The organism is Nocardiopsis sp. iso_238, assembly GCF_056173325.1.
This window is the reverse complement of sequence record NZ_CM149668.1, coordinates 1,948,178-2,005,379: the sequence shown is the minus strand read 5'-3', so window position 1 is coordinate 2,005,379 and position 57,202 is coordinate 1,948,178. Positions and strand designations below refer to the sequence as shown.

At 72.4% G+C, this 57,202-nt stretch carries 48 protein-coding genes (2 of these 48 cut by a window edge); 27 read left to right on the top strand and 21 right to left on the bottom strand.

Annotation, left to right across the window (positions count from 1 at the left end; genetic code table 11):
* The 4 genes from pspAB to AC0VYL_RS08925 all read right to left on the bottom strand — a co-directional run.
* Positions 1-497 carry the 5' portion of a PspA-associated protein PspAB gene (pspAB, locus tag AC0VYL_RS08940; RefSeq protein ID WP_475482856.1) on the bottom strand. It extends 124 nt beyond the left edge of the window, so the window shows 497 of its 621 coding nt (coding positions 1-497); its start codon is at positions 495-497; its stop codon lies beyond the left edge, outside the window.
* Between the two features lie 29 nt (positions 498-526).
* On the bottom strand, positions 527-1,453 hold the full coding sequence (htpX, locus tag AC0VYL_RS08935; protein ID WP_475461138.1) for a zinc metalloprotease HtpX: 927 nt from the start codon (positions 1,451-1,453) through the stop codon (positions 527-529).
* Between the two features lie 183 nt (positions 1,454-1,636).
* Positions 1,637-1,915, bottom strand: a complete 279-nt coding sequence (pspAA, locus tag AC0VYL_RS08930; protein ID WP_475461135.1) for a PspA-associated protein PspAA — start codon at positions 1,913-1,915, stop codon at positions 1,637-1,639.
* The gene (locus AC0VYL_RS08925) at positions 1,912-2,682 is read right to left on the bottom strand and encodes a PspA/IM30 family protein (RefSeq protein WP_378742606.1); all 771 of its coding nucleotides are present in this window, start codon (positions 2,680-2,682) and stop codon (positions 1,912-1,914) included. The genes pspAA and AC0VYL_RS08925 overlap by 4 nt, the downstream gene beginning before the upstream one ends.
* 96 nt (positions 2,683-2,778) lie before the next feature.
* Here AC0VYL_RS08925 and AC0VYL_RS08920 point away from each other — a divergent pair, with 96 nt between their 5' ends.
* Together AC0VYL_RS08920 and AC0VYL_RS08915 are read left to right on the top strand one after the other, a co-directional pair.
* Positions 2,779-3,441 (top strand): DUF3043 domain-containing protein, encoded by a 663-nt coding sequence (locus AC0VYL_RS08920; protein ID WP_475461132.1) that lies wholly within the window; start codon positions 2,779-2,781, stop codon positions 3,439-3,441.
* Positions 3,442-3,564: 123 nt separating this feature from the next.
* Positions 3,565-4,569: an aldo/keto reductase family protein gene (locus AC0VYL_RS08915; RefSeq protein WP_475461129.1), complete on the top strand. Its 1,005-nt coding sequence runs from the start codon at positions 3,565-3,567 to the stop codon at positions 4,567-4,569.
* A gap of 64 nt (positions 4,570-4,633) precedes the next feature.
* Here the strand turns inward: AC0VYL_RS08915 and AC0VYL_RS08910 are convergent, their stop codons facing one another.
* The gene (locus AC0VYL_RS08910; protein WP_475461126.1) at positions 4,634-4,837 is read right to left on the bottom strand and encodes a hypothetical protein; all 204 of its coding nucleotides are present in this window, start codon (positions 4,835-4,837) and stop codon (positions 4,634-4,636) included.
* Positions 4,838-5,043: 206 nt separating this feature from the next.
* Here AC0VYL_RS08910 and AC0VYL_RS08905 point away from each other — a divergent pair, with 206 nt between their 5' ends.
* A complete protein-coding gene (locus AC0VYL_RS08905; protein ID WP_475483491.1) occupies positions 5,044-6,033 on the top strand; it encodes a bifunctional adenosylcobinamide kinase/adenosylcobinamide-phosphate guanylyltransferase in 990 nt (329 codons plus the stop codon).
* The gene (locus AC0VYL_RS08900; RefSeq protein WP_475482855.1) at positions 6,030-6,812 is read left to right on the top strand and encodes an adenosylcobinamide-GDP ribazoletransferase; all 783 of its coding nucleotides are present in this window, start codon (positions 6,030-6,032) and stop codon (positions 6,810-6,812) included. The genes AC0VYL_RS08905 and AC0VYL_RS08900 overlap by 4 nt, the downstream gene beginning before the upstream one ends.
* A 25-nt stretch (positions 6,813-6,837) precedes the next feature.
* Here the strand turns inward: AC0VYL_RS08900 and AC0VYL_RS08895 are convergent, their stop codons facing one another.
* Positions 6,838-8,583, bottom strand: coding sequence for a hypothetical protein (locus AC0VYL_RS08895; protein ID WP_475482854.1), 1,746 nt, complete (start codon positions 8,581-8,583; stop codon positions 6,838-6,840).
* 436 nt (positions 8,584-9,019) lie between these two features.
* Here AC0VYL_RS08895 and AC0VYL_RS08890 point away from each other — a divergent pair, with 436 nt between their 5' ends.
* The 7 genes from AC0VYL_RS08890 (at position 9,020) to AC0VYL_RS08860 (ending at position 17,658) form a co-directional block, all read left to right on the top strand.
* The gene (locus AC0VYL_RS08890) at positions 9,020-10,540 is read left to right on the top strand and encodes a leucyl aminopeptidase (protein ID WP_475461117.1); all 1,521 of its coding nucleotides are present in this window, start codon (positions 9,020-9,022) and stop codon (positions 10,538-10,540) included.
* 148 nt (positions 10,541-10,688) lie between these two features.
* Positions 10,689-12,065 (top strand): dihydrolipoyl dehydrogenase, encoded by a 1,377-nt coding sequence (gene lpdA, locus AC0VYL_RS08885; RefSeq protein ID WP_475461115.1) that lies wholly within the window; start codon positions 10,689-10,691, stop codon positions 12,063-12,065.
* 106 nt (positions 12,066-12,171) lie between these two features.
* Positions 12,172-13,899, top strand: a complete 1,728-nt coding sequence (gene sucB, locus AC0VYL_RS08880; RefSeq protein WP_475482853.1) for a 2-oxoglutarate dehydrogenase, E2 component, dihydrolipoamide succinyltransferase — start codon at positions 12,172-12,174, stop codon at positions 13,897-13,899.
* Positions 13,900-14,085: 186 nt separating this feature from the next.
* A complete protein-coding gene (locus AC0VYL_RS08875; RefSeq protein WP_475482852.1) occupies positions 14,086-14,649 on the top strand; it encodes an NADPH-dependent FMN reductase in 564 nt (187 codons plus the stop codon).
* 351 nt (positions 14,650-15,000) lie between these two features.
* The gene (lipB, locus tag AC0VYL_RS08870) at positions 15,001-15,705 is read left to right on the top strand and encodes a lipoyl(octanoyl) transferase LipB (protein ID WP_475461107.1); all 705 of its coding nucleotides are present in this window, start codon (positions 15,001-15,003) and stop codon (positions 15,703-15,705) included.
* Positions 15,706-15,772: 67 nt separating this feature from the next.
* On the top strand, positions 15,773-16,726 hold the full coding sequence (lipA, locus tag AC0VYL_RS08865; RefSeq protein ID WP_475461106.1) for a lipoyl synthase: 954 nt from the start codon (positions 15,773-15,775) through the stop codon (positions 16,724-16,726).
* Positions 16,727-16,941: 215 nt separating this feature from the next.
* On the top strand, positions 16,942-17,658 hold the full coding sequence (locus tag AC0VYL_RS08860; protein WP_475461103.1) for a DUF4191 domain-containing protein: 717 nt from the start codon (positions 16,942-16,944) through the stop codon (positions 17,656-17,658).
* Positions 17,659-17,731: 73 nt separating this feature from the next.
* On the opposite strand, the gene AC0VYL_RS08855 is transcribed toward AC0VYL_RS08860, so the two are convergent.
* The 3 genes from AC0VYL_RS08855 to AC0VYL_RS08845 all read right to left on the bottom strand — a co-directional run bounded on the left by AC0VYL_RS08855 (position 17,732) and on the right by AC0VYL_RS08845 (position 21,469).
* Positions 17,732-19,090, bottom strand: coding sequence for an LCP family protein (locus AC0VYL_RS08855; RefSeq protein WP_475462980.1), 1,359 nt, complete (start codon positions 19,088-19,090; stop codon positions 17,732-17,734).
* A gap of 223 nt (positions 19,091-19,313) precedes the next feature.
* The gene (locus tag AC0VYL_RS08850) at positions 19,314-20,735 is read right to left on the bottom strand and encodes an LCP family protein (protein ID WP_475461101.1); all 1,422 of its coding nucleotides are present in this window, start codon (positions 20,733-20,735) and stop codon (positions 19,314-19,316) included.
* A 227-nt stretch (positions 20,736-20,962) separates the two neighbouring features.
* Complete coding sequence (locus AC0VYL_RS08845) at positions 20,963-21,469, bottom strand: RDD family protein (RefSeq protein WP_475461098.1); 507 nt, start codon at positions 21,467-21,469, stop codon at positions 20,963-20,965.
* A gap of 329 nt (positions 21,470-21,798) precedes the next feature.
* On the opposite strand from AC0VYL_RS08845, the gene glnA reads away from it, so the two are divergent.
* Together glnA and AC0VYL_RS08835 are read left to right on the top strand one after the other, a co-directional pair.
* The gene (gene glnA, locus AC0VYL_RS08840) at positions 21,799-23,223 is read left to right on the top strand and encodes a type I glutamate--ammonia ligase (RefSeq protein WP_475461095.1); all 1,425 of its coding nucleotides are present in this window, start codon (positions 21,799-21,801) and stop codon (positions 23,221-23,223) included.
* A gap of 112 nt (positions 23,224-23,335) precedes the next feature.
* Entirely contained in the window at positions 23,336-26,437 is a 3,102-nt protein-coding gene (locus tag AC0VYL_RS08835) for a bifunctional [glutamine synthetase] adenylyltransferase/[glutamine synthetase]-adenylyl-L-tyrosine phosphorylase (protein WP_475461092.1), read from the top strand.
* On the opposite strand, the gene AC0VYL_RS08830 is transcribed toward AC0VYL_RS08835, so the two are convergent.
* Together AC0VYL_RS08830 and AC0VYL_RS08825 are read right to left on the bottom strand one after the other, a co-directional pair.
* The gene (locus AC0VYL_RS08830; RefSeq protein WP_475482851.1) at positions 26,425-27,555 is read right to left on the bottom strand and encodes a sensor histidine kinase; all 1,131 of its coding nucleotides are present in this window, start codon (positions 27,553-27,555) and stop codon (positions 26,425-26,427) included. The genes AC0VYL_RS08835 and AC0VYL_RS08830 overlap by 13 nt on opposite strands.
* A complete protein-coding gene (locus AC0VYL_RS08825) occupies positions 27,552-28,226 on the bottom strand; it encodes a response regulator transcription factor (protein ID WP_475461087.1) in 675 nt (224 codons plus the stop codon). Before AC0VYL_RS08825 ends, AC0VYL_RS08830 begins: the two co-directional genes overlap by 4 nt.
* Before the next feature lie 156 nt (positions 28,227-28,382).
* Between AC0VYL_RS08825 and AC0VYL_RS08820 the strand changes: the two genes are divergently transcribed.
* On the top strand, positions 28,383-28,958 hold the full coding sequence (locus AC0VYL_RS08820; protein WP_475482850.1) for a M15 family metallopeptidase: 576 nt from the start codon (positions 28,383-28,385) through the stop codon (positions 28,956-28,958).
* Positions 28,959-28,995: 37 nt separating this feature from the next.
* Here the strand turns inward: AC0VYL_RS08820 and AC0VYL_RS08815 are convergent, their stop codons facing one another.
* The 3 genes from AC0VYL_RS08815 to AC0VYL_RS08805 all read right to left on the bottom strand — a co-directional run bounded on the left by AC0VYL_RS08815 (position 28,996) and on the right by AC0VYL_RS08805 (position 32,059).
* Entirely contained in the window at positions 28,996-30,786 is a 1,791-nt protein-coding gene (locus AC0VYL_RS08815; RefSeq protein ID WP_475482849.1) for a carbohydrate-binding module family 20 domain-containing protein, read from the bottom strand.
* A gap of 246 nt (positions 30,787-31,032) precedes the next feature.
* Positions 31,033-31,371 (bottom strand): hypothetical protein, encoded by a 339-nt coding sequence (locus AC0VYL_RS08810; protein ID WP_475461081.1) that lies wholly within the window; start codon positions 31,369-31,371, stop codon positions 31,033-31,035.
* 79 nt (positions 31,372-31,450) lie between these two features.
* A complete protein-coding gene (locus AC0VYL_RS08805; RefSeq protein WP_475482848.1) occupies positions 31,451-32,059 on the bottom strand; it encodes a hypothetical protein in 609 nt (202 codons plus the stop codon).
* A 292-nt stretch (positions 32,060-32,351) separates the two neighbouring features.
* On the opposite strand from AC0VYL_RS08805, the gene AC0VYL_RS08800 reads away from it, so the two are divergent.
* The 4 genes from AC0VYL_RS08800 to AC0VYL_RS08785 all read left to right on the top strand — a co-directional run bounded on the left by AC0VYL_RS08800 (position 32,352) and on the right by AC0VYL_RS08785 (position 37,871).
* Positions 32,352-32,606 carry a hypothetical protein gene (locus AC0VYL_RS08800; protein ID WP_475482847.1) on the top strand — a complete coding sequence of 85 codons (255 nt, stop codon included), beginning with the start codon at positions 32,352-32,354 and terminating at the stop codon, positions 32,604-32,606.
* Positions 32,606-35,653 carry a helix-turn-helix transcriptional regulator gene (locus AC0VYL_RS08795; RefSeq protein ID WP_475482846.1) on the top strand — a complete coding sequence of 1,016 codons (3,048 nt, stop codon included), beginning with the start codon at positions 32,606-32,608 and terminating at the stop codon, positions 35,651-35,653. Before AC0VYL_RS08800 ends, AC0VYL_RS08795 begins: the two co-directional genes overlap by 1 nt.
* Before the next feature lie 151 nt (positions 35,654-35,804).
* Complete coding sequence (locus AC0VYL_RS08790; RefSeq protein WP_184365415.1) at positions 35,805-37,166, top strand: glutamine synthetase family protein; 1,362 nt, start codon at positions 35,805-35,807, stop codon at positions 37,164-37,166.
* 126 nt (positions 37,167-37,292) lie between these two features.
* Positions 37,293-37,871 (top strand): rhodanese-like domain-containing protein, encoded by a 579-nt coding sequence (locus AC0VYL_RS08785; RefSeq protein WP_475482845.1) that lies wholly within the window; start codon positions 37,293-37,295, stop codon positions 37,869-37,871.
* Between the two features lie 87 nt (positions 37,872-37,958).
* Here AC0VYL_RS08785 and AC0VYL_RS08780 read toward each other — a convergent pair whose 3' ends face one another.
* Genes AC0VYL_RS08780 through AC0VYL_RS08770 form a run of 3 tightly spaced genes read right to left on the bottom strand, consistent with a single transcriptional unit; the run spans position 37,959 to position 45,449 of the window.
* Positions 37,959-40,820 carry a helix-turn-helix transcriptional regulator gene (locus AC0VYL_RS08780; protein ID WP_475482844.1) on the bottom strand — a complete coding sequence of 954 codons (2,862 nt, stop codon included), beginning with the start codon at positions 40,818-40,820 and terminating at the stop codon, positions 37,959-37,961.
* 39 nt (positions 40,821-40,859) lie between these two features.
* A complete protein-coding gene (locus AC0VYL_RS08775; protein ID WP_475482843.1) occupies positions 40,860-43,829 on the bottom strand; it encodes a helix-turn-helix transcriptional regulator in 2,970 nt (989 codons plus the stop codon).
* Positions 43,830-43,880: 51 nt separating this feature from the next.
* Entirely contained in the window at positions 43,881-45,449 is a 1,569-nt protein-coding gene (locus tag AC0VYL_RS08770) for an MFS transporter (protein ID WP_475461063.1), read from the bottom strand.
* A 386-nt stretch (positions 45,450-45,835) separates the two neighbouring features.
* Here AC0VYL_RS08770 and panB point away from each other — a divergent pair, with 386 nt between their 5' ends.
* Entirely contained in the window at positions 45,836-46,690 is an 855-nt protein-coding gene (gene panB, locus AC0VYL_RS08765) for a 3-methyl-2-oxobutanoate hydroxymethyltransferase (protein WP_475461061.1), read from the top strand.
* Here panB and AC0VYL_RS08760 read toward each other — a convergent pair.
* Positions 46,678-47,541 carry an MFS transporter gene (locus AC0VYL_RS08760; RefSeq protein ID WP_475482842.1) on the bottom strand — a complete coding sequence of 288 codons (864 nt, stop codon included), beginning with the start codon at positions 47,539-47,541 and terminating at the stop codon, positions 46,678-46,680. The two genes, panB and AC0VYL_RS08760, sit on opposite strands and share 13 nt — an antisense overlap.
* 102 nt (positions 47,542-47,643) lie before the next feature.
* Here AC0VYL_RS08760 and AC0VYL_RS08755 point away from each other — a divergent pair, with 102 nt between their 5' ends.
* On the top strand, positions 47,644-48,684 hold the full coding sequence (locus tag AC0VYL_RS08755; protein WP_475482841.1) for an LLM class F420-dependent oxidoreductase: 1,041 nt from the start codon (positions 47,644-47,646) through the stop codon (positions 48,682-48,684).
* Positions 48,685-48,695: 11 nt separating this feature from the next.
* Here AC0VYL_RS08755 and npdG read toward each other — a convergent pair whose 3' ends face one another.
* Complete coding sequence (gene npdG, locus AC0VYL_RS08750) at positions 48,696-49,391, bottom strand: NADPH-dependent F420 reductase (RefSeq protein WP_475461051.1); 696 nt, start codon at positions 49,389-49,391, stop codon at positions 48,696-48,698.
* Between the two features lie 75 nt (positions 49,392-49,466).
* Positions 49,467-49,658 carry a hypothetical protein gene (locus tag AC0VYL_RS08745; protein ID WP_475461048.1) on the bottom strand — a complete coding sequence of 64 codons (192 nt, stop codon included), beginning with the start codon at positions 49,656-49,658 and terminating at the stop codon, positions 49,467-49,469.
* A gap of 91 nt (positions 49,659-49,749) precedes the next feature.
* Here AC0VYL_RS08745 and map (AC0VYL_RS08740) point away from each other — a divergent pair, with 91 nt between their 5' ends.
* From map (AC0VYL_RS08740) to AC0VYL_RS08720, 5 genes are all read left to right on the top strand, one after another.
* Positions 49,750-50,601, top strand: coding sequence for a type I methionyl aminopeptidase (map, locus tag AC0VYL_RS08740; protein WP_475482840.1), 852 nt, complete (start codon positions 49,750-49,752; stop codon positions 50,599-50,601).
* Positions 50,602-51,029: 428 nt separating this feature from the next.
* On the top strand, positions 51,030-51,824 hold the full coding sequence (locus AC0VYL_RS08735) for a HEAT repeat domain-containing protein (RefSeq protein WP_475461044.1): 795 nt from the start codon (positions 51,030-51,032) through the stop codon (positions 51,822-51,824).
* 90 nt (positions 51,825-51,914) lie between these two features.
* Positions 51,915-52,748 carry a M55 family metallopeptidase gene (locus AC0VYL_RS08730; RefSeq protein ID WP_475482839.1) on the top strand — a complete coding sequence of 278 codons (834 nt, stop codon included), beginning with the start codon at positions 51,915-51,917 and terminating at the stop codon, positions 52,746-52,748.
* A 150-nt stretch (positions 52,749-52,898) separates the two neighbouring features.
* The gene (locus AC0VYL_RS08725) at positions 52,899-54,290 is read left to right on the top strand and encodes a M20/M25/M40 family metallo-hydrolase (protein WP_475482838.1); all 1,392 of its coding nucleotides are present in this window, start codon (positions 52,899-52,901) and stop codon (positions 54,288-54,290) included.
* Between the two features lie 45 nt (positions 54,291-54,335).
* On the top strand, positions 54,336-55,316 hold the full coding sequence (locus AC0VYL_RS08720; protein ID WP_475482837.1) for a S66 peptidase family protein: 981 nt from the start codon (positions 54,336-54,338) through the stop codon (positions 55,314-55,316).
* A 65-nt stretch (positions 55,317-55,381) separates the two neighbouring features.
* Here the strand turns inward: AC0VYL_RS08720 and map (AC0VYL_RS08715) are convergent, their stop codons facing one another.
* Entirely contained in the window at positions 55,382-56,149 is a 768-nt protein-coding gene (map, locus tag AC0VYL_RS08715) for a type I methionyl aminopeptidase (protein WP_475461033.1), read from the bottom strand.
* Between the two features lie 81 nt (positions 56,150-56,230).
* On the opposite strand from map (AC0VYL_RS08715), the gene AC0VYL_RS08710 reads away from it, so the two are divergent.
* Both AC0VYL_RS08710 and AC0VYL_RS08705 read left to right on the top strand, forming a co-directional pair.
* Complete coding sequence (locus AC0VYL_RS08710) at positions 56,231-56,515, top strand: helix-turn-helix domain-containing protein (RefSeq protein WP_475461031.1); 285 nt, start codon at positions 56,231-56,233, stop codon at positions 56,513-56,515.
* A 136-nt stretch (positions 56,516-56,651) separates the two neighbouring features.
* Positions 56,652-57,202, top strand: partial view of an acyl-CoA dehydrogenase family protein gene (locus tag AC0VYL_RS08705; RefSeq protein ID WP_475482836.1) — the beginning only. Its footprint extends 1,441 nt past the window's final position; the window shows 551 of its 1,992 coding nt (coding positions 1-551); the start codon lies at positions 56,652-56,654; the stop codon falls past the right edge of the window.

The window sequence follows — 57,202 nt, the reverse complement described above, 5'->3', positions numbered from 1 at the left end:
GGCGCGAACGGGTAGAAGGTGCCGCGCTTGTACAGGTAGACCAGGCCCACGGAACGGCCGCGGGAGTCGGTGAAACCGACCAGGGAGCAGAGCAGGGAGGGCCCGTACCCGTCGACCTCCAGGGTCGAGTTGACCGCGTGCAGGTCGGTGACCAGGCCGGTGATGTCGGTGTCCACGAGTTCACCGCCCGAGGGGTCGCCGCCGTCGTCGGCGGCCTCGGCCGCGCCCGGGCGCAGCACCAGCCAGGTGTAGCCGTAGTCGTCGGTGGTCTGTTCGACCGAGGGCCCCTCCCCCGCGTTGAGCAGCGCGGTAACGTCGCGTTCGACGTCCGCGAAGGCGGCGCCCTCGGCGGCGCGGAAGGCCACCGACCCCGAGCCCGTGGGGGTCAGGCCCACCCCGGCCCGCAAGGTGAGCGCGGCCGAGGGCAGGCCGAACAGCGCGTCGAGGTCGGGCTTGACCGGTTCGGAGCGGCCGAGCAGGGTGCGCCAGAAGCTCATGTGGTGGATCCCCTCGTGGGTGGTTGGGGTCAGGCTCCGCTACCGAGCTGGCGGGAGATGTCGGAGAGCTGGGCCAGGCGCTGCTCGACCGGCGGGTGGGTGGCGATGAGCTGGTTCATGCTGAAGCCCTTCTTCGCGAACGCCGGGGCGAAGAAGAACGCGTTGAACGGCTCCGCCTGGCGCAGGTCCCGGGTGGGGATGCGGGCCATGTCACCGGTGATCTTGGACAGGGCGCTGCCCAGCACGGACGGGCGGCCGGTCAGGTACGCGGCGGCGCGGTCCGCGGCGAGCTCACGGTACCGGGACAGGGCACGGGTGAGCAGGAAGCTCAGGACCCAGGCGACGGCGCTGACCAGGACGACCAGGAGCGCGACGACCGCCGGGGCGGGGCCGTTGTTGTTGCCGCCGCGCCCGCCCGCTCCGGCGAACATGGCGAAGCGCAGCCCGGCCTGGGTGAGGAACCCGGCGACGATGCCGAGGAAGCCGGCGATGGTCATCACCATCACGTCGCGGTGGGCGATGTGCGAGAGCTCGTGGGCGACGACCGCCTCCAGCTCGGGGCCGTCGAGGCGGCGCATGAGCCCGGTGGTCACGCAGATGACCGCGGACTTCTCGTTGTGCCCGGTCGCGAAGGCGTTGGGCACGTCGGTGTCGGCGATGCCCACCCGCGGCTTGGACATGTCGGCCATGGCGCACAGGCGGTCGACCATGGCGTGCAGGTCGGGCGCCTGCTGGGGGGAGACCTCCTTGGCGCCCATCGCGAACATGGCGATCTTGTCGGAGGAGAAGTAGGAGAACAGGGCGAACGCCGCGACCAGGACCAGGACCAGGAACACGTTGAGCCCGGCCAGGACCAGTCCCACGACGAAGGCGACGTAGACCAGGAACAGCAGGACCATGGTCATGACCATCCGGGCCGTCAGCCCCCGGTCCGGACGGAACTTCGAACCAGCCACGCCGACTCCCTCCCCCTACGGATGTGTCGGAGTGTAGTTCCGGCAGGTGAGAAACGGGTTAAAGCGGGACACCGCGTGTCCCCACGCCCGCATGACCCCGGACACACCCCGGCCGCCGTGACGGATCACGGCGGCCGGGGTGGAAGAGCGCGTACGCGAGGGCACCGAGTACGGGGACGAGCCCTAGCCCGGGATGAGCCCGTCGTCCTGGAGCATCTCCCGAACCTCGTCCATGCTGGCGTCGGCGGGCGGGAGGATGAACTGCGAGGGCTCCAGGGAGTCGGGCGGCAGCGGCTTGCTGTCCTGCCGGACCTTCTCCAGGAGGTCGTGCAGCGCCTTGCGGAACGTGGCCTCGTCACCCGACTCGATCGCGGCCTCCAGGGCGGCGTCGAAGTCGTTGAGCAGGTCCAGGTCTGCGTCGGTGAGGTCGACCTGCCCCTCACCCATGATGCGGACGATCACGAGCCCTCCCGGTTCCCGGCCCCGTTGCCACCCTCGATCTGCGGGGTGGCGCCGCCACCGCTGCCGCCGCCGAGTTCGAGCTTCATGCGCTCCAGCTCGGCCTCGACACCGGTCGTGCTCGCCATCTGGTCGAGCTCGTACTGGATGTCGTCCTTGGGGCCGGTGCCCGTGACGTCGTCCAGCGCGCCGGAGGCGAGGAGCTCGTCCACCGCGCCCGCACGGGCCTGCATCTCGGCGGTCTTGTCCTCCGCCCGCTGCACGGCCATGCCGACGTCGCCCATCTCCTCGGAGATACCGGAGAAGGCCTCGCTGATCTGCGTCTGTGCCTGGGCGGCGGTGTAGGTCGCCTTGATGGTCTCCTTGCGCGTGCGGAAGGCGTCGACCTTCGCCTGCAGGCGCTGGGCCGCCATCGTGAGCTTCTGCTCCTCGTTCTGGAGGTTGGCGTGCTGCTCGCGCAGCCCCTCCATCTGGCTGGTGAGGCCGGAGCGGCGGGTGAGGGCCTCGCGGGCGAGGTCCTCACGGCCCTGGGTGAGGGCGGCGCGGCTCTGGTTCTCCAGCTTGCCGGACTGCTGCTCCAGCTGCTGGATCTGGAGCTCGACCCGCTTGCGGGAGGTCGCGACGTCGGCGACGCCGCGACGGACCTTCTGGAGCAGTTCGAGCTGTTTCTGGTACGAGTAGTCGAGGGTTTCCCTGGGGTCCTCGACCGAGTCCAGGGCCTTGTTGGCCTTGGACTTGAAGATCATCGAAAGTCGCTGAAACACGCTCATTGGCGTGGCCGTCCCCTTCTCGGTGCGTACATCGGCTGTTCCCAGCGGGCGCTTTGCCCAACCCTACGCGGTCTGGCCCGCGGTCGCCATAAAGCTATGACCGGCTACCCTGAGGGTGTGTTCCGACGTCGCTCCGCTTCCGCAGCCCCGGATTCGACCACGGCCGAATCCGCCAGCCCTGAGGCCACTGAGGCCACCCAACCTAAGGGATATACCCCCAAGAAGGGTGTGCCCACCCCTAAGCGCAGGGAATCCGAAGGCACCCCGCGCCGACCGGTGAAGGCCCCTGAGACCCGTAAGGAGGCCTACCGCGCCTACCGGGACCGTCTCGAACGTCAACGCGGCACGACCGCCCGGCGTTCCGGCGCCCCCAAGGGAGACGAGAAGTACTTCCGGCAGCAGGACCTCGGCAAGGCCCGTGCCTACGCCCGGGACTTCATCGACTCGCGCCGCAGCGCGAGCGAGTTCTTCCTGCCGTTCTCGATCCTCATCATCGCCCTGTTGTTCGTCAACAGCCCGGTCTTCCAGGTGGGCGTCGCCTACGTGCTGTGGCCGCTGATGATGGTGACGATCATCGCCGAGGGCGTCATGATCGGCCGCACGGTCAAGCGCCGCGCCACCGAGTACTTCCCGGACGACCCGGCGGTCAGGGGCATCGGCATGTACGCCGCCATGCGCCAGCTCCAGTTCCGGCGCCTGCGTCTGCCCAAGCCCCGGCTGAAGGTCGGAGAAGACCCCACTCCGAGCGGCGTCCGCTGATCCACCGGCCGCCCCGGCATCCCCATCCCCGACGACGTGAGCGGGGCCGGTGACCGCACCGGCCCTTCACCTCCCTCCGTCCCCGTGGAGCTCGCCGGAAGCGCGCCAACTAGAGTGCTCGGCATGGAATTTCGGCATCTTGGCAACAGCGGTCTGATCATCAGCGAGATCGCGTACGGGAACTGGATCACCCACGGCTCCCAGGTCGAGGAGGACACCGCCGCCTCCTGCGTCCGTGCGGCGCTCGACGCGGGCGTCACCACCTTCGACACCGCGGACGCCTACGCCCAGGGCAGGGCCGAGGAGGTGCTGGGCCGCGCGCTCAAGGGACAGCGCCGTGACGGCCTGGAGATCTTCTCCAAGGTCTTCTGGCCGGTGGGCGAGGGCCGCAACGACCGGGGCCTGAACCGCAAGCACGTCATCCGCGGCTGCGAGGACTCCCTGCGCCGCCTGGGCACCGACTACCTGGACCTGTACCAGGCGCACCGGTACGACTACTCCACCCCGCTCGAAGAGACCATGCGGGCCTTCGAGGACCTGGTCCGCCAGGGCAAGGCCCTCTACATCGGTGTCTCCGAGTGGCGCGCCGACCAGATCGAGCGGGCGCTGAAGATCGCCGACGAGATGGGCTTCGACCGGATCGTCTCCAGCCAGCCGCAGTACAACATGATCTGGCGGGTCATCGAGTCCGAGGTCGTCCCGCTCTCCGAACGCGAGGGCATCGGCCAGCTGGTCTGGTCCCCCATCGCGGGCGGCGTCCTCACGGGCAAGTACAAGCCGGGCCAGGAGCTCCCGACCGGATCGCGGGCCAGTGACCCCAAGAGCGAGCGCTTCCTGGCGGACAAGGTCGCGGACCAGACGCTGCTGGAGCGGGTGCAGCTGCTGGAGCCGCTGGCGGCCGAGGCCGGGCTCACCCTGTCGCAGCTGTCCGTGGCCTGGGTCCTCCAGAACCCGAACGTCTCCGCCGCGATCATCGGCGCCTCCCGTCCCGAGCAGGTCGAGAGCAACGTGAAGGCGGCCGGGGTCAGGCTCGACGCCGCGCTGATGGCGCGGATCGACGATGTCCTGGGCGACAGCGTGGAGCGCGACCCGGAGCTCACCAAGAGCCCGGAGAACATCCGCGGCTAGCGGGATCCCCCGTCCCGGGTCGCGGGGGCCCGGCGGTCGTGCGGACCGCCGGGCCCCCGCGCGTTCACTCGGTTCCGAGGGGCATCGTGTAGAGCTCGCTGTCGTCCTCCAGCAGCGCGACGCTGACCACGCCGCCCTCCGCCAGCTCGGCCCAGTTCTCACCCAGCCAGCTCTCGGCGTCGCCACGCGACGTGAACGACTCGGCCGGCAGTTCCTCCGTCCCCGTCCGGTCACCGTCAGTCCCGATGTACCGCCACGTCCACGCCATCCTCGACCGCCCTTCGTCGCCGGTTCCACGGTGGGTGCACCGCGATCCTGCGCCGAGCTTAACCAAGGCTTGGTCCGCGATGCTGTTTACTCTTCTGGGTGCGTATCCGATTTCTGGGGACAGCGGGTCACACGGGCTGGCCAGCCCCACAGTGCACCTGCTCGTCCTGCAACAAGGCCCACGCGGAACGCCGCCTGCCGCTGCGGGTGACCGTCGACGACCGCTTCCGCCTGCGAGAGGCCGGAGCGGTCGGACCGGTCCCGCCCGGCTACACCGTGACGTCCACGCCGGACGGCGCGCTCGTGGAGAGCGCGGACGGCGGCCGACTGCTGTTCGCCCGCTCCGGTCCGGGGCCGCTGCCGGGGGGACCGCCCGCCGACGGTCGGCCCTCGGGGGCGTCCGCGTACTCGTCCGCGCCCGCCCAGCAGGTGGACATGGTGATCGTGGACGCCGCGCAGCGCCCGGAGGTCGTCGGAGAGCTGCGCCGGTCCGGGGTGATCGGGGTGACCACCGCCGTGGTGGCGGTCGGCGGCGACCACCGCATCCGGTCCCCCGAGGAGTTCGCCCGGCGGGCCCACCTGTGGGGCGCCCTGGTCCCGGGTGACGGCACCGTCATGTCGTGCCCGCCCGCGGTGTGGCCGGAGTCCCGGCCGCACGGGCCGTACCGCGCGCTGGTCACGGGCGGGGCCCGCTCCGGCAAGTCCACCGAGGCCGAACTGCGTCTGCTGACCGAGCCCCGGGTGGTCTACGCGGCCACCGGACCGGTCCCCGACGGCACCGATCCGGAGTGGGCGGAGCGGGTCGAACGGCACGCGCTGCGGCGCCCCTGGTGGTGGCGGACCGAGGAGACCACGGACCTCGCGGTGCTGCTGAGGCAGGCGCGGGGCGCGGTCCTGGTCGACTGCCTGGGCACCTGGCTCACCGGGGTGATGGGCGAGTGCGGGCTCTGGGAGGAGGACCCGCCCGAGGACGCCGAGGAGCGGTTGGAGACCGCCGTCCACGAACTGTTGGAGGCCTGGCGTTCGACCCGGGCCTACGTGGTGGCGGTCACCAACGAGGTGGGTTCGGGCGTGGTTCCGCCGACCCGCTCGGGCCGGATCTTCCGTGACCGGCTGGGGCTGCTGAACCAGTGGGTGGGCGCGGAGTCCGAGGTCGTGGTGCTGGTGACGGCCGGGCGCGTGGTGGAGCTCGGGTGAGCGCCGCCGACGCCGTGGCAGGGGCGCGGATGGCTGTGGGCACCTTCACGGTCTGGCCGGTGCGGGTGGAGCGGGTGGACCGCGCCGTGGCGGGGTGGGCGATGTGCTGGGCACCCGTGCTGGGCGGGCTGCTCGGCGGGGTCGCCGGGATCGTCGCGGTGGCCGGGGCGTGGTGGTGGTCCGCCCCGCTGGCGGCGCTGCTCGCGGTGGGGCTGGGGGCGCTGCTCACCCGTGGGCTGCACCTGGACGGGCTGGCCGACCTCGCCGACGGCCTGGGCAGCGGCCGCCCGGCGGAGGGCGCGCTGGAGGTGATGCGCCGCTCCGACATCGGACCGTTCGGGGTGCTCACCCTGCTGGTCGCGGTGGGAGCCCAGGTGCTGGCGCTGGCGGGGCTCGTCGAGGCCTCGCCCTGGGCCGCCGTGGCCGGGGCGGTGGTCGCGGGCGCGACCGGACGGCTGGCGGTGACCCTGGCGTGCACGGGGGTGCCATCGGCTCGCCCCGACGGGCTGGGCTCCTTCGTGGCGGGGACGGTGCGCCCGCTGGCGGCGGCGGTGTGCGCGGCCGGGGTGCTGGCCGCCTGCCTGCTCGGGCTGGCACACTCCCCCGGGTTCGCCGCCGCCTGCGCGGTGGCTGCGGTGGCGGGGCTGGCGGCGGCCGGGGCCCTGCTGTACCGGGCGGTGCGCAGGCTGGGCGGGGTGACCGGGGACGTCCTGGGTGCCCTGGTGGAGACGGCCGTGACGGTGGTCCTGCTGGTGACGGCGGCCGCCGCGCGCGGCTGAGCGCCCGCGGTCGGCCGCGCCCCGGTCAGTGGTCGCGTTGGCGGCGGTTCCACCCCTCCAGGCGGTCGCGCGCCTGCTCCATGCGGCGGCGGACGGCGAGGACGCGGTCGATGTCGTTCGCGCGTTCGTTGTCCCCCTTGAGCAGTTCGTACTCCCTCAGGTGGGTCTCGAACTCCTCCACCGAGCCGGTCACGGGGGCCTCGGCCCGGGCCAGCTCCTCACCCAGCTCCGTGATGCCCCGGTCGTTCTCGGCCTGGATGGCGGCGACGCGGGCCGCCTCCTCCGCGCGCAGTTCCTCCATGGTCTCGGCGTCCTCCCGCTCGGACGCGAGGCGCTCCTGTTCCCGTACCCGCGCGGACAGCGTCCGACGTCGTCCGAGCACGCCGACCAGACCGATCGAGGTCAGGGCGACGGAGAGCAGCAGGCCGAGCACGGCGGGCCAGGGCAGTGTCGCTGGCCCCCGGCCGGTGGCCGGTTCCTCCACGGCGAGCACCGACCCGTCACCGAGCTCCGTCAGGAGGCCGTCCACCGAGTTCCGGGCGCTCTCGTGGTCGAGGCCGAAGAAGACGGCGGTGGCGAGGTCGTACTCGGCCCCGGTGACGTCTCCGCGCACCGGGTAGTACTCCACGTCTCCGGAACCGTCCAGCGTGTAGACGACGACGGGGTCGTCGGACCCGTCGGCCACCGCGTCGGCCAGCGGCTCGGCGCCGCCGTCCGGGTCGGCCTCCAGCCGGGCTCCGGCGGGCAGGACCGCGACCCGGACCGGTTCGTCCCTGGCGGCCAGGGCGGCGTCGAGTTCGGCGCGCTCGGCCTCGGTGATGTCGGCGCCCGCCCTGGGGTGCACGAACAGGTGGTCGTCCGCGAGGGCCGCCCGGGCGTCGGCCACCACGTTCCCGTCCGCCGCTCCGGCGAAGAGGTGGAGTGCGGGGGCCAGGCCGTCCAGGCCGGGGCCGAGCGGCAGCAGCCACGCCAGGTCCTCGGGCGCGGGGCCCTCCGGGGCGGAGGCGGGTGTGAGGTCGAAGTCGTCGAAGGTCCAGACGGCGAGCAGGGCGGTGCCGTCGTCACCGAGCGGTTCGAGCAGGGCGTCGGCGTAGGCCTCCTCGTAGGTGGCGGCGCCCTCCCCCGACGGGGGGACGACCGCGACCCGGGTGTCGTCGTCCAGGCCGTCGAACCGCTCCCGGAGGGCCTCGACGTCGAGGTCGGGCAGGGCCGCCTCGACGGCGGGGTGGACGTAGACCGTCTCCTCGCGGGCGGCCGACGCGAGGTCGGGGAGCAGGTCGCCGTCGAGCAGGTCCACCGCGCTGACCATCTGCTCCACCGGGTCCCCGTGGGAGAACACGAAGTGCTCCTCCAGGTCGGCGCCGCCGGTGTCGATGCCCACGGCGGTCCAGGACAGGTGGGTCGTGGCACCCCCGGTGGAGGCGCGCTCCTCGGTGGCCACCACGTACAGACCCGGTTCGCCGACCTCCTCGGCGAGGGTGTGGACGGCCCGCGCGGGGTCCACTCCTTCGAGGAGGGCGCCGCGGATCGGCGTCCGCGCCTCGGAGAGCCGGGCCCGCGCCAGGGCCAGGGTCTCCTCGGAGACCTCGGGGCCGTCCGGCGCGACGTGGACGTGCTCCCCGGAGGAGAGGTCGCGGGCCGCCTCCGCCAGCGGTGAGTCGGCCCCGGCCGGGGCCGGGACCGCGACACACACGGCGAGGAGGGCCAGCGCGACGGTGGCCGAGCGGGCGGCGCGGAGAGGCGGCGGGGTGGGGGTTCCGGGATACGGCATCTGTTCTCCCGTGCAGGTCAGAGGCGAGGGCAGGCTCGCTTGAGCGATCCTAGGACGAGGCGGTTCGGGGACGGCTGCCGGGGTGTGCGGGTCGGGGCGGAGGGGGCGGCGGCGCTCGCGCTGTGAACAGCCGGGGGCTGCTTCACCTGCCGATTCGTGCTGTCTGATAGTTTTCCGCGACGGCCGGATGTCGCCATCATCACATTTTTTCACACTCAGTTTCACGCGGCCGGGGCCGGGGAGAGGGTGTCCGGGCGCCGCCGACCGCGTGCGACACCTCCCACGAGGGACCAGAGGCCCCACATGGCGCGGCCGGAGGCGGACCCACCCGGGGTCACCCGTACGCCGCGCGACGGCGGGGAGCGCCGCGTCAGGGCCCCGGAGGCACGGGGCGCGGCGTCACCGCCGGGGGCGCGGGAGGACTAGCATCGAGGACGTGAGCACGACGTTGTCAGTAAACACGGAGTCCCCCAGTTCGCTCGACGCCGACGCGGTTGTCGTCGGTTACCACTCCGGAGGCGACGCCCCGGAGCCCGCATCGGGCGCTCATAGCGTCGACGCCGCCTTCTCCGGCGGCCTCGGCTCGACCCTGTCGCTCCTGGGAGCGAGCGGCGCCCCTGAGGAGGTGCACACCATTGCCTCCCTCGGAGCCGTCACGGCCCCGGTCGTCGTCGCGGTCGGGCTCGGCCCGGCGCCCGCCGACGGTGCCGTCGACCCGGACGTCCTGTCCCGTGCGGCCGGAGCCGCGCTGCGCGCGCTGAGCGCCCGCCCCGAGGGCGCGGGCCGCGTCGCCCTGGCCCTGCCCGCGACCACCGCCGACCAGGCCGGAGCCGTCGCGCTGGGCGCCGAACTCGGCACCTACAGCTTCGACCGCTACCGCACCGGTGAGAAGGCCGAGAAGAGGGCCGCCCGCCCCTCCGCCACGCTCACCGTGGTCAGCGAGGCCGACGGCGCCGCCGACGCCGTGGAGCGCGCCGCCGTCCTGGCCGAGGCCGTCTCCTTCACCCGTGACCTCGTCAACACCGCCCCCGCTGACCTCGTCCCCGAGGACCTGGCGTCGGCGGCCCAGGAGATCGCTCAGCAGGCCGAGCTGGAGATCGAGGTCCTGGACGAGCGGGCCCTGTCCGAGGGCGGCTACGGCGGCCTGACCGGCGTCGGCCAGGGTTCGGCCAACCCGCCCCGCCTGGTCCGGCTGGCCTACGGCCACCCCGAGGCCACCAGGACGGTCGCCTTCGTCGGCAAGGGCATCACGTTCGACTCCGGCGGCCTCTCCCTCAAGCCCGCGGGCGGGATGGACTCGATGAAGTCCGACATGAGCGGTGCCGCCTCGGTGCTCGCCGCCATGCGCGCCATCTCCACCCTGGGCCTGAAGGTCAACGCGGTCGGCTACCTGACCGTGGCCGAGAACATGCCCAGCGGCACCGCCCAGCGCCCCTCCGACGTCCTGAGCATCTACGGCGGCAAGACCGTCGAGGTCCTCAACACCGACGCCGAGGGCCGCCTGGTCATGGCCGACGGCCTGGTCCGCGCCCACGAGGACCAGCCCGACCTGATCGTGGACATCGCCACGCTGACCGGCGCCCAGCTGGTCGCGCTCGGCACCCGCGTGTTCGCGGTCATGTCCAACGACGACGCCGTGCGCGACGAGGTCGTCGCCGCCGCCACCGCCGAGGGCGAGGCCTCCTGGCCGATGCCGCTCCCGGGTGAGCTGCGCGCCGGTCTCGACTCCTCGGTCGCGGACATCGCCAACGTGGCGGCCGAGCGCTGGGGCGGCATGCTCTCGGCGGGCGTCTTCCTCCAGGAGTTCATCGAGGAGGGCACCAAGTGGGCCCACCTCGACATCGCCGGGCCCTCCTTCAACCAGGGCGGCCCGCACGGATACACCCCCAAGGGCGGCACGGGTGCGGGTACCCGCACCCTCGTCCGGATCGCCGAGGACTACGCCCGCAAGCAGTAGTCCGGAAGGGCGGGGCGGCGCTCCCGAGCCGGCAGCGCCGCCCCGTCCCCGGCAGCCGGGGTCCCCGATGACACACCGCCACCGGCGACGGCGGACCACGGTCTTCCACCACCATCACCAGCCACACCACAACTAGGAGTTCGTTCCCGTGAGTGAGAGCGGCGGCACCTTCGACCTCGTCGTCCTTGGCGGCGGCAGCGGCGGCTACGCGGCGGCACTGCGCGCCGCAGAGCTGGACATGAGCGTCGTCCTGATCGAGAAGGACAAGCTCGGCGGCACCTGCCTGCACCGCGGCTGCATCCCCACCAAGGCCCTCCTGCACTCGGCCGAGGTGGCCGACTCCGCCAAGGAGAGCGAGACCTTCGGTGTCCGGGCCACGTTCGAGGGCATCGACATCGACGCGGTGCACCAGTACAAGGACAAGGTCATCAACGGCCTGCACAAGGGCCTGAGCGGGCTGGTCAAGTCCCGCAAGATCACCGTCGTCGAGGGTGAGGGCAAGCTCACCGGCAAGGACGAGGTCACGGTCGACGGCACGGTCTACAAGGGGAAGAACATCCTCCTGGCGACCGGCTCCCAGCCCAAGACCCTGGGCCTGGAGATCGACGGCGACAAGGTCATGACCAGCGACCAGGCCCTGGGCCTGAACCGCGTCCCCGAGTCCGTCATCGTTCTGGGCGGCGGCGTGATCGGCGTGGAGTTCGCCAGCGTGTGGCGTTCCTACGGCGCCGACGTCACCATCGTCGAGGCCCTCAAGCACCTGGTCCCCGTCGAGGAGGAGTCCAGCTCCAAGCTGCTGGAGCGCGCCTTCCGCAAGCGGAAGATCAAGGCCGAGCTGGGCACCCCGTTCGAGTCGGTCAAGACCACCGACTCCGGCGTGGTCGTCACCCTCCAGGGCGGCAAGACCCTGGAGGCCGAGGTCCTGCTGGTCGCCATCGGTCGCGGCCCGGTCTCCGAGGGCCTGGGCTACGAGGAGCAGGGCGTCACCCTGGAGCGCGGCTTCGTCAAGGTCGACGAGAACCTGCACACCGGCGTGGGCAACGTCTACGCCGTCGGTGACCTCATCCCGACCCTCCAGCTCGCGCACGTCGGCTTCGCGGAGGGCATCTTCGTCGCCGAGCACATCGCCGGGCAGAACCCGCCCGCGATCGACTACGACGGTGTCCCCCGCGTCACGTACTGTGAGCCTGAGGTCGCCTCCGTCGGTCTCACCACCAAGGTGGCCAAGGAGCGCGGTCACGACGTCGTCGAGATGAACTACAACCTGGCGGGCAACGGCAAGAGCCAGATCCTCCAGACCCAGGGCGCGGTCAAGGTCATCGCCGAGAAGGACGGCCCCGTGCTGGGCGTCCACATGGTCGGCAGCCGCGTCGGTGAGCTCATCGCCGAGGGCCAGCTGATCTACAACTGGGAGGCCCTGCCCTCCGAGGTGGCCCAGCTGATCCACCCGCACCCGAGCCAGTCGGAGGCACTGGGCGAGGCCCACCTCGCGCTGGCGGGCAAGCCGCTGCACGTCCACGACTGACCGCTTCACCCCCCGGGGGCGGGCCCTGACCGGCCCGCCCCCGCACACATCCGCGCTGCCCATCAAGGCCTGGGCAGGTACCGCGTCCAGATCCAACGAGGAATCCATGCCGACTTCCGTTTCCATGCCCGCCCTGGGTGAGAGCGTCACCGAGGGCACCGTCACCCAGTGGCTGAAGAACGTGGGCGACACCGTCGAGGTAGACGAGCCGCTCCTGGAGGTCTCCACCGACAAGGTGGACACCGAGATCCCGTCCCCGGTGGCCGGAGTGCTCACCAAGATCCTCATCGACGAGGACGAGACCGTGGAGATCGGCGCGGAGATCGCGATCATCGGCGGCGACGGTGACGGCGTCGACGACGCGGCACCCGCGCCCGAGGCCGCTCAGCCCGAGGCGGCCGAGCCCGAGCCGGAGCCCGCCGCCGAGGAGCCCGCTCCGGCCCCCGCCGCCGAGCCCGAGCCCGCCGCTCCGTCCGCCGGTTCCGACGGTCCCGGCACCCCCGTGACCATCCCCGCCCTGGGTGAGAGCGTCACCGAGGGCACCGTCACCCAGTGGCTGAAGAGCGTCGGTGACACCGTCGAGGAGGACGAGCCGCTCCTGGAGGTCTCCACCGACAAGGTGGACACCGAGATCCCGTCCCCGGTGGCCGGAGTGCTCACCAAGATCCTCGTCAACGAGGACGAGACGGTCGAGATCGGCGCGGAGATCGCGATCATCGGCGGGGCCTCCGGTTCCGCTCCCGCGCCCGCCGCCCCCGCCGAGCCCGCCCCCGCGCCCAAGAGCGAGCCCGCCCCCGCCCCGGCCGCCCCGTCCGCGCCTGCTCCCGCCGCACGTGAGCAGGACTCCGACAGCCCGTCGGTGGACATCGAGACGCTCAGTGGCACGGGCCGGGCCTCCGGCACCGACGCCGTGGCCGAGGGGTACGTGACCCCCCTGGTCCGCAAGCTCGCCAGCGAGCACCGCGTCGACCTGGCCCGGGTGACCGGCACCGGCGTCGGCGGTCGCATCCGCAAGCAGGACGTCCTCAAGGCCGCCGAGACCCAGCGTTCGGCCGCCGCGGCGCCCGCCGCGCCCGCCGCGCGCAAGGTCACCTCGGACACCTCGGTGCGCGGCCGCACCGAGAAGCTGAGCCGCCTGCGCAAGTCCATCGCCGACCGCATGGTCGAGTCGCTGCGCGTCTCCGCCACGACGACCCAGGTCATCGAGGTCGACGTCAGCAAGATCGCGCGTCTGCGCGACCAGGCCGCGGCCGACTTCGCCAAGCGTGAGGGCGTGGAGCTGGGCTTCTTCCCGTTCTTCGCGCTGGCCGCCGTGGAGGCGCTCAAGGCCCACCCGAAGGTCAACGCGGTGATCAACGCCGCCGAGCAGACGGTGACCTACCACGACGTCGAGAACCTGGCCGTGTCGGTGGACACCGAGCGCGGCCTGCTCGCCCCCGTGGTCAAGGACGCCGGTTCGCTGAACCTCGGTGGTCTGGCCCGCGGCCTCACCGACCTGACCGAGCGCGCCCACACCGGCAAGCTCGGCCCGGACGAGTTGGGCGGCGGCACGTTCTCGATCTCCGAGACGGGCCACACCGGCGCGCTGTTCGGCACGCCCATCATCAACCAGCCGCAGGTGGCGATCCTGGAGACCGGCGCGGTCGTCAAGCGTCCCGTGGTCGTCGAGGACGAGGCCATGGGCGGCGAGGTCATCGCCGTCCGTTCGATGGTCTACCTGTCGATGGCGCACGACCACCGTCTGATCGACAGCGCCGACGCCGGCCGCTTCCTCCAGACCGTGAAGGAGCGCCTGGAGGAGGGCGCCTTCGAGGGCGACCTCGGTCTGTCCTGAGCCCAACCTCCCCTCGGGGAGGACGCTCCCGGCCCGGGCCGGGCACCCCGCACGGGGTGTCCGGCCCGGGCCTTTCCCGCATGGTCGCGCCCTCCCCCACCCCGGCTTGACCTCAACCTGACTTGAGGTCCTATCGTGGTCTGGCCTCCCCGCCCCTGCCCCGGCCACCCGAAGACGAGGAACCCCATGCAACAGCCGGATCTGCGGATCGCCGTCATCCTGGGCGGAAACCTCAACGGCCGCACCGGCACCGTGGTCTCCGGGTGGTTCCTGGACCGGGCCGCCTCCCGGCAGGGCGTCGCCCTCGACGTCCTGGACGTGGCGGAGCTCGACCTCGGCGACGGCCACGGGACGGCACTGGACGCGTTCTCACCCCGCGTCGACGCGGCGGACGGGTTCGTGGTGGTGACCCCGGAGTACAACCACGGCTACCCCGGACCGCTGAAGAGCGCCATCGACTCGGCGCGCAAGGAGTGGTTCGCCAAACCGGTCGCGTTCGTCTCCTACGGAGGCATGTCCGGCGGCCTGCGCGCCGTGGAGCAGCTGCGCGCGGTCTTCGCCGAGCTGCACGCCACCTCGGTGCGGACCTCCGTGAGCCTGCACAACGCCCAGCGGATGTTCGGCGCGGAGGGCGACCCCGTCACGGAGCTGAGGGGCGCGGAGGACGCGGTGGAGGAGATGCTGGACCAGCTGGTGTGGTGGGCGCTGTCGCTGCGTGAGGCCCGCGCGCGCCGCCCCTTTCCCGGCTGAGCGGAAAAGGTGGACGGGGCGGCGCCTGAACGGCACCGCCCCGTCTTTCTACCCCACCAATCACCATCCCCTGATGATCCCCATCATCAAAGGTCTGCGGGTCTGCGAACGCCTGCCAGCCCGACAGGGCGTCGCCCACGGTAGCTCCGCGCTGACGCGGAGTTCCATGTCCCACTCACAACCTAGAAGACACAGCCGCCCCCCGCAGTCCTTTCACCGAAAAACTCGAGAAAAGTTCGACGGAAACGCGTGAGCGGGTCCTCCTATTCCCCCGGGCGCCCCGGCCGCGGCAGTGCGCTATCCGACATCCTGCCCTGACCCGCCCCTCCCGCCGGGGCGTAAGGTGGAGGTGTGAGTGATCTCGTTTACGCATGGCTGGGCGACACTCCCGTCCCGTACCACCAGGGCTGGGATCTCCAGAGACGGCTCCACCAGAGCCGCGTCGCCGATGAGGTGGCCGACACGGTCCTCTTCCTGGAACACGAGCCCGTCTACACGGCGGGCAAGCGCACCGGGAGGTCGGATCGTCCCATGACCGATCCCGGGGCTCCTGTGGTGGACATCGACCGGGGCGGCAAGATCACGTGGCACGGCCCCGGCCAGCTGACGGTGTACCCGATCGTCAAGCTGCCGGACCCGATCGACGTGATCGCCTACGTCCGCATGCAGGAGGAGGCGATCATCCGCACCCTCTCCGAATACGGCCTCACGGGCCGACGGGTCGAGGGGCGCACCGGGGTCTGGCTGGACGCCGCCCCCGAGCGCGGGCTGATCGAACGCAAGATCGCCGCGATCGGCTGCCGTATCGCCCGCGGGGTGGGGATGCACGGGCTGGCCGTGAACTGCGACAATGACATGTCGTGGTTCGACCGGATCGTCCCCTGCGGGATCTCCGACGCGGGGGTCACCTCGCTCACCAACGAACTGGGGCGCACCGTCACCGTCGCTGACGTGCGGCCGCGCCTCGAACGGCACCTGGCCGACGTCCTCGGCGCGGCGGAGTACAGCCACACCGACGGCTCCGGAATGCTCTCCGGCGCCACCGCCCGCGGATGACTGACCACAGCCCCCACGAGGGGCGCGAGGGTCCCCGTCAAGGGGTACAGAAGGGAACGGGTTCGCGTTGACCATCGCTCCTGAGGGCCGCAAGCTGCTGCGCGTGGAGGCGCGCAACAGCGAGACCCCGATCGAGAGAAAGCCGCCGTGGATCAAGATCAAGGCGCACATGGGGCCGGAGTACACCGAGCTCCAGTCCCTGGTCAAGGGCGAGGGCCTGCACACCGTCTGTCAGGAGGCGGGCTGCCCCAACATCTTCGAGTGCTGGGAGGACCGGGAGGCCACCTTCCTCATCGGCGGTGACCAGTGCACCCGCCGCTGCGACTTCTGCCAGATCGCCACCGGCAAGCCGTCGGCGCTGGACCGGATGGAGCCGACCAAGGTCGCCACCTCCGTCAAGAAGATGGAGCTGCGCTACGCCACCGTCACCGGTGTGGCCCGCGACGACCTGGAGGACGGCGGCGCCTGGCTCTACGCCGAGACGGTCCGCAAGATCCACGAGCTCAACCCGGGCACCGGCGTCGAGCTGCTGATCCCGGACTTCAACGCCGACCCCGACCAGCTGGCCGAGGTCTTCGGCTCGCGTCCCGAGGTCTTGGCGCACAACGTGGAGACCGTGCCGCGCATCTTCAAGCGCATCCGCCCGGGCTTCCGCTACGAGCGCTCGCTGAGGGTCATCACCGAGGCGCGCGAGGCCGGTCTGGTCACCAAGTCCAACCTGATCCTGGGCATGGGCGAGACCCGCGAGGAGATCAGCGAGGCCATGCGCGACCTCCACGAGGCCGGGTGCGACCTGCTGACCATCACCCAGTACCTGCGCCCCTCCAAGCTGCACCACCCGATCGACCGCTGGGTGAAGCCGCAGGAGTTCGTGGAGCTGGGCAAGGAGGCCGAGGAGATCGGTTACGCCGGTGTCATGTCCGGCCCGCTCGTGCGTTCGTCCTACCGCGCCGGAACCCTGTACAAGCAGGCCCGCGAGAAGCGTGACGCCGAGGCCGCCAAGGCCACGAGCGACGCATAACGGCTGATACACCCGAGTCGTGACCAAGCTGGAACGGTGGCCCACGGGCCACCGTTCCGCATCTCGGGAGCCGGACACATATCCTGGTGTTCCAAGGCGCCCAGCTGGCGGCGCCGGAAGGCGCCGCACCACAGGTCGACCGCGAAGAGGAGGCAAGGCAGCCCAGGGATCTCCTTCCCCACCGACGAGTTCGGTGTGCGCTGCCTGAAAGCACGATGGCGAAGAAGTCCGAGAACACGACCGCCGGACAGGGTGGCGAGAAGCAGCCGGGCCGGTTGAAGCAGATCGGCATGGTCGCCAAGGTCGTGCACAAGCAGAGCCCGCGGACGATCCCGATCGCGGTGGCCGTCGCCGTCGTGATCTTCGCCGCCTTCGTCGGCGTCGGCGTCTGGACCGGATCCTGGATCATCTGGCCGCTCACCGGTCTGCCGATCGCCTTCCTGGTCGGTTTCATCATGTTCACCCGCGCCGCCCAGCGGGTCCAGTACCAGATGCTGGACGGCCGTCTGGGCGCCGGTATGGCGATCCTGGAGAACATGCGCGGCAACTGGGTGGTCGAGCCCGGCGTGGCGGCCAACAAGCAGATGGACGTCGTCCACCGCGTGGTCGGCCGCCCCGGTGTGGTCCTGGTCGGTGAGGGCGACCCCGGTCGGCTCAAGGGCCTGATCGCCGGTGAGAAGAAGCGCGTCGCCCGCGTGGCCCACGACACGCCCATCTACGACTTCAAGGTCGGCAACGGCGAGGACCAGGTTCCGGTCTCCAAGCTCCAGCGCGCGCTGGTCAAGCTGCCGCGCAACCTGGACAAGGGCGACACCGCCGAGCTGAACTACCGCCTCAAGGCCCTGCCGCCCGCGATGCGGATGCCCAAGGGCCCGATGCCGAAGGGCGCGAAGCTGCCCAAGGGCATGCGCGGCAACAAGGCCGGGGGCTGATCCGCTCCCTCCCGAGCGCACGAGAACGGGGCCGTCACACCTGGTGTGACGGCCCCGTTCTCGTTGGGGTGGGCTAGGAGCAGCTCACCTCGTCCTCGGCGGCGGAGGTGGTCTCGATGTCGCCCGGGGCTCCTCCGGGCTCCGCGACGGCGGCCAGGCCGTCCCAGTCCGCCGCGCCCATGACCAGTTCCAGGTCGTCCCCGAGCGTGGGCTCCTCGACCACCTCGGCGACCGACAGGGCGGAGGCCAGGACCTCGGCCTGCTCGGCCTGGTCCGGCCCGTGGTAGACCGTGGTCGTGTCGGGCGCGCGGAGGTCGGGGTTGGTGGACTCGGTGACCACGAAGCCCTCGGCCTCCAGCAGTCCCTGGACCTGGCTGCCCAGACCGTCGATCCCGGTGTTGTTGAGCACCCGCAGGGACACGTCGGAGGGCTCGACGCCGCCGGAGCCCTCCTCCTCCGCCTCGTCGTCCCCGCCCTCGGCCAGCTCGCCCGTGGCCACCGCCGTGAACAGCTCCTGGGCGGCGGTCTCCTCCAGCGCGACCTTGTTGGGGTCGGCGGGGTAGTCGGTGACCGGCGCGGTGATCATGTTCATCCGGCCCAGGTCGACCTCGCGCATCGCGACGGCCAGTTCGGTCATCTTGTCGGTGCTGAAGTCGCTGTCGGTGGTCAGGCTGTCGGTGATGGAGTCCAGGAAGCCGTAGAGGGTGCTGGGGCTGGACAGGATCTCGCCCTCGGTGACCTCACGGAGGATGGAGCCGATCATGCGCTGCTGGTTCTCGATCCGGCCGAGGTCGCTGCCGTTCTCCGCGCTGTCGCGGGAGCGAGCCAGCCCCAGGGCCTGTTCCCCGTCGAGCCGCTGCATTCCGGCGTCCAGCACCAGGTGCGCCTTGGGGTCGTCGATCGGCTCGGGGACGCACATCTCGATGCCGCCGATCGAGTCGACGATGTTCTCGAACCCGGCGAAGTCCACCAGGACCATGTGGTCGAGGTGGATGCCGGTGATGGTCTCCACCGTGTTGCCCTGGCAGTCCATGCCGCCGTAGGTCATCGCGTGGTTGAGCTGGTCGACGCCGCCGTTCCAGCCCTCGCCCTCGTCGCCCCCGTCGCAGGGCGGGATCTCGACCATCGTGTCGCGGGGCAGGTTGACCATGGTCACCCCGCCCTTGTCGACGTCGATGCTGACGACCACCAGGACGTCGGGGCGGATGCCGTTGAGCTCGTTGTAGCTGGCGTCGTCCCCCGCGCGCTCGTCGGTGCCCAGGAGCAGGATGTTGTGCACCCCGTCCACCTGCGCGGGGCGGTCCCCCCAGCCGTCGGTGTCGATCTCGGCGGTGTCGAGGGCGAAGACGTCCTGGTAGACGCCGTAGCCAGCCAGACTCCCGGCGATGACCACTCCGGTCATCCCGCACGCCACCCATTGGCCGGGACTCATCCCGGCGGCGGCCTTCGACACGTTTCTTGGGGCCAAGAGGGCACCTGCGATCCGTTCTGGGACATGAGAGGAGAACTCGCCCGAAGAGGGAACCAGTCACGGGGGGCTCCCCATGACTACTCGGACGTAACCCCCCGGATGGTACCGGAACGGTCTCGTTGTGTCAGACCCCGCTCACACGAACGGGGGCGTCCCCGGTGGGACGCCCCCGTCGGAACACGGACTAGCAGGCGCTTTCCTGCTTCTCGGCGGTGACGCCGCCGAGGTCGTCGGTGATGGACAGGTCGCTCTCGGAGGAGGAGCTTCCGAAGCCCTCCCAGTCCGACCCCGCGACCAGTTCGAGGGTCTGCTCCAGGCCCTCGGCCTCCTCGGTCTGCGCGTTGGTGAGACTGTCCGCCAGCAGCTTGGCCGCCGCCTCGTCGCCGGGACCGTGGTAGACGGTGGTGAGTTCGGGGACGCGCGCCTCGGGGTTGCCGACCCCCGTGACCACGAAGCCCTCCTGGACCAGGACGGCCTGGATCTCCAGGGCGAGGCCGTCGATCCCGGTGTTGTTGGCGATCTCGACCGAGACGTCGCCGGGCTCCACCGGGACGTCCTCGGCCTTCTCCTCGTCCTTCGCGTCGCCGTCGTCCCCTCCGCCCAGGTCCTGGCCGTTGTTGATGGCCTCGAACAGGGCCGGGGCCGCGTCGCTCATGATGATGCGGTTCTCGTCGGCCGGGTGGGCGCCGTTGGGGACCGTGACGAACTGGACGCGGTCCAGGTTGACCTCGCGCATGGAGATGGCGATGTCGGCCATGGTGTCCACGGTGAGCTCCTCGTCGGTGGTGATCGAGTCCGTGACCGCGCCGAGGAAGCGCGTGATGGTGACCGGGCTGGTCATCACCTCGCTGCTCAGGACCTCGCGGAGCATGGCGCCCATGAACTCCTGCTGGCGGTCGATCCGGGACAGGTCGCTGCCGTCGCCCTGCGAGTAGCGGGAGCGCACGAAGCCCAGGGAGTCCTCGCCGTTCAGCGTCTGCATACCGGCGTCCAGCACCAGGTGCGCCTTGGGGTCGTCCACCGGCTCGGGGATGCACATCTCCACCCCGCCGATGGCGTCCACCATGTCCTTGAAGCCGACGAAGTCCATCATCAGGAAGTGGTCCAGGTGGACGCCGGTGACCTGCTCCACCGCGTTCCACTGGCAGCCCACGCCACCGAAGGTCATGGCGGAGTTGATCATGCCCTGCTGGGCCTGCATGCCCTCGTACCCCTCCGTCGGCTCACAGGCGGGCAGGTCGACCATGAGGTCGCGGGGCAGGTTCACCAGGGTGGCCGCGCCGTTGTCCACGTTGACGCTCGCGATGAGCATCGTGTCCGGACGCTCCCCCTCGACCTCGCCGTACTCGGCGTTCTCCCCCGAGCGCACGTCCGAGCCGATGATGAGGATGTTCATGACACCCTCGACACTCGTGGGCCGGTCCCACTCGTCGGTGTCCACCTGGGCGGTGGTGATGTTGCCGATCAGGCCCTGGTACCAGCCGTAGCCGCCGAGGCTGGCGATGATGGCCAGCGCGGTCGCGACGCACGCGACCCACTGTCCGGCGGACAACCGGGCGGTGCTCAGGGCACCGGAGTTGCGAGGGGCGGAGCGTCTTCCAGCCATGCGAACCTTCGAGGGTGCGAGGAGACCTTGAGGGGGGCGGGTTCAGGGCAGCCGGGGCCGGTCCGGACGGCGCACCCACCGGTGGCGGGGCGTCGACGCGCGGTACACGGCCCGAGGTCGCGGGGGTCCCTGCGGGAAATGCCGTGAACGGATGCTAACAGCAGCTCGGTACGGGTGCGCACGCGTGTGCGCACGGCGTCCGGAGCGGGAGGACCGGGCGTGTCCGCTCAGTAGCGGGTGGCGACGGTCCCGGCGGCGCGGTCGTGCAGGCCCCGTGTGTCGCGGTCGTAGACCACGGCCGGGATCACCAGGCACAACAGCAGGGTGCGCACGGCCATGGAGGCGAACCAGGGCCAGCCGCGCTCACCGGTGGCGGTGATACCGACCCCGACGAGACGGCGTCCGATCGTCGTGCCGAACATCGTGAGCAGGAGGAGGTTCATCGCCGCGAACACCACCAGGGTGGACAGGGTGGTGAAGTTGGTCAGGGCGATGGCCTCGGGGTCGCCCCCGGCCGCCGCGGCGGCGGCCAGCTCCTGACCGATGAGGCCGAGGCTGAGCGCGACCCACACCAGCATCGCGGAGATGGCCCAGTCGAGTGCGAGGCCGACCAGGCGGCGCATGACCCCGGGCACCGACCCGCTGCCGCTCTCGGGCAGACCCAGCCGGTTGCCGCGGTAACGGAAGTCGTCATCGGAGACCGTGGGGGCGCCGCTCCGGCTCTTGTCGCTCATGTTTTTCACGTTATCCGCCCCGCGTCGCCCCCCGCGCGCGGGTCCGTGCGACCTCTGTGACGTGCGGACGGAGGGGACGTGGCGCGGGTCACTCCCGAGGGTCCCGACGCCCCGTTTTCGCCCCGAAACAGGCGGAATCACCGTTCCGGGACCACTGGTCGACGCGGGCGACCGGCTCCGTAACATGCAGGAAACAATAGAGACACGGCGTGGAAATCACGCGCTCTTAGCTTCGAAGACGAGGCCGGGAGACGGCGCGTGGTTCGACACGGCCGCGATGGTGCGGGCCGCGAACCCGCCGTCTCAGCTATCTGCACGGAGGTTCCGTTTTGTTCAGCAGCGTCGACGAGGTGCTCGCCTACATCCGAGACGAGGACGTCAGGTTCTTCGACGTCCGGTTCACGGACCTGTTCGGGGGCGTCCACCACGTTACCCTCCCGGTCGAGAACGTGGACGAGTCCACGTTCACCGACGGTCAGATGTTCGACGGTTCCTCGATCCGCGGCTTCCAGGCCATCCACGAGTCCGACATGCTGCTCCTGCCCGACCTGAGCACCGGTGTCCTGGACCCGTTCCGCAAGCACAAGACGCTGAACATGACGTTCTTCGTCCACGACCCGCTCACGCTGGAGTCGTACAGCCGCGACCCGCGCAACGTCGCCCGCAAGGCCGAGGCCTACCTCACCGGCTCGGGCGTGGCCGACACCGCCTTCTTCGGCCCCGAGGCCGAGTTCTACATCTTCGACGACGTCAAGTTCGAGACGCGTGCGAACACCGGCTACTACGAGATCGACTCGATCGAGGGCGCCTGGAACACCGGCTCCGCGATCGAGGGCGGCAACCGGGGCTACCGTCCCCGCTTCAAGGGCGGCTACTTCCCCGTCGAGCCGGTCGACCACTACAGCGACCTGCGCTCCGACATGGTGCGGGCCCTGATCGAGTCCGGCATCGAGGTGGAGCTCCAGCACCACGAGGTCGGCACCGCCGGCCAGGCCGAGATCGGCATCAAGTTCGGCACGCTGCTGGAGCAGGCCGACAAGGTCCAGCTGTACAAGTACATCGTGAAGAACGTGGCGAACGAGGCGGGCAAGACCGCGACGTTCATGCCGAAGCCGCTCTTCGGTGACAACGGCTCGGGCATGCACTGCCACCAGAGCCTGTGGAAGGACGGCGCGCCGCTGTTCTTCGACGAGGCCGGCTACGGCCAGCTCTCGGACACGGCCCGCCACTACATCGGCGGTCTGCTCAAGCACGCCTCGGCGCTGTTGGCCTTCACCAACCCGACGGTGAACTCCTTCCACCGCCTGGTGCCGGGCTACGAGGCCCCGATCAACCTGGTCTACAGCCAGCGGAACCGTTCGGCCTGCATCCGCCTGCCGCTCACCGGTTCCAACCCGAAGGCCAAGCGCATCGAGTTCCGGGTGCCGGACCCGTCGGCCAACCCCTACCTGGCCTTCTCCGCCATGCTGATGGCGGGCATGGACGGCATCAAGAACAAGATCGAGCCGCCGGAGCCGGTCGACAAGGACCTGTACGAGCTGCCCCCGGCCGAGGCCGCGGCGATCGAGACGGTCCCGGCGTCCCTGGAGGCCGCTCTGGAGGCCCTGGAGGCCGACCACGAGTTCCTGCTGGAGGGCGGGGTCTTCACCAAGGACCTCATCGAGACCTACATCGACTACAAGCGCACCGAGGAGATCGACTCCCTGCGCCTGCGCCCGCACCCGCGCGAGTTCGAGCTCTACTACGACATCTAGTCGCACCCCTCGGGGCCGGTATCCAGTTCGGGTACCGGCCCCGAGCCGGTTCCGGGGTCCGGATCCCCAGGACGGCTACCGTTGACGCGTGGCAAGGGACGGAAGAACCAACATGACAGCGGGCGCGCTCGCTCGACGCGGTTTCAGTGACAGCACCCGGGCCCTGCGGCTGGTGGAGGAGGCGGGGCTGGACGCCCTGGCCGACACCGAGGTGATCGGTGCCCTCGCGGCGGCGGCCGACCCGGACCAGGCGCTGCTGGGGCTCCTCCGGCTGCTGGAGGCCGCCCCGGACCCCGAGGAGGTGCGCGTCGCCCTTCGGGAGGAACGCGACCTGCGGACCCGGCTGTGCCGTGTCCTGGGGGTCAGCACGGCGCTGACCGACCATCTGGTGCGCCATCCCGGCGACTGGCGTGAGCTGCGCGGGGCCGACGCCGCGCGCACCCCGGACCGCGAGGAGCTGCGGCGGGGGCTGATGCACACCGTGGGGGCGAGCCCCGACGAGTCCGCTCCGGCGGCCGACCTCTCCCTGGGCCTGGGCGAGGACGGGGAACCCCCGGCCGTGCTGCGGCACACGCTGCGGGTGGCCTACCGGCGCCGGGTGCTGCGGCTGGCCGGTCGGGACCTGACCGGGGTGAACACCGTGGACGAGGTCGCCGCCGAGCTGGCCGACCTGGCGGCGGCGGTCCTGGACGCGGCACTGGCGGTGGCCCGGGCGGAGTCCCCGGAGGACGCCGCCCTGTGCCGTCTGAGCGTGATCGGCATGGGCAAGTGCGGTGGCCGCGAACTGAACTACGTCAGCGACGTGGACGTGGTGTTCGTGGCCGAGCCCGCCACCGACGCCGACGGAGTGCCCGCCGACGACCAGGAGGCGCAGCGCGCCGCCACCCGGCTGGCGACCGCGATGATGCGCGTTCCGGCGGAGACCGACGCGGAGGGCACCCTGTGGGAGGTGGACCCGGCACTGCGGCCGGAGGGCCGCAACGGTCCGCTGGTGCGGCCGCTCGCGGGGCACCTGGCGTACTACGAGCGCTGGGCCAAGACCTGGGAGTTCCAGGCGCTGCTCAAGGCCCGGCCGATCGCCGGTGACGAGGAACTGGGACGCCGGTACGCGGAGGCCATCGCGCCGCTGGTGTGGGAGGCCTCCGGCCGCAAGGACTTCGTGGAGGACGTGCAGGCCATGCGCCGCCGGGTGGTGGCGCACATCCCCGCCGGGCAGGCCGAGCACGAACTGAAGCTGGGCCCCGGAGGGCTGCGCGACATCGAGTTCTCCGTGCAGCTGCTCCAGCTGGTGCACGGGCGTTCGGACGAGCGGTTGAGGTCGGGCAACACCCTCCAGGCCCTCTCCGCGCTGTCGGAGTACGGCTACGTGGGGCGGCGGGACGCGGCGGGGCTGTCCGACGCCTACCGCTTCCTGCGGCGGGTGGAGCACCTGTTGCAGCTGGAGCGGCTGCGCCGGACCCACCTGATGCCCGACCCCCGGTCCCCTGACGGCCCGTCGCGGCTGCGGCAGCTGGGCCGGGCCCTGGGGTTCACCTCCGACTCGGTGCGGGAGCTGACCGGCGCCCGCAAGCGGGTGTCGGCGGAGGTGCGCCGTCTGCACGAGAAGCTCTTCTACCGTCCGCTGCTGAACGCGGTGGCCGCCCTGCCCGAGGACGAGATCCGGCTCTCCGCCGACCAGGCCGTGGAGCGCCTGGGGGCGCTGGGGTTCGTGGACCCGCGCGGGGCGCTGCGCCACCTGGAGTCGTTGACGTCGGGGCTGTCCCGGCGGGCGGCCATCCAGCGCACGCTGTTGCCGGTGATGCTGGGGTGGTTCGCGGACTCGCCCGACCCGGACGCGGGACTCCTCGGGTTCCGGCAGGTCAGCGATGCCCTGGGCACCACGCCCTGGTACCTGCGGCTGCTGCGGGACGACGTCCGGGTGGCCGAGCGGATGGCGTGGCTGCTGGGGACCAGCCGGTACGTGACCGAGCTGCTGCTGCGGGCCCCCGAGGCGGTGGCCATGCTGGGCGACGACGCCGACCTCCGGCGGCGCGAGAGGAGGTCGCTGATGGCCGAGGCCGACGCGGCCCTGCGCCGCTACGACACCCCGGAGGAGGCGGTGTCGGCGGTGCGGGCGCTGCGCCGCCGGGAGCTGCTGCGCACGGCCGCCGCCGACCTCCTGGGGGTGTCCTCGGTCGAGGAGGTGGGGCGGGCGCTCACCGGGATCGCGGAGGTGACCGTCGACGCCGCCCTGCGCGCGGCCTACACCAAGGTGATCTCCGAGTCCGGCGGCGAGGTGCTGACCCGGGTGTGCGTGGTGGCGATGGGCCGGTTCGGCGGTGGTGAGCTGACCTACGCCAGCGACGCCGACGTGATGTACGTGCACGACCCCCTGCCGGACGTGGACACGGGCGCCGCCACCAAGCAGGCCATGGCGATCGTGCGGGAGTTGGCCCGGCTGCTGGAGATGCCGCAGGCGGAGCCGCCGCTGAAGGTCGACACGGACCTGCGGCCCGAGGGCCGCAGCGGGCCCGTCGTGCGCACGCTGGACTCCTACGCCGCCTACTACGGACGCTGGTCCCAGGTGTGGGAGAGCCAGGCCCTGCTGCGGGCGCGACCGATCGCCGGGGACGTGGAGCTGCGTTCGGCGTTCGTCGCGCTGATCGACCCGATCCGCTACCCCGACGGAGGCGTCTCCCCCGCGTCCGTGCTGGAGATCCGCAAGCTCAAGGCACGGATGGAGGCCGAGCGGCTGCCGCGCGGGGCGGACCCGACCCTGCACACGAAGCTGGGCCGGGGCGGGCTGTCGGACGTGGAGTGGGTGGCGCAGCTGGTGCAGCTGCGCCACGCGCACGAGTTCCCGGACCTGCGCACTCCGCAGACGCTGCCCGCGCTGGCGGTGGCGGTGGCGCACGGGTTCCTGTCCGCCGACGACGGCGTGGTGCTGGAGCGGTCCTGGCGGCTGGCCTCGCGGGTGCGCGGCATGGTGATGCTGGTGCGCGGCCGGGGCGGTGACTCGATCCCGCACGACCTGCGGGTGCGCGCGGCACTGGCCCAGGCCATGGGGTACGGCGACGACGACGCGGTCGACACGGACGGCGAGGGGACCGAGGAGGACGGCGCGGTGGCGGAGGGCCCCGAGCCCGAGGGTCCGGCCGAGCAGCTGACCGAGTCCTACCTGCGGACCACCCGGAGGGCGCGCGCGGTGATGGAACGCGCCTTCTACGACGACTGAGGGGCGCCCCGGGCGGGGAGCGTGACCGTGACCGTGAGCCCTCCGCCCTGGTCGGCCCCGCGCGGGCGCAGGTCCAGGGTGCCACCGTGGACCTGCGCGACCCGGGCCACCAGTGCCAGGCCCAGCCCGTGTCCCTGGCCGGCGCCGACCCGTCCCGCGCCCCGCAGGAAGGGCTCGCGCAGGCGGGCGGCGGCCTCCCTGGTGTACACGGGGCCGGTGTTCTCGACCCGCAGGACGGCGCCGCCGGTGCTCGGGTCGCGGCCGGTGGTGACGAGGGCGGTGGCCGCCCCCGGCTCTCGGAGGTTGTGCCGCAGGGCGTTGCGCACCAGGTTCTCGGTGAGCTGGGTGAGCAGCGCGGTGTCACCGACCGCCGGGGCCGGGGAGAGCGCGTCGTCCAGGCGCACCCCCGCACGCCGTGCCTCCTCGGTGCTCTCGGCCACCACGCCCCGCGCGATGGCGGCGAGGTCGGCGGGCTCGGACACGGCGGTGACGGCGTTGGCGTCGGCCAGCCGCAGCAGCGCCTCGGTGAGGGCGATCGCCCGGGCGTTGGTGAGGTCCAGCCGTTCGAGGAGGCGCGGGTAGTCCTGTCCCTCGGGATCGCGCCGGGCCACGTCCAGGAGGGTCGCGTTGACCGCCAGCGGGGTGCGGAGTTCGTGGGAGGCGTTGGCGGCGAACCGCTCCTGGGCCTCGAAGGCGTCCTGGAGGCGGTCCAGCATGTGGTCGAAGGCGTCGGCCAGCTGGCGGAACTCGTCGTTGCGGCCGGAGAGTCCGACCCGGTGCCCGAGCCGCCCGGTCGCCGCGACGAGGACGGCGTCGTTGATCCGGTTCAGGGGGCGCAGCACCCATCCGGCCAGGTACCAGCCGCCGACCAGGCCGATCACCGCCAGCACCAGCAGGACGCCCCCGGAGACACGGACGACGGCCTCCAGGATCTGCGGGCGGGCCGCGATGGGCTGTCCGAGGTCGCTGGGGTTGGCGGCGGTCAGCGGGTAGTTGGGCACGTAGCGCAGCACCACGTACACCCCGGCCAGCACGGCCAGGCCCGCCACGACCAGGAACCCGGCGTAGCCCAGGGTGAGGCGCAGGCGGGCGCTGACCCGTACCTGCCCGCCGTTCACCGGCCCTCCCCGGGGACCACCAGGCGGTAGCCCACGCCGGGGACGGTCACGATGGGGTCCGGCTCCCCCAGGGCCCTGCGCAGCTGGGACACCGTGACCCGGGGCGCGCTGGTGAAGGGGTCGGCGTGCTCGTCCCAGACCTTCTCCAGGAGGGTCTCCGCGCTGACCGCTCCCCCGTCCGCCCGCATGAGCAGTTCGAGGACGGCGAACTGCTTGCGGGGCAGCCGGAGGTAGCGGCCGGAACGGTGGGCCTCCCGGCGGTAGGGGTCCAGGCGCAGGTCGCCCCGCTCCAGCACCGGCTGGACCGTGGCGGCGGGCCGCCTGGCCAGCGCGCGCAGGCGCATGACCAGCTCCTCCACCGCGAACGGCTTGGTGAGGTAGTCGTCGGCGCCCAGGGAGAAGCCGTCCACCTTGTCCCGGAGCCGGGCGGCGGCGGTGAGCATGAGCACCCGGGTGCCGGGGTGGTCGCGGGCGACGACCGCGCACACCTGGTCGCCGTGGGTCCCGGGGAGGTCCCGGTCGAGGACGACCACGTCGTAGTCGTTGACCCCGATGCGCTCCAGCGCCGCGTCACCGTCCAGGGCGACGTCCGCCGCGATGGCCTCGTGGCGCAGCCCCGCCTGGAGGGCCTCGGCCATGAAGACCTCGTCCTCGACCACCAGCACGCGCATGCGCTTCCCCCGTCACTCGGTCGACGACCCAGTCTAGGCAGGGGAGGTGTTGCGAAAGTGTTGGCTCGTCGGCACACATCCGCGCAACACCGCCCCTGGTGACCTGGGGCCTTCGGTGCCGGACACGGGGTCCGGTCCACGGAGGAGGGACGTCCCATGCGCTGTCGACCGACCGTTCTGGCCACCGCCGTCGCCGCGGCGGTCCTGACCCTGGCGGGGTGCGCGACAGCGGGGGCGAGCGACGGCGGGAAGTCGGGGACCGGCCTCCCGGTGACCCGGCTGACCCCGCTGGGCGACGACGACGGGTTCGTCCCCGAGGGCGAGGGTCTGGACCCCGCCGAGGACGTGCCCGCGCTGTCCGGGCTCGACCCGGACCTGTTGGCGGCGGTGCGGGAGGCCGCAGGGGCGGCGCTGGAGGAGGACGGAATCGAGGTGCTGGTGACCAGCGGATGGCGCAGCGAGCGCTACCAGCGGTTCCTGCTGGAGTCGGCCGTGGGGGTGTACGGGAGCGAGGAGGAGGCGGCCCGGTGGGTGGCCTCCCCCGAGGACTCCTCGCATGTCACGGGTGCGGCGGTGGACGTGGGCCGGACCGACGCCGCGTACTGGTTCGCCCAGCACGGGGCGCGGTTCGGGCTCTGCCAGACCTACGCCAACGAGGTGTGGCACTACGAGCTCACGGTGGAGCCGGGCGGGACCTGCCCGGCGCCGAAGGAGGACGCCTCGGCGGGCTGAGCCGGACCGGGCGCCCTCGCAAGGGCGCCCGGTGGACTCAGCGCTGGCCCCAGGTGACGGCGGTGGCCGGGCCGACCCGGTTGGCGCCGGGTTCCCAGTCCGCGCCGTCCGGGGACACCCGGACCAGCTTCCACTCGGTGTCGGGGCCGAGGGTGACACGGCCGGACCACTGCGGGTAGGTGGAGGCGTCGGTGCTCAGCGGGGCGCCGTCCGCCGGGTTCCACGACCCCAGTTCGGGGGTGGAGCCGACCACGAACACCTCCTGGCCGGGCCGGGTCTCGACGGTCGCGGTCAGGGTGTCGGGCTCGCCCGGCTCACCCGGCTCGCCGCCGCAGTCCCGTTCGCACTCGCCGCCCACGTGCAGCGCCAGGGCGCCGTCGGCGGGGACGGTCGCGCTGACCCGGCCAGCGGAGACCGTGGCGGTGCCGGGGCCGGAGGCGTTGTCGTACTCGCCGTCCGGGAGCGAGGTCGGGGCGGTCAGGGCCCAGTCTCCGCCCGAGGCGTTGAAGGCGGCGAACCCGGCCGCGCCCCGGTCGAAGGCCACGCGGGAGGACCCGTCGCGGGCCCGTTCGGTCAGGCCGGTGTCCCCCACCGCGGACCGGAAGGCCACCATGCCGCTGACGGCCTCGTTCCGGTGCTCGCAGACCCACGCCGCGCCGGAGCAGTCGCTGTCCTCGGTGCTCCACCCGGCGGGGTTGCCGTCCTCGCCCGCGCTGGGCGGGCCCTCGCTCACGTTGCCCTCGAAGTCGTAGCTGGACATCACCACGGGGGTGCCGTAGGGGTGGGCGAGCATGAACGCGGTGGCGAGATAGTAGCGGTCGCCGTCCACGTACGTGAGGGTCGGCTCGTAGCGCTGGGTGTCGTGGTTGTCGACGAAGACCACGGCCTCGTCCGAGGTGAGGCCGCCGTGGTCGGGCATGTCGGTGAGACCGGCGATGTCGCCGTTGGCGAAGCCCGAGGCGACGGAGCGCTTGTAGTCGAAGTTGGTGACCTGGCCGTAGGGCGTGTAGGCGGTGTAGGGGATCGTCTGGTCGCCGTAGACCTCGTGGAACACCCGGGGGGCGCCGCCGAACCCGGGGACGTCGTCCAGGGCCCCGATGATGGCGCCCATGTCGTCCTCGGGGACGTGCTTGGAGGCGTCCACCCGGAAGCCGCCGACCCCCATGGCCACCAGTCCGTTCAGGTACCGGACGATCTGGTCACGGACGTGCGGGGAGCCGGTGTCCAGGTCGGCCAGGTCGAGGAGCTGACAGTTCTGCACCTCGTCCTTGTCGTTCCAGTTCTCGATGGTGTCGTAGCAGGGACCGAAGTCACCGTGGGAGTAGGCGGCCGTGCCGTCCCCGAACAGGTCGGGGTACTCGTAGCGCTGCCACTCGGTCCCGGCACTGCCGGTGCTGGTGCCCTCGGCCGGTCCGGTCATGTGGTTGACGACGGCGTCCACGTAGATCCGGACGCCGTTGTCGGCGCACGTGGAGACCATCGCCTGGAAGTCCTCGGCGGTGCCGCGCCGGGTGTTGTCGATCCGATAGGAGACCGGCTGGTAGTCCTGCCACCAGGGGTGGTTGCCGCCCTCGGAGAAGGGGACGACCACGTGTTCCTGCGGCGGGGAGACCTGGACGCCGCCGTACCCGGCGGGGCCGAGGAAGTCGGCGCACTCGGCGGCGACGGAGTCCCAGTTCCACTGGAAGAGGTGGACGATCGTGTCGTCGTTGGCGTTCTGCGCGGAGACGGGTGCGGCGTCCTGGGTGGCGGCCTGGCCGGGTACCGCCAGCAGGGCGGCTCCCATCAGGGCCGCTCCGGCGAGGGCGCCGACGCGGGGTGTTCTCATGTGCGCTCCTTGGGGGGAGGTGCCGCATCCTCTTGCAGTTTGCGCAAGAGTTTGCGTTGAGGTGACGAAGGTAACAGACCGACCTCACCCTGTGAACACCGCGTGAACACCGGATCACGCGGAAATACGGCCCTGATCTGGCCGAAAGGGGCTGCAAGATTTTCCAGACGAAAAAAGCCGGTGGCGGTCCGGAGCACTCCGGACCGCCACCGGCGGCAGACCCGTGCGGGCGGGTCGGGCGGGCGGCTACCAGAAGACCGCCACACCGATGTTGACGATGGCCAGGACCCCGGCGATGATCGCCAGGTTCTTCGCGGGCTTGCGCAGGTTGAGCACACCGACGACCACGACGCCCAGGGCGATCACGAGCTTCACGCCGATCTTGACGTGGTTGAGGTCGGCGGTGTCGGCCATCTCGGCCACACCGACCAGCAGCAGACCCGTGACGAACTGGAGCAGGGCGCTGTGCAGCAGCACCTTGGTCGCCTTGACGTTGTCGGTCATCAGCTGCATGAGGAAACCGGCGATGATCCCGGCCAGGCCGATCATGTGCAGGAACACGAGCGCGGAGTAAAGGAAGTCCATGGCCGTAGACTACTACGCGTTGTAGTTGAAGCCCTCGTCTTTCTGACGCCATGACGTAACAAATCAGACACCCGGCCGGTCAGGTGCCGCGCGAGGCGCCCCACTGCCGCCAGAGCAGCCACACCAGCCCCATCAGTACCCCCACCCCCAGCGCGCGGACCAGACCCTCCCGGTCCACTGCCTCCCCCACCTTCGAGAGCACCGTGCGCTCCCCGACCAGCAGGGTGTCGCTCGCACAGGCCACGGGATCGGCGTCCCGGTCCAACAGCAGGCAGGCCGTGCTCACCACCCGCTCACCCGGCTCGGCGTCCTCCGGCACCCGGACCCGGACGGTGTAGGCGGCCTCCCCGTCCCTGGGCAGGTCCACCCTCCAGTTGGCCACGCCCTCCTCCAGGACCCCGCCCTGGCCGACCTCCCGCACCTCCAGGGGTTCGGGCACGTGCTGGGCGAGCAGCCCCTCCTCGACCTCCCCGGCTCCGCCGTTGACCACGGTGGCCCGGTAGACGACCTCCTCGCCGGGGAGCGGCGGCTGGTCCACCCCGGACAGGGACAGCCCCACCGTGTCCCCACCGCCGTCAGCCGAGGCCGGGGACGCGCACAGCCCGGCCAGGGCCAGCCCCGCGACCACCCCTGCGGCCCTTCGCCCGAACGCGCCCCGCCGGTCGGTCCCGCAAGCGACCCGAGTCATCCCACGCCTCCTGAGCATCGCTGAAGGGCCGACCAGGCAGCCTCCGGGAGGAGACGACCGGCCCCCCACACACTTGCCCGGCTCAGGGCTCCCGAGTCAAGGAAATGCCGGGGCGTTTGGTGAATCGGCCGTGGTCAGGCGGCGCTTAGGGCGGATTGCGCCCGTCTTAGGACGCGAGGGTCCGAAGACGGTGGGGAACCGCTGAATCCTCCCGATGCGCCGGGTCCGTTCTTAGTCGGATCGTGGAGGTCACCGGGGCGGAACACGGGTCCTCCCCGCAGCCGGGGAGACCGTGCTCCGCGTCCCGCCGCCCCAGGACGGCCACCAGCTGTCCGAGCGGGCCGCCCGCCCCAGAGCCGAACAGGCCCTGACCATCAGCAGAGGAACCACCATGACCTTCGAGGATCTGCGCTCCGCCACCGCCCACGCGATCCGTGACGAACGCCTGCGCCGGGCCGAGCTCAGCCGCCGCACCCGCCTCCAACAGGCCGAGGCCCGGGCCCGCGCCAAGGAGGACCGGAAGCCGCCGCGACCACGGCGAGCATAATGAGGGGTATGCCCCTGTTCTCCGATACCAGTCCGCTCTTCGTGGGACGCCGGGACCACCTCCGGCTCCTGGCCGAGCAGGCCGACCGCGTACGCGTCGGACCGCCGGAGACGCTGCTGGTCGGCGGGGACGCGGGGGTCGGCAAGAGCCGTCTGGTCTCCGAGTTCGCCGCCACCCGGCCCGCCGGGACGGTGTTCGTCGGGGCCTGCCTGCAACTCGGCGTGGACGGTCTGTCCTACGCCCCCTTCACCGCCGTACTCCGCCAGGTCCTGCGCGAACGGGGACGCTCCCCGTTCGACGCGGCCGCGCCGGGCGGGGTCGGTGAGTTCGCCCGGCTCCTCCCCGAGCTGGGCGAACCCGCCTCGGACCGCCGGGAGAATCGGGGCATCCTCTTCGAGCAGGTGCTGCGCCTGTTCGAACAGGTGGCCGGGGAGGCGGGGGTCACCGTCGTCCTGGAGGACCTGCACTGGGCGGACGGCGCCACCCGGGACCTGTTGGTCTTCCTCGCCCGCAACCTCTCCCGACCCGGAACCCAGTTCGTCGCCACCTACCGGAGTGACGACCTGCACCGCGCGCACCCGCTGCGGCGGCTCCTGCCCCAGCTCGAACGCCTGCCGGGCGTGGGCCGGATCGTGCTGGAGCCGTTCACCCGGGAGGAGGTGGGCGCCCAGGCCGCGGCGATCCGGGGCGAGGAACTGGAGCACGACGCCCTGGACACGCTCTTCCGGCGCAGCGAGGGCGTCCCGTTGTTCGTGGAGGCCCTGGCCGCGGCCGAGACCTGCCCCTCCGACGACGACCCGGACCTGCCCGACCACTTCCGCGACCTCCTCCTGGAGCCGGTGCGCCGCTTCGACGAGGGCACGCTCTCGGTCCTGCGCGTGGCGGCGGTGGGGGCCGTGGCCGACGGCATCGAGCACGAGGTGCTGCACCACGCGGCGGGGCTGCCCGAGCACGAGTTGGAGGCCGCCCTGCACGTCCTGGTGGACTCCAACGTGCTGCGGCCCGGGCGCACCGGCTACCGGTTCCGGCACGCGCTGCTGCGCGACGCGGTACACGACGAGATCCTGCCCGGGCCGCACTCCCGGCTGCACCTGCGCTTCGCCCAGCTCATCGACGAGTACCCGGACGCCGTCCCCGAGGACCGCCGCGCCGCCGAGCAGGCCCACCACTACCACGCCGCGCAGGACCTGCCCCGGGCCATGGAGGCCGCCTGGCGGGCCGCCGTCCAGGCCAGCAAGACCCTCGCCTTCGACGAACGCCTGGGCATGCTGGACCGCGTCCTGGCCCTGTGGGACCGGGTCCCCGGCCCCAGCGACCGGGTCGAGGGGCACAGCTGGGCGGAGGTGGTGAGCCGGGCGGCGGGCGCGGCGCTCTCGGCCAACCGCAACCGGCGTGCGCTGGAGCTCGTCGACGCGGCGCTGGCGACCCTGGACGAGGACGCCGACGACGACGGGACCCTCACGGCGCGGGCGGTCCTGCTGCGCCAGCGGGGCCAGGCCCGCTCCTCCCACGTGCGCAACGGCGGCATCGACGACCTGGTCCGGGCCCTGGAACTGCACCCGCCGCACATGCCGGGATACAGCCAGCTCCTGGCCATCCTGGCCCGGGAGGGCGCCATGCTGCGCGAGGACCGGAACCCGACCCCCGAACGGAGGATCCTCCAGGAGCTGAACGACACCGGCCGCGGCTCCAGCACGTTGGCCGAGTTGGCGATCGACGCGGCCGACACCGACAGCCTCTCCGACCGGTGCGCGGCCGCCGACGCCCGGATCACGTTGGGCGGGGTCCGCATGCGGGACGGTGACGTCGAACACGGGCGCCCGCTGGTGGAACGGGGCATGGCGGAGGCCATCGAGCTGCGCGAGCCCTACATGGAGGCGCGCGGAGCCGGGAACCTGGCCCACTTCCTGCGTGAGCTCGGCCACCACGAGGAGGGCCTGCGCGTGCTGGAGGAGTCGCTGGCCCGGCACGAGGCGCTGGGCTGGGCGCCCTACCACCGGTCCTTCCACCACCAGAACCGCGCCGAGATCCTCTTCGAGACCGGAGAGCTGCGGCAGAGCCGCGAGGTCCACCGGCGCCACCTGACCGGGGGTCAGGGGGACGACAAGCACCGGCACTACGTCCGGGCGGTGGAGGCACGGGCCGCGGCGGCGATGGGCGACGCGGTCGCGGCGCGGGCCGAGGCCGGGTCCAGCGGCGACCGCTCCATGCTGGACGCGTACCGGACGGACGTCGTGCAGCTGCGCACCACGGGGATGCTGGACGCCGCCCTGGCCGAGGGTGACCTCGCCGAGGCGCTGTCCCTCTCCCGGGACGTCCTGGAGCAGGCGGCCCTGGAGTGCTCTCCGGGGTACACGTGGCCGCTGCTGGAGCAGATGGCCGAGGCCGCGCGCCTGGGAGCGGAGCGGGCACGCGGAGGTGCGGGGTTCGGGGAGGCGGTCCGGTTCGTGGGCGGGACGGTCGGCACCATCGCGGGGAGGCTCCCTCGCAACGGCCTGGTCCGACCGGCGTACGCGGCGACCGTACGGGCCCAGCTCACCGAGGCCGAGGGGGCCGAGCCCCCGACCCTGGCCGCGTCGTGGGCCGCCGCCGTGGCGGCCTGGGAGTCCACTCCCCTGCGGGTGTACCTCGCCCGGACCCGGCTGCGCGAGGCCGAGGCCCGCGTCGCGGCCGGGGAACGGGCGCGTGCGGTGGAGCTGACCCGCCTGGTGCACGGGACGGCCGTCGAGTGTGGTGCGTCACCTCTGACACGCGCGGCCGAGGACCTGGCGCGCCGCCTCGGGGCGGGGCTCTCCGGCGGGTCCGTGCCGCCTCCCGCGCCCGCCGGCCTCACCGCCCGGGAGACGGAGGTCCTGCGGCTCCTGGCCTCGGGCGCGACCAACGCGGCGATCGCCGCTGCGCTGCACATCAGCCCCAAGACCGCGAGCGTGCACGTGTCCAACATCCTGGGCAAGCTCGGAGTGCCCAACCGCGCCACGGCGGGGGCGCGCGCCCGGGAACTCGGTCTGGCCCAGGCCGTCCCGAACCTCCTGGTTCAGCGGTCATAATGCCTGTGCGGGGAGGTCCGGGCAGGCTGGTCGGCGTGTGCGGAAATACCCCGGAAATATCCGCACGGCAGACTGGACCCGGGAGATCGTTCCCGGCACGGCTCACGTGCGCGGACCGGGCCGGGACCGACCGGCATCGAGGAGGGTAATCGTGAATCGACAGCAGGAATTCGTGCTCCGCACGTTGGAGGAGCGCGACATCCGGTTCGTGAGGCTGTGGTTCACCGACGTGCTCGGGTACCTCAAGTCCGTGGCGGTGGCACCCGCCGAGCTGGAGGCCGCCTTCTCCGAGGGCATCGGGTTCGACGGCTCGGCCATCGAGGGCTTCGCCCGGGTCTACGAGGCCGACATGCTCGCCCAGCCCGACCCCTCCACGTTCCAGGTGCTGCCCTGGCGCAACGAGCCGCACGGCACCGCGCGCATGTACTGCGACATCCTCATGCCCGACGGTTCGCCGTCCCCGGCGGACCCCAGGCACGTGCTCAAGCGCCAGCTCGGGAAGGCCTCCGACCTCGGGTTCACCTTCTACACGCACCCCGAGATCGAGTTCTACCTCCTGAAGAAGTTCCCGGAGCACGGCGAGTTCCCCGAGCCCAACGACTCGGGCGGGTACTTCGACCACACGCCGCACAACAGCGCGCACGACTTCCGGCGCAACGCGATCAACATGCTGGAGGCCATGGGCATCTCGGTGGAGTTCAGCCACCACGAGGGCGGACCGGGCCAGCAGGAGATCGACCTGCGCTACGCGGACGCGCTCACCACCGCCGACAACATCATGACCTTCCGTCTGGTGATGAAGGAGGTGGCCATGGAGCAGGGCGTGTACGCCACCTTCATGCCCAAGCCCTTCACCCAGTACCCGGGGTCGGGCATGCACACCCACCTGTCGCTCTTCGAGGGTGACCGCAACGCCTTCTACGAGCCCGGCGCCGAGTACCAGCTCTCCAAGGTCGGGCGCGGGTTCATAGCCGGGCTGCTGCGCCACGCCGACGAGATCGCGGCCGTCACCAACCAGTGGGTGAACTCGTACAAGCGCATCTGGGACGACCCGGCCGCCTCGGCGGGGATGGGCGGCGAGGCTCCGGCCTACATCTGCTGGGGGCACAACAACCGCTCGGCGCTGGTCCGCGTGCCGATGTACAAGCCGGGCAAGTCGAACTCCAGCCGGATCGAGATCCGCTCGCTGGACAGCTCCGCCAACCCGTACCTGGCCTACGCGGTGATCCTGGCCGCCGGGCTGAAGGGGATCGAGGAGGGCTACGAGCTGCCGCCCGGAGCCGAGGACGACGTCTGGGCCCTCACCGACTCCGAGCGCCGGGCGCTGGGCATCAAGCCGCTCCCCCAGAGCCTGGACGAGGCGCTGCGCCTGATGGAGAACAGCGAGCTGGTCGCGGAGACGCTGGGCGAGCACGTCTTCGACTTCTTCCTGCGCAACAAGAAGGCGGAGTGGAACTCCTACCGCCGCCAGGTGACCCCGTACGAGCTCCAGAGGTACCTGCCGACGCTCTGACCAGCACAGGACTCCGTATCGGGGGGTATTCCCGGAATCCGTGACAAGCACGTCACATACCCCGGGGGGTAGAATTCCTACCAAAGTCGTGGACTACCCCTTCTCCCCTTCTGGAGTCAGACACACATGAGCGAGTCCGTCGACGCGGCGACCGTCAGAGCCCGGATCGACAGCGGGTCCACCCCGCTCCTTGTGGACGTGCGCACCCCGGCCGAGTTCGAGGGTGCGCACGTCCCCGGAGCGGTCAACCTCCCGCTGGGCGAGCTCGACCACCACGCCGGGCGGGTGGCCCGGGACGCCTCCGAGCAGATCGTCCTGGTGTGCCGGACCGGGTCCCGTGCCGAGCAGGCGCGGCGGCGGCTGGCAGCGGCGGGGCTGGACGACGCCGTGGTGCTGGCCGGGGGTATGGACGCCTGGGCGGAGGCCGACGGCCCCGCCGTGCACGGCCCGCAGCGGTGGGCCCTGGACCGCCAGGTGCGCCTCGTCTCGGGTTCGATCGTGCTGGTCGCGGCGCTGCTGAGCCTGTGGTGGACCCCCGCCGTGTTCCTGGCCGCGTTGGTCGGCGCCGGGCTGGCCCTCGCCGGGATCACCGACACGTGCGCCATGGCCCGCCTGCTCGCGCGGCTCCCCCACAACCGGCCGAGCGAACGCGTGGACGTCGAGGCCTCGCTGTCCCGGATCAGCAGGGCGGGCTCCCGGGCCTGACCGGCTCGCCCCCGGCCCGGGGGCGCCTGGCGGTCGGGTCCGTCGGGTCGGTTCCGGGCCGTCGGGGGCCGAGCCGACCGGGCCGGGTCAGAGCAGGCCGAGCTCCCGGGCACGCGCCACCGCCGCCGTGCGGTTGGTCGCCCCCAGCTTCCCCATCGCGTTGCTCAGGTGCACGCTCACGGTCTTGCCCGAGATGAACAACGCCTCCCCCACCTCCCGGTTGCTCGACCCCCGCGCCACCTCCACCAGCACCTCCACCTCACGCGGAGTCAGACCAGCGGGCCGGGCCGTGGTGCCGGGCCGATCGAGCGCCGCGCGCATCTCCTCCACCAACCGGCGGACCGTGTGCACGTCGAACGCGTCCAGCACGGACTCGGTCAGGCGCAGCAGATCCCGGGCGCGATCGGCGTCGCCCGTCTCGTGCGCCGCCCAGAAGGCCCCGAACAGGCACTCCGCCCGGCTCAGGCCCAGGGTCCGCTCGGCCAGCGGCAGGGCCCGGTCCCAGTGTTCCAGCGCCCGTGCCGGGTCCTCCTCCATGAAGCCCAGGCTGACGTGCCGGGTCAGCATCGCCGCCGGGGCGACCGGCCAGTCCTCCCGCTCCAGCACCGCCCTCAGCTTCCCCGCCAGCTCCTCGGCCGTCTCCCGGTCCCCTGCCCCGGCACGGCGCCGCAGCCGCCACACCACCATCGCCATCGTGGACAGACCGCTGGCGCTGAACCTGACCTGGGAGAGCATGCCGATCCCGCGTTCCCCCTCGTGGATCGTCCGGGCCGCCTCCGCCCAACGCTCGCCCGGTCCGAAGAGCAGGAGCAGCACGCGCGTGTAGTAGTGCGGCATGTACTCCACCCGGGTGGCGGTCTCCCGGGGCAGCAGCCGGGTGAACTCCTCCAGCGCGCGTTCGCTGGTCTCCCAGTCGCCCTCCAGAGCGGCCAGCTGGGCGATGAGGGTCTGGCGCCTCCCCCCGGCCAGGTTCTCCCCCGCCGGGACTCCGCCCAGTCGTTCCCGGGCCTCGTCCAGGCGTCCCAGGTTCAGGAGCGCGATGACCAGCCCGTTGACCAGGCCGGCCCGGTCGCTGCGGGCCAGTCCCAACTCGGCGCTGCGCTCCAGTGCCTCCTGGGCGCACGCCCACGACTCCCGCGCCTCGAACCGCCGGCCGTGGTTGCTGCCGAGGTTGTTCAGTCCGCGCATCTCCACCTGCACGTAGCCCCGATCACGAGCGATCCGGACCCCCTCGCGCAACATCTCCAGGGCCTCCTCCGACCCCGTGTGGTCGAGCAGGGCTCCCAGCGTGACGAGTGCGTCGGCCTCGCTGGCCCGGTCACCGCAGGCGCGCGCCTCCTCGATGGCCACGCGGGCGGCCCGCTCAGCGTCGGCGTCGCTGCCCCGCATCATGAGGACCGTGGCGGTCGTGGCGCTCACCACGGCCCGCTCCGGGTGGTCCGCCGGGACCAGCGCGGCGGCGGCGCGCAGGTCGTCGAGCGCCTCGATCCGCCCCAGTTCCTTGTAGGACAGGCCCCGCGTGACCAGGAGGCGGGCGACCAGTTCGGGTTCGGTTCCGGGGTCGAGGTCGGACAGGGCCTCGCTGGCGTGCTGGACCGACCGGTGCAGCGCACCCGCGACCTGCGCAGCCCGGCACACCGTGAGCAGGAAGTCCCCGTGGGAGAGTCCGAGCAGGTCGGCGGCGTCGGGCACCATCTCCCACAGTTCCAGGACGCGTTCCAGCAGCGCCAGGTACTCGGGGTGGGCACTCGCGGCGCTGGCGTGCCCGGCCGTCTCCCACGCCGCGACGAGTGCCCTCGGATGGTCGTGTGCCGCGTAGGCGTGGTGGGCCAGCTGGGCGACCGACTCGGCGCGGGACAGCCCCGGCACACCGCCCTCCAGCACGGTCGCGTAGCGGCGGTGGGCGCGCACCCGCTGGCCGGGCAGCAGGTCGCCCTTGACCGCCTCGGCCAACAGCGCGTGCCGGAACACGTACCCGGTGTCCGTGGCACTGAGCAGCCGGGCGTCGACCGCCTCGCGCAGCGCCTCGTCGAGGTCGTCCTCGCCCACTCCGGAGGCCTCGGCCACCTCCGCGAGCAGCCCGTGGTCGACCCGGTCCCCGGCCACCGAGGCCAGACCGAGGACCCTTCGGGTGGTGGCGGCCAGGGGTTCCACCCGACGCATCAGCAGTTCGCGCGGGCCGTCGGGGACACCGCCGCCCTCGGGTGCCGCGAGGAAGGACTCCACGAAGAGGGGGTTGCCGCCGCTGCGTTCCAGGAGGAGGTCCAGGGCGTCGGGGTCCGGCACCGATCCGCTCAGCGCGGCGGCCTGCGCGGCGACGGCCTCCCGTGTGAGCGGCGCGAGGTCGAGCCGGGTGACCCGGGGCAGCCGTTCGAGTTCGGACAGGGCGCGGCGCAGGGGGTGGGTGCGGTGCAGGTCGTCGGAGCGCACCGAGACCACCAGGTGCACCGGTGCGGCGCCGAGGTTGCGCAACAGGAAGACGAGCAGGTCGCGGGTGGAGGCGTCGGCCCAGTGCAGGTCCTCGACCACCAGGCTGAGCCCGGCCGGGTCCGCCCGCTCCTCCAGGAAGGTCAGCACCGCCTCGAACAGCCGGGCGCGGTCGTGGTCGTCGGTGCCGGACCGCGCGGTGGGGGCCGCACCCCGACCGGGCAGGAGACGCGTGAGTTCGCTCCCGGCGGCCGGTGCCGGTCCGCCCTCCCGGACCAGCTGGCGCAGGAGCGCGGTGAAGGGGGCGAAGGCGATGCCCTCGGCGCCCAGTTCCAGGCAGGCGCCCAGGGCGCGGTTCCCCAGTGGAGTGTGCTCCAGGTACTCCTCCAGGAGCCGCGACTTGCCGATCCCGGCGTCACCGCAGAGCAGGACCGTCCTGGCCCCCTCGGCGCTGGTCCGTGCGGCGTCGGAGAGGAGGTGGTCGACCTGCAGCTGGCGGCCGACGAAGACGGAGGAGGACATACGCCCCAGTATGCCCGGGTCGCGCGGGGCCGGTCCGGGTCAGAGCAGTCCGAGCTCCCGGGCCCGCGCCACGGCGGCGGTGCGGTTGGCCGCTCCCAGCTTCCCCATCGCGTTACTCAGGTGCACACTCACCGTCTTGCCCGAGATGAACAGCGCCTCCCCCACCTCCCGGTTACTCAGCCCCCGCGCCACCTCCAGCAGAACCTCCACCTCACGCGGCGTCAGTCCGGCGGGCGCCGACGCGGGCCCCGTGACGGGCCCGGCGGGGAGCGCGGCCCGTTCCGGCGCGGGGCCGGTGGCGGCGTGTCCGTCGGGGTCGGGCAGGGCGTGGCGGGCCCGCAGGGCGCGGGTCTGCCTCTCGAACAGGGCAATGCCCCGCCGGACCGCCAGGCGGTGGACCGTGTCGATGTGCCCGGCGGCGCGGTCGCGGTGCCCCGCCCGCAGGGCCGCCTGCGCCGCCGCCAACCGGTACTCGGCTCCGACGACGACATGGCCGGTGGGCTCGACCGCCCCCAACGACGCCTCGAACAGTGCCAGGGACTCCTCGGGATCCAGGGCCAGCCAGGCCTCGGCGGCCAGCCGGGTCGCGTGGGAGTCGGAGTGCTCGGCGGCGGTCGGCTGGTCGTCCAGGAGCTCGCGGATCTCACTGGCCAGGCGGCGCGCCTCCTCTCCGGGTTCCTCCGCCAGGCGGGCCGCGACCGAGGCGTGCCAGACCACGATGGACCGGTAGAGGCTGTGGGCGAGGGCGGTCGTGGAGCGTTCCTTCGCGGCCCTGAGGAGCAGGTCCCGGGTCATCCGTCCGGCGTCCACCAGGCGCCCCTCGTGTATGGCCAGCTGTTGGCGGACCCCGTGCACCGGAAGGTGCTCCACCGGGGAGCTCACCCGTTCGGGCAGCACGCGGTGGAACTCGTCGATGGTGGCGCGCAGCGCGTCCGGCCGCCAGCGGTACAGCTCCAGGTGCATGCGCAGGGTGAGCGCCCGCGCCCACGTCACCCCGCTGTCCGTGACCCCGGTCAACAGCTCCTCGCTCTCGGAGAACCGTCCCTGGTGGAACCGGGTGGCCGCCAGCCCGAAGGCGAACGCTCCACCCTGGGTCCGGGTCAGCCCGAGCTCACGGCAGCGTCGCATCCCCTCCTGGGAGACCCGGGCGCTCTCCTCCAGCCGGTTGCGGTTCTTGAGGTGGCCGCTGAGGTTGACCAGCCCCCGGATCTCGACCGGCACGTCACCGATCTCCCGCGCCAGACCGATTCCCTCTTCGAACAGCTCCAGTCCCTCGTCGGCGTCGAGGGGGTCGCTGAGGCTGCCGAGGGTGATGAGCGCGTCCGCCTCGCTCCGTCGGTCGCCGCGCTCGCGCGCGCGGTTGAGGACCCGACGGGCCATCCTGCCCGCCTGGTCCAGGTGGCCGCGCATCATCAGGGTGGCGGCCAGGGTCGCGCCGACCGCCGTGTCGTCGGGGTGGTCGTGGGCGAGCAGCATGAGGGCGTCGGCCAGGTCCTCCAGCGCGCCGTCGCGGCCCATCTCCTTGAGGGCGCGTCCCCGGGCGTGCCGCAGCCGGGAGGCGCGTTCGAAGCTCTCCCTGCGGGCCCCGAGGGGGTCGTGGAAGCCCGTGATCCCGAGTTCCTCCAGCCCCTCGGTGGCGTAGCCGACCGCGCGACGCAGCGAACCGGCGACCAGGGAGACCTCGGCGGCCCGGACCAGGACCTGGTCCCGGGGCACCCCGACGCGTTCGGCCGCGTCGGGCACCTGGTCCCACAGTTCCAGGACGCGTTCGATCAGCCCCAGGTGCTCGGGGTAGGCGTCCACGGCGGCGGCGTGGTCGGCCGCCCGCCAGGCGGCCGAGAGGGCGAGCGGGTGGTCGTGCGCGCGGTGCGCGTGGTGGGCGAGCTGGAGCTCCCGCTCGCGCTCGGGCATCCGCTCCACGCCCTCCTGGAGCGCCTCGGCGTAGCGGCGGTGCGCGCGCACGCGTTCACCCGGCATGAGGTCGGTGTGCACCGCCTCCGCCAGCAGGGCGTGCCGGAACGCGTAGCCGTCCGCCGTCGAGCGCAGGATCCGGGCGTCGACGGCCGGGCGAAGGGCTGCGTCGAGTTCCTCCTCGGAGATCCCGGCGCGGCGGGCCACACCGGCCAGGAGGGTGTGCCGGACCCGGGTCCCGGCGGTGGCGACCAGTCCGAGGACGCGGCGGGTGGGTTCGGGCAGGGGTTCGACTGCGGAGAGCAGCAGGTCCCGGGGCCCGTCCGGGAGGGGCGCCCCGGCGGGGTCGTGGCCGGTGGCGAGGAACGACTCCACGAAGAGCGGGTTGCCCCCGCTGCGCTCGAACAGCAGGTCGAGGTCGGCGGGGTCGAGTTCCCGGCCGCGGAGGGCGGTGGCCTGGGCGCCGACCTCGTCCCGGGAGAGCGGTTCCAGGTCCAGGCGGCCGACCCCGGGCAGGCGTTCGAGCTCGGGGAGCAGGCCGCGCAGCGGGTGGGTGCGGTGCAGGTCGTCGGTGCGCACGCTGATGAGCAGGTGCACCGGTGCGGCGCCGAGGTTGCGCAACAGGAAGACGAGCAGGTCGCGGGTGGAGGCGTCGGCCCAGTGCAGGTCCTCGACCACCAGTGTGAGACCGGCCGGTGCGGCGCGCTCCTCCAGGAAGGTGAGGACCGCCTCGAACAGGCGTGCGCGGCTCTCGCCGACGGCCCCTGGGACGCCCCCGAGTTCGGGGAGGAGGCGGCCGAGGTCACCGGTGGGGTCCGCGGCGGGGCCGCCGGAGCGCACGAGTTCGCGCAGGAGGGCGGTGAAGGGGGCGAAGGGAACGCCCTCCGCGCCCAGTTCCAGGCAGCCGCCCACGGCGGCGGGGGTGTCGGGGAGTCGCCGCAGGTGCTCGGTGATCAGGCGGGACTTGCCGACCCCTGCGCCGCCGCGGACCAGCACGGTGCGGGCGCCCTCGGGGACGGTGCGGCGGGCGTCCGCCGCGAGCAGGGACAGGTGGTGGTGGCGACCGACGAAGACGGGGGAGGATTCGTGGACCTGCATGGTGCCCAGTATGGCCGCCGACCCCTCCGCGCGTCGTGCGTCGGCGCCCCGCTAGGACCTGCTCGCGGTCCGATCGCTCGACTCGTGGTCCGGGGGCTCCCGGGGCATCCACACCCACACCACGACCAGGCCCACCAGCCCGAAGCACAGCGAGACCAGCGCGGCCGAGTGCAGGCCCGCCACGAAGGCCTCCTTGGCCGGGGCGACCAGCGCGTCTCCCGCACCGCCCAGCCTCTGGGCCAGCACCATGGTGGCCTCGATGGACTCACCGGCCGCCCGCACCTGGGCCGGGTCCACGTCGTGGCTGCGCTCCACCACCGAGTCCAGGGTGGGCTCGATCCCCGCCCGGTAGCGGAACGAGATCACCGCTCCCAGGACCGCCACCCCCATGGCGGTGGCGACCTGGCGCACCGTGTTCTGCACCGCCGAGGCGGCCCCGGCCTTGCCCGGCGGGACCGACGACATGATGGCGTTGGTCGCCGGGGTGAGCACCACCGCCATGGCCGAGGTCTGGAGGAAGAAGAACGCGATGATCAGGTACAGCGGGGTGTCCACCCGGATCTGGGTGTAGAAGGCGAAGCTGCAGCAGACCGTCGCCACACCCGCCAGGGCGAGGGCGCGCGGACCCACCCAGCGCACCAGGGTGGGGCTGAGCGGCGCGAAGATCATCTGGCCCACCGCCGCGGGCAGCACCAGGAGGCCCGCGATGAACGGCGGGAACTCGCGCACGCTCTGCCAGTAGAAGCTGAGGAAGAAGATGATCCCGGCCATGCTGAAGAACAGGACCATGATCGTGGCGACGGAGACGCTGAACCGGGGGTCCCGGAAGAAGCGCACGTCCAGGGAGGGGTCGGTGGTGCGCGACTCGTGGAACAGGAACAGCGCCAGCACCGCCACGCCCGCCAGCAGCGCCCCGTACACGTCCCAGTCCGCGAGCGAGGCCCGCTCCCCCGCCGTGATGATCCCGTAGACGATCAGGACCAGACCGGGGATGGACAGCAGCACGCCCAGCACGTCCGGGCGCCCGGCGTCCTCGTTCCTGGACTCGGGGATGAGCACGAACATCAGTGCCAGCCCGAGGATCACGAAGGGCACGTTGACCAGGAAGATCGAACCCCACCAGAAGTTCTCCAGGAGCAGCCCGCCCGCCGACGGTCCGATCGCCATCGCCAGCCCGACCGCACCGGCCCACAGACCGATCGCCCGGGCCCGCTCCTGCGGCGGGAACACGTTGGTGATGACCGACAGGGTCTGCGGCATGACCATGGAGGCGCCGAACCCCATCGCGGCGCGCGCGGCGATGAGCTGTTCGGGGCTCTGTGAGTAGGCGGTCAGCGCGGACGCGGTGCCGAACACCGCCAGCCCGGCCACCAGCAGCCGCCGCCTCCCCCACCGGTCACCGAGCACCCCGAAGGTGAACAGCAGCCCGGCGAAGACCAGGGTGTAGGCGTTGATCGCCCACGCCAGCTGGGCCTGGCTGGCGCCCACCCCCCGGTTCGGATCGGAGAGCGTCTTCAGTGCGACGTTGAGGATCGTGTTGTCGGCCACGATCACCAGCAGGCAGATGATCAACACCGCCAACCCGCCCCACCTGCGCCGGTGCGCTGTCTGCTGGTCCACGGACGTCCCTTCAGCCGCTCAACCCGGTGCCGCTGTCATGCTAACCAGCCGTCCCCGTCCGACACGGGGGACACGGGGGACGCGGCACCGGGGTTACCGAACGGGTACGGAAGAGGCACCCTCCCCGGGGAGGACGGCCCGACCCGTCCCGTGCGATGATGCTGGCGTGCGCCCCCGCGCACCGTTCTTCCCCGCACCGGCGCCGCCGGGTGGGCAGGAGGCCGGTGGCGGGGGGACGGGGAACATCCCTCCCCGGCACACCGTTCCTCCCGAGGAACCCCTCCCTTCGGGGAACCGCGCGTGAGAGCGCGCACGACAACAGTTTTCGTCCACAGGTCCGGGGACACCCCAACGGGTGCTTCGAGACAACGGAGGAAGAACCCATCATGAGCACCACAGCCAAGACCCCCTCCGCCGGGAACGCCCTGTACGGCGGGGTCACCAACCGGCGCGTCACCATCCGCGACCTGGCCCTGGCCAAGCAGCGCGGCGAGCGGTGGCCGATGCTGACCGCCTACGACGCCCTCACCTCACGGATCTTCGACGAGGCGGGCATCCCCGTCCTGCTCGTCGGCGACTCCGCCGCCAACGTGGTCTACGGCTACGACTCCACCGTCCCGGTGACGGTGGACGAGCTGATCCCGCTCACCGCCGCCGTCACCCGCTCCACCAAGCGGGCGCTGGTCGTGGCCGACCTGCCCTTCGGCTCCTACCAGGGCTCCCCTCAGCAGGCGCTGGAGGCGGCCTCCCGGTTCATGAAGGAGGGCAACGCCCAGGCGGTGAAGCTGGAGGGCGGCCACGCGGTCGCGCCCCAGGTGGAGCTGCTGACCTCGGCGGGCATCCCGGTGATGGGCCACATCGGCCTGACCCCGCAGTCGGTCAACACCCTGGGCGGCTACCGCGTGCAGGGCCGGGGCGAGGCCGCCGCCGGTCTGCTCAAGGACGCCAAGGAACTGGAGCGCGCGGGCGCGTTCTCCGTCGTGCTGGAGGCGGTCCCGGCCGACCTCGCGGCCGAGGTGACCGAGCAGCTGGCCGTCCCGACCATCGGTATCGGCGCCGGTCCCTCCACCGACGCCCAGGTGCTGGTGTGGCAGGACATGGCCGGGCTGAGCCCCCGGGTGGCGAAGTTCGTCAAGACCTACGCCAACCTCGCGGAGACCCTGCGCGAGGCGGCCACGGACTACGCGTCCGAGGTCGTCGGCGGGAGCTTCCCCGCCGAGGAGCACACCTACGCGAGCTGATCCGGCGGCTGGACGGCCTCCGGTTCCTCCGGGGGCCGCTCCAGCCCCGCGGCCGCGCGCCCGAAGGCGGGCAGGCACACCGCCGCCAGGTACAGCCCGGCCCCGGCGACCAGGACCGGGGAGACGCCGAACAGGCCGATCGCCACCCCGACCCCGGGCGCCGCGAGCGGGGCCCCGACCCGGGCGAGCGCGCCCAGCATGGACATCCCCCGGCCGATCATGCGCGGGGGCAGCCGTTCGAAGATCACCGCGCCCAGGATCGGGTTGATCAGGCCGCCGCCGAGTCCGGAGGCCGCCCACACCGCCACGACCGCCCACAGGGGGACGTCGAGGGCGAGCACCAGGACGCGCGGCGGACCGGAGAGCACCATCGCGGCGAGGAACGTCGCCCGGCGCGGCAGCCGGTGGCCGATCCACACCGCCAGCAGGGAGCCCGCCACGGAGGTGCCGCCGAGCGCCCCCGCGACCAGTCCCACCGCCTGCGGGCCCCACCCGTGCCCGGCCGCCCAGACGGGCAGGGCCAGGCTCATGACCGCCACGTCCACGATGTTGGTCACCATGATCATCGTGACCAGCGCGCGCAGCGGCAGATCCCCCCAGACCGCCCGCCAGCCCGCGTGCAGCCGGACGAGGTAGCCGTCGCCCTCCTCCGGGTCCCTCCCGGTCCGCCCCGCCTCCTCGACGTCACGGCGCAGGAGCAGCGCCGTCACCAGGGCGGCCAGCACCATGAGGGCGGCGTTCACGTACAGCGCGGTGAGCGCGCCCAGGGCGGCGACCACCGCGCCGGCGGCGATCGGTCCCACGGTCATGGAGAGCCGGTCGACCGTCCCGGTCAGCCCGGTCTTGGGCATGGGGGTCGGGGTGACACGGAAACCGAACGTGACTCGGTAGTACAGTGTCGGCACACCGAGCACCGACGCGGGCCGGGGTCCGGCCCACCGGGAGGACAGCACATGCGCATCTCGATGCCGCTCCAGTACGCGGGCGAGCCCAAGGAGGCCGTCGAGCAGGTCGTCGAACTGGAGAGGGCCGGGCTGGACACCGTGTGGGTCGCGGAGGCCTACGGCTACGACAGCCCCACCCTCATGGGCTACCTCGCCGCCCGCACCGAACGCGTGTCCATCGGTTCCGCCATCCTGCCGATGTACAGCCGCACGCCCACCCTGATCGCGATGACCGCCGCCGGGCTCGACTACCTCTCCGACGGGCGCGCCGTCCTCGGCCTCGGGGCCAGCGGTCCGCAGGTGATCGAGGGCTTCCACGGAATCCCCTACACCAAGCCGCTCGGCCGCACCCGGGAGACCATCGAGATCTGCCGCAAGGTCTGGGCGCGCGAGGAGCGCCTGACCCACGACGGCAAGGTGTTCCAGCTGCCGCTGCCGCCCGAGCAGGGCACCGGGCTGGGTCGGCCGCTCAAGATCATCAACCACCCGGTGCGCCCGCGCATCCCGATCCACGTCGCCTCCCTCGGTGAGAAGAACGTCGAGATGACCGCCGAGACCGCCGACGGCTGGCTGCCGCACCTGTTCATCCCGGAGAAGGCCGAGAGCGTGTGGGGCGAGTCCCTCGCCAGGGGCCGGGCCAAGCGCGACCCCGGCCTCGGCGAGCTGGAGATCTCGGCGGGCGGCCTGCTCGCCATCGGTGAGGACGAGGAGACCCGGCGCCTCGCGGACCTCACCCGCCCGATCATCGCCCTGTACGTGGGCGGCATGGGAGCCAAGGGGAGGAACTTCTACAACACGGTGGCCCAGCGGTACGGCTACGAGGAGGCCGCCGAGAGGATCCAGGACCTCTACCTGGCCGGGAGGAAGGACGAGGCCGCCGCCGCGGTCCCGGACGAGTTCGTGGAGCTGACCAACCTGGTCGGCCCCGAGTCCTACGTGCGTGAGCGCGTGGAGGCCTTCCGGGCCGCCGGGGTCACCCAGCTCAACGTGACCCCGGTCGGTGAGAACCCCGCCCGGCTCATCGAGAAGGTCAAGGAGTGGGCCGCCTAGGAGGCCCGGACCTACAGGCCGGTGATCCGGACACCCGCGTGCGTCTTGTAGCGGCGGTTGACCGCGATCAGGTTGGCGGTGAGGGCCTCTACCTGGCGGGCGTTGCGCAGGCGCCCGCCGAACACTCCGCGCACCCCCGGGATCCGGTCCGCCAGGGCGCGCACGGTGTCCGTGGCGTCGCGGTCCTCACCCAGCACCAGGACGTCCAGCTCGATCTGGTCGACCTCGGGGTCCAGGAGGAGCACGGCGGAGACGTGGTGGAAGGCGGCGGTGACCCGGCTGCCCGGCAGGACCTCGGCGGCCTGCTGGGCGGCGCTCCCCTCCGGGACGTCCAGGGCGAAGGGGCCCTTCTTGTCGAAGCCGAGCGGGTTCACGCAGTCCACCACGATCTTGCCCGCCAGGCGGTCGGCCAGCGACACCAGCAGCTCACGGTGGCCGTCCCACGGAACGGCGACGACCACGATGTCCCCCTGCGCCGCCGCGTCGGCGTTGGCCCGTCCCCGCACGTCGATCGGGGTGGACTCGGCCGCCACGAGGTCGTCCGCGGCCTTGGCCGCGCGCTCGGCGTCGCGCGAGCCCAGGAGGACCGTGAGCCCGGACCGGGCGAAGCGTCGGGCCAGTCCCCGTCCCTGGTCACCGGTCCCGCCCAGGACCGCGATGGTCAGCCCGGTGATGTCCGCGCCCTGCTGTGCGTCGTGTTCGCTCATGGGCCGATCCTGTCAGAACGGCCCATGAGGGGGAACGCGCAGGGCCGGTGCTCGCCGACTCGGCCCCGCGCTCCCTCAGCTGTTGCCCTCGTTCTCGTCCTGCTCGTCCCAGGCCTCGTTGCGCTCCGCCGCGATGTGCAGCGCCCGCGCGGCCGTGGCCTCGTCCGGGTAGGGCCCGAGCCGCTGGGAGTCGGGACAGCCCGCGCCGTGTTCGACCCTGCTGTGACGGAGGCAGTACCACCAGCCGTCGTCCTCTGCGTCGTTCACCACGACCACCTCTCGTCGTTCCGGTACGTGTGGCATCTACCCTTCCGCCGGGCGCTCCTCACCCGCCGCCCACGAACTACAATCAGTGTCCATGACTACTCCGCTGGTTCCTGGGCGCATCTCGCCCCAACGTTCGGTCCCCTCGCACATCGTCCGGCCGGAGTACGTGGGTCAGAAGCGTCCGGTGGAGGGTGTCCTGGGCGACGTCCAGACCCCGGAGACCGTCGAGAGGATCCGTGTGGCGGGGCGCATCGCGGCCCAGGCGCTCGAGGAGGTCGGCAAGAACGTCCAGCCCGGGGTGACCACGGACGAGCTGGACCGGATCGGCCACGAGTTCCTGCTGGACCACGGCGCCTACCCGAGCACCCTGGGTTACAAGGGCTACCCGAAGTCGCTGTGCTCCTCCCTCAACGAGGTCATCTGCCACGGCATCCCCGACGACACGGTGGTCCGCGACGGCGACATCGTGAACATCGACATCACCGCGTACAAGGACGGCGTGCACGGCGACACCAACGCCACCTTCCTCTCCGGTGACGTCTCCGAGGAGCACCGCCTCCTCGTCGAGCGCACCCGCGAGGCCACGACGCGCGCCATCAAGGCCTGCCGCCCGGGGCGGCAGATCAACGTGATCGGCCGCGTCATCGAGTCGTACGCCAAGCGCTTCGGCTACGGGGTGGTGCGTGACTTCACCGGCCACGGCGTGGGCCCGGAGTTCCACTCCGGCCTGGTCGTGCCGCACTACGACGACCCGCGCGCCACCACGGTGATGGAGCCGGGCATGACCTTCACGATCGAGCCCATGATCACCCTGGGCGCCGTGGAGTACGACATGTGGGACGACGGCTGGACCGCCGTCACCGCCGACCGCCGGTGGACCGCGCAGTTCGAGCACACCCTGGTCATCACCGACTCCGGCGCGGAGATCCTCACCCTGCCGTAGTCCCCCGAGCCCCGGCCGCCGACGGCGCCGGGGCTCTCGCACACCCCCAGCAGACACCCTGGGTGACCGAACGAACTCGGAGCGCCCACATGTTTGCCGGGGGTCGTGTGTCGCAGCGGAACCGCGCGCTGACGGAGCGGCATCCTATGCTGTGCGGGATTCGAACGACCGCGAACCTGGGTACCTCTCCTTCGGCGATCCCGAGCGGGACGCGTTCGCGTCCGGGGTGACCCGTCGACCGCGTGACGCTCCCCTCCCCCAGGGCCCTGGCCGCCAACCGGCACCGGGGCCCTCACGTGTGCGGACACCACGGAGCCGGTCCGAACAGGTTGCGGAGAACCCCTGCACCGGGAGCGCTGTTGCGGATTGACTGATCCCCGCACTCATCGACCCACCGTCACGTCCCATCAACACACAGGAACCAAGCCATGGCGATGTTCGTCCACCTGACCCCCCGCGCCAACATCTCCCGCGTACGGAGGTCCGGCCTGGGCACCGCTGTGGGGCCCGGAGGCGTACGCGGGGTGTTCTGCTTCCCCGTGCTGCCCTCGTACACGGTGACGCACCAGTGGCTGCGTGAGCTGACCGGCCATCACGGACCCCGCGGCCTGATAGGGGTGTACCTCACCCTCTCCGACGACGAACCGGTCACCGTGGGGCACTTCGACGACAGCGACGGCCCCCGCCTGGTCGACGCCGCCGAGGCGGTGCGCGTCGTCGCCGGACTCCGTGAACCCCGTGGCTGGGAGGTGTTCGTGCCCCGCGGGGTCGAACGCCGCGAGGTGCACCGCATCCGCGAGGTCCGACGGCTCTCCGAGACCCGGCCCCACCCGCGCAGCGGCCCGATCCCGATCGAGCTCGTCGCCGACGCCTGCGATCGGGGCGACACGGTCGCGCTGCGCGAGGCCCTGGCCAGGATCGGCGAGCGCCGCCGGGGCCCCCTGGACCGCGTGGCGTCCCTGTCCGGCCACCCCGAACCCCTGGTCCGCGCCACGCTGGCCGAGACCATCGCCGCCTGGTCCCTCCCCGGTGTGGCCGGGCTCCTGACCCGCCTGGCGAGAGACCCCGACCACAAGGTCCGTGAGGCGGCCGCCGAGGCCCTGGAGTCCCGCGCCGCCACCCCCGTCCCCCGCCCCCGCGGCGACCAGGCCCCCCGGAGCGCGCCCGGAGTCGCGCTTCCACGGGCCAGGAGCGCCCCGCTGTACCCCCGCACCCGTCGCTGAACGGGGCCCGGGGAGCACCGGCCCCGGCACGGGAGGTCCGTCGCCGCCACGGCGTGGCGCGCCGACCGGCTCCGGGCTAGGGTCTGCTGGATGAAGATCCTCATCTCCGCGGACATGGAGGGCGCCACCGGCGTCACCTGGCCCGCCGACTGCGAGCCAGGGACCGAGCAGTGGCAGCGCTGCCGTTCGATGTTCACCAGCGACGTCAACGCCGCGATCAGCGGGCTGGTCGAGGGCGGCGCCACCGAGGTGCTGGTCAACGAGGCCCACTCGACCATGCGCAACCTCCTGTTGGAGGAGCTGGACCTGCGGGCCACGATGATCACCGGCCGCCACAAGGAGCTCTCCATGGTGGAGGGCGTCCAGGCGGGGGACGTCGACGGGATCGTCTTCCTCGGGTACCACTGCGCCGCGGGCGAGGACGGCGTGCTGGCGCACACCTACCTGCCGAACGCGATCACCGGGGTGTGGCTGGACGGCCACACGGCCAGCGAGGGCTATCTCAACGCCGCCGTAGTGGCGGAGTACGGAACCCCGGTGATCCTGGTGACCGGCGACGACCGGGCGTGCGAGGACGCCCGCGCGTACGCTCCGTCGGCTGGCACGGTGGCGGTCAAGGACCACGTGAGCCGGTACGCGGCCCGCTGCCGACCGCCCGCGAGGACGGCGGCGGACATCCGCGCGGCGGCGGAGTCCGCCATGGCGCTGGCCGGGCGGGTGGCGCCGGCGAGGCGCACCCCGAAGACGATGGAGATCGAGGTCGACTCCGCGCAGCTGGCCCAGGCCGCCGCGGTCGTCCCGGGGGTGACCCGTACGGGTGCCCGCCGTGTCCGCTACACCTCGCCGGACGCCTACGAGATGATCAGGGCCTTCAAGGCCGTGTGCACCCTGATCTCGAACGCCATGGAGAAGGACTACGGGTGACCTCGCGCACGGGGTGATTGCGCATCGCGAGGACAGCGACCTGTGGAAACCGATAGAACTGTGACGGGGAACGGCATCGAACCACGCGTGTGAAACGTGTGTCTGACGTGGCAAGAATCCCCGCACCCTGCTGAGAGCGAGGCCGAGACCGTGGGCCAGACCAACACCTCCCTGACGGACAGCGCGCGCGGTGCCGCGCTGGCCGAGGCCGGAGAGGACGCCGTCCGTCTGACGCGGGAGCTGATCCGGCGGGACTCCACCAACCAAGGCAAGGGCGTGGGGGACGAACGCGCCGCCGCCGAGTTCGCCGCCGAGGCGCTCGGGGAGGCGGGGCTCTCCCCCGTGGTCCTGGAGTCCGCCGACCGGCGCGCGAACGTGGTGGTGCGCATCCCGGGGACCGATCCGGACGCGGACGCCCTGCTCGTGCACGGGCACCTGGACGTGGTGCCCGCGGACGCCCACGACTGGACGTTCCCGCCCTTCGCGGGGGAGATCGCGGACTGTCCGGTGACCGGGGTCCCCTCGCTGTGGGGACGCGGCGCGGTGGACATGAAGAACACGGTGGGCATGGTCACCGCCGTGGTCCGGTACTGGGCCAGGCTCGGTCTGGCCCCCCGGCGCGACATCGTGCTGGCGTTCGTCGCCGACGAGGAGGACAGCGCCGCCTACGGGGCCGACTACCTGGTGCGCGGCCACGCCGACCTGTTCGAGGGCTGCACGGTGGCGATCGGTGAGGGCGGCGGGCACACCGTCCACGCCCGGACCGCGTCGGGGGCCGCCGCCCGCCTGTACCCGATCGGCGCCGCCGAGCGCGGCAGCGCCTGGCTGACGCTGCGTTCACACGGAACGGCCGGGCACGGTTCCCGGCCGCCGAGGGACAACGCCGTGGGCGCGATGGCCGCCGCGGTGGCCCGGATCGACCAGCACCGTTGGCCCCTGCACCTGACGCCGGTCACCCGCTCCGCGATCGACGCGATCGCCCAGGCGCTGGAGGTCGGGCGGGCGCCGGGAGACACGGACACCAACGAGGCCGTGGACGCCCTGGTGGCGAGGTTCGGCACCGCCGCCTCCCTGGTCTCCGCGACCGTGCGCAACAGCGCCGCGCCGACGATGCTCTCGGCCGGGTACAAGGTGAACGTGGTGCCGGGAGAGGCGACCGCCGGTGTGGACGGCCGCGTGCTGCCCGGGGGCAGGGAGCGGTTCGAGGCCACGATGGACGCGCTGACCGGTGACCACGTGGAGTGGGAGTACGCGCACGGGTCGCCGCCGGTCGAGGCCCCTGTGGACTCCCCCGCCTTCGACGCCCTGCGCTCGGCGGTCCTGGCGCACGACCCGGAGGGCCTGGTGGTCCCGGTGTGCCTGGGCGGCGGGACGGACGCGAAGGTCTTCGCGCGGCTGGGGATCGACTGCTACGGCTTCTCCCCCATGCGGCTGCCCGGGGGCGTCGACTACCCGGGGCTGCTGCACGGGGTGGACGAGCGGGTACCGCTGGACGGACTCCGGTTCGGGGTGCGGGTGCTGGACAGTTTCCTGCGCGCCTGAGCTGGCGGGCACGGACGAAGGGATGGGACCAACGTGGGTGAGTCGGTGACCGAGGTGCGTGAAGGGGGCCCCGAGCCTGTGGCGGACCCCCGCAGAGCGCGGGCGCTGACCCGTCCGCCGAGGCTGCGCGTGGGGGACCGGGTACGCCTGGTCGCCCCGTGCAGCCCGGTTCCGGACCAGCAGCTGGACGCGGCGGTGGAGGCGCTGCGGGGGTGGGGCCTGGAGGTCGAGCTCGCCCCCCATGTGCGTGACCGCCATCCGGTGCTGCCCTACCTGGCAGGGACGGACCGGGACCGGGCCCGGGACCTCCAGGAGGCGTGGTGCGATCCGGACGTGCGCGCGGTGTTCTGCGCACGGGGCGGCGACGGCGCCCACCGGATGCTGGACCTGCTGGACTTCGACGCGATGCGCCGGGCCGCGCCCAAGGCGCTGGTCGGGTTCAGCGACATCACCGCGCTGCACGAGGCGTTCGCGGTGGAGCTGGGGGTGGCGACCGTGCACGGGCCGGTGGTGGGGACCCGCTACTTCGTGGGTGACGCCGTGGCCCAGCGGGAGCTGCACACCACGTTGTTCTCCCCCCAGCTGCGCACGCTCCTGACCTCGCCGGGGGCACGGGCCCTGGTGCCGGGCCGGGTCTCGGGGGTCACGTTCGGCGGGAACCTGAGTCTGCTCAACGACGGTCTGGCCACCCCGCACAGCCGGTTGTCGGCGGCGGGCGGCCTCCTGATCCTGGAGGACGTCAACGAGGACGCCGCGCGGCTCGACCGGATGCTGACCCATCTGCTGCGGACGGGGTGGATGGACGGCGTGGCCGGGGTCGCCCTGGGCACCTGGACGGACTGCCCGCCCGATCCGGGGGTCGTCGCGGAGCTGATGCGGGACCGGCTGGAGCCGTTGGGGGTGCCGGTGCTGTGGGGCCTGGATTTCGGGCACTGCGCCGAGCAGCTCACCGTGCCGCTGGGTGTTCCGGCGGTGCTGGACGCCGACGCGGGCACCCTGGAGATGGTCGTCCCCGGGCTGGAGTAGGCGGCGTCGGGGACGGGGCCCGCCCGTGGGCTCCACGGGCGGGTCGTCGTTCCCGACGCGTCGCGTCAGGGCAGGGTGAGCACCACCGGACCGTCCTCGGTGACGGCGACCGTGTGCTCGCAGTGGGCGGCCCGGGTGCCGTCGTCGCTGAGGACGGTCCACCCGTCGTCACCGTGGGCGTAGCCGTCGGAGCCGCCGCGCACCAGCATGGGCTCGATCGCGATGACCAGTCCCGGGACGAGCCTGAACCCCCGGCCGGGGCGGCCGTCGTTGAGTACGTCGGGGGCCTCGTGCATGGTGCGGCCGATCCCGTGGCCGCCGTGGTCGGCGGTGAGCCCGTACCCGGCCGCGCGGGCCCCGGTGGCGATGGCGTGCCCGATGTCGCCCACCCGGTCGCCGGGGCGCGCGGCGGCGATCCCCCGGGCGAGCGCCGCCTCGGTGGCGGCGATCAGGGCGAGGTCGGCCGGGTCGGCCTCCCCGACCACGAAGCTGATGGCGGAGTCGGCGGACCAGCCGCGCAGGCGCGCCCCGCAGTCGAGGCTGACCAGGTCGCCTTCGGCCAGGACCCGGTCGCCGGGGACGCCGTGCACGATCTCGTCGTTGACGCTCACGCAGGCCACCCCGGGGAAGGGCATGGGCGCCCAGGGCGGCTGGTAGCCCTGGAAGAGCGGTTCGGCGCCCGCCTCGGAGATGACCTCGGCGGCGGCGCGGTCGAGGTCGGCGGTGGTGCGACCGGGTGCGGCGGCCCGGCGTCCGGCGGCGAGCGCGAGGGCGACGACGCGTCCCGCCTCTCGCATGAGGGCGATCTCTTCGGGGGTCTTGATCTCGACCATGGGGAACCCTTTCCGGGCGACGTGGGGATAACAATACCGGTATTACTATACGGCTTCGCGGGCTCGGGTTAGACTCACGGCATGGTTCGAGAACCGCTCACCGAAGACCAGATCGAACGCGGCCGTGCCCTGGGGACCCTGCTCCGCGAGGCCCGGGGCGACCGCACGACGGTGGACGTCGCCCGCTGCTCGGGTATCTCCGTGGAGACCCTCCGCAAGATCGAGGGCGGTCGCGTCCCCACCCCGGCCTTCTTCACCGTCGCGGCCGTCGCCGCCACCCTGGGGCTGTCCCTGGACACCCTGCTCGCCCGGATCGACCCCGCGCCCGTCCCCGCCCCCGTCCCCCTGCACGGCATCGCCGTCTGACCCGGCCCCGACCCCCTCTCCACCACCCTCTACCTTGGGACTCACGCGCCCGTGACCCGGGCGTGTACACGGCAGCCCTCCGGCGCGGAGTGGTAACAGGTGAAGGTCGCGTCAACGACGACCACAGGGGGAGCACATGAGCGAACAGGCTCTGTTGAAGCTGGACGAGGCCGAGCTGCGCGGTCTGCTCGACGGACGGTGGGCCCACGTGCGCGAACGCGCGCGTGACGTGGTCCGGGGCGAGGAGTTCGCCCCGGTGTACGGCCTGTCCGTGGAGGAGCACCGCGCCCGCACCCTCAAGCAGCTCATGGCGCTGTCGGAGACCGGCGTGCCCGCCTACGGCTTCCCCGAGTCCGTGGGCGGCACCGACGACATCGGCGCCTCGGTGGTGGCCTTCGAGATGCTCGTCGCGGACATGTCCCTCATGGTGAAGATGGGTGTGCAGTTCGGGCTGTTCGGCGGGGCCATCCGGGCGCTGGGCACCGACGAGCACCACCGGAGGTACCTGCCCGACGTCATGACCGTGGCCCTGCCCGGCTGCTTCGCGATGACCGAGACCGGCCACGGCTCGGACGTGCAGAGCCTGCGCACCACCGCCACCTTCGACCCGGGCACCGGGGAGTTCGTCGTCCACACCCCCGACGAGTCCGCGCGCAAGGACTACATCGGCAACGCGGCCCGCGACGG

Bases quoted from the DNA above. Each gene is read 5' to 3' on its own strand.
- AC0VYL_RS08925 (WP_378742606.1), bottom strand. From the start codon at position 2,682: ATGAGCGTGTTTCAGCGACTTTCGATGATCTTCAAGTCCAAGGCCAAC.
- AC0VYL_RS08920 (WP_475461132.1), top strand. From the start codon at position 2,779: ATGACCGGCTACCCTGAGGGTGTGTTCCGACGTCGCTCCGCTTCCGCA.
- AC0VYL_RS08915 (WP_475461129.1), top strand. From the start codon at position 3,565: ATGGAATTTCGGCATCTTGGCAACAGCGGTCTGATCATCAGCGAGATC.
- AC0VYL_RS08910 (WP_475461126.1), bottom strand. From the start codon at position 4,837: ATGGCGTGGACGTGGCGGTACATCGGGACTGACGGTGACCGGACGGGG.
- AC0VYL_RS08895 (WP_475482854.1), bottom strand. From the start codon at position 8,583: ATGCCGTATCCCGGAACCCCCACCCCGCCGCCTCTCCGCGCCGCCCGC.
- sucB (WP_475482853.1), top strand. From the start codon at position 12,172: ATGCCGACTTCCGTTTCCATGCCCGCCCTGGGTGAGAGCGTCACCGAG.
- AC0VYL_RS08875 (WP_475482852.1), top strand. From the start codon at position 14,086: ATGCAACAGCCGGATCTGCGGATCGCCGTCATCCTGGGCGGAAACCTC.
- AC0VYL_RS08860 (WP_475461103.1), top strand. From the start codon at position 16,942: ATGGCGAAGAAGTCCGAGAACACGACCGCCGGACAGGGTGGCGAGAAG.
- AC0VYL_RS08855 (WP_475462980.1), bottom strand. From the start codon at position 19,090: ATGAGTCCCGGCCAATGGGTGGCGTGCGGGATGACCGGAGTGGTCATC.
- AC0VYL_RS08850 (WP_475461101.1), bottom strand. From the start codon at position 20,735: ATGGCTGGAAGACGCTCCGCCCCTCGCAACTCCGGTGCCCTGAGCACC.
- AC0VYL_RS08845 (WP_475461098.1), bottom strand. From the start codon at position 21,469: ATGAGCGACAAGAGCCGGAGCGGCGCCCCCACGGTCTCCGATGACGAC.
- AC0VYL_RS08835 (WP_475461092.1), top strand. From the start codon at position 23,336: ATGACAGCGGGCGCGCTCGCTCGACGCGGTTTCAGTGACAGCACCCGG.
- AC0VYL_RS08825 (WP_475461087.1), bottom strand. From the start codon at position 28,226: ATGCGCGTGCTGGTGGTCGAGGACGAGGTCTTCATGGCCGAGGCCCTC.
- AC0VYL_RS08820 (WP_475482850.1), top strand. From the start codon at position 28,383: ATGCGCTGTCGACCGACCGTTCTGGCCACCGCCGTCGCCGCGGCGGTC.
- AC0VYL_RS08815 (WP_475482849.1), bottom strand. From the start codon at position 30,786: ATGAGAACACCCCGCGTCGGCGCCCTCGCCGGAGCGGCCCTGATGGGA.
- AC0VYL_RS08810 (WP_475461081.1), bottom strand. From the start codon at position 31,371: ATGGACTTCCTTTACTCCGCGCTCGTGTTCCTGCACATGATCGGCCTG.
- AC0VYL_RS08805 (WP_475482848.1), bottom strand. From the start codon at position 32,059: ATGACTCGGGTCGCTTGCGGGACCGACCGGCGGGGCGCGTTCGGGCGA.
- AC0VYL_RS08795 (WP_475482846.1), top strand. From the start codon at position 32,606: ATGAGGGGTATGCCCCTGTTCTCCGATACCAGTCCGCTCTTCGTGGGA.
- AC0VYL_RS08785 (WP_475482845.1), top strand. From the start codon at position 37,293: ATGAGCGAGTCCGTCGACGCGGCGACCGTCAGAGCCCGGATCGACAGC.
- AC0VYL_RS08780 (WP_475482844.1), bottom strand. From the start codon at position 40,820: ATGTCCTCCTCCGTCTTCGTCGGCCGCCAGCTGCAGGTCGACCACCTC.
- AC0VYL_RS08775 (WP_475482843.1), bottom strand. From the start codon at position 43,829: ATGCAGGTCCACGAATCCTCCCCCGTCTTCGTCGGTCGCCACCACCAC.
- panB (WP_475461061.1), top strand. From the start codon at position 45,836: ATGAGCACCACAGCCAAGACCCCCTCCGCCGGGAACGCCCTGTACGGC.
- AC0VYL_RS08760 (WP_475482842.1), bottom strand. From the start codon at position 47,541: ATGCCCAAGACCGGGCTGACCGGGACGGTCGACCGGCTCTCCATGACC.
- AC0VYL_RS08755 (WP_475482841.1), top strand. From the start codon at position 47,644: ATGCGCATCTCGATGCCGCTCCAGTACGCGGGCGAGCCCAAGGAGGCC.
- npdG (WP_475461051.1), bottom strand. From the start codon at position 49,391: ATGAGCGAACACGACGCACAGCAGGGCGCGGACATCACCGGGCTGACC.
- map (WP_475482840.1), top strand. From the start codon at position 49,750: ATGACTACTCCGCTGGTTCCTGGGCGCATCTCGCCCCAACGTTCGGTC.
- AC0VYL_RS08735 (WP_475461044.1), top strand. From the start codon at position 51,030: ATGGCGATGTTCGTCCACCTGACCCCCCGCGCCAACATCTCCCGCGTA.
- AC0VYL_RS08730 (WP_475482839.1), top strand. From the start codon at position 51,915: ATGAAGATCCTCATCTCCGCGGACATGGAGGGCGCCACCGGCGTCACC.
- map (WP_475461033.1), bottom strand. From the start codon at position 56,149: ATGGTCGAGATCAAGACCCCCGAAGAGATCGCCCTCATGCGAGAGGCG.
- AC0VYL_RS08710 (WP_475461031.1), top strand. From the start codon at position 56,231: ATGGTTCGAGAACCGCTCACCGAAGACCAGATCGAACGCGGCCGTGCC.